The sequence below is a fragment of the Longimicrobiaceae bacterium genome (assembly GCA_036375715.1).
Classification (GTDB): domain Bacteria; phylum Gemmatimonadota; class Gemmatimonadetes; order Longimicrobiales; family Longimicrobiaceae; genus DASVBS01.
The window spans coordinates 173,015-230,685 of sequence record DASVBS010000065.1 but is presented as its reverse complement, the minus strand read 5'-3'; the positions used below and the strand labels follow the sequence as shown (position 1 = coordinate 230,685).

Below are 57,671 nucleotides of genomic sequence, written 5' to 3'. Positions count from 1 at the left end.
GTTCCGCGCGCGCCTGGGTGTATTCCTCGACACCCTGCGAACCGAGCGTTACAACGGTCGCACCCCTGCGCGGGTGGTCCTCATCTCACCCATCCCGCACGAACAGGTCGACCATGTCCCACTTGATCCGGCGCAGCACAACCGCGATCTCGAGCGCTACACGGAGGTCATGCGGGAGGTGGCCGCGGAACGTGGCGTCTACTTCGTCGACCTCTACCATCCCCTGCTTCCGCTGGTGCGCGATCCGCAGCTGGGCGACCTGACCATCAACGGCATTCATCTCGACGACCGGGGCTATCAGGTGGCCGGGCGCGCGATCGCGCGTGAGCTGGGACTGCTCCCCGCGACCGCGGATCTGCTGGAGCCGCCTACTCCCGAGCAGCTGCGACTCGCCGAGGCGATTCGCGACAAGAACCAGCTGTTCTTCTACCGCTGGCGACCCGTGAACGCCGAATACATCGTCGGGCGGAGGAAGGAGCCCTTCGGGGTGGTCAACTTCCCCGGCGAAATGGCCCGGCTCGACGAGATGGTCGCCGAAGCGGAACGGGAGATCTGGGATCTCGCCGCTGGTCCGGCAGACCGGTAATCGAACGCCGGGAGCCGATGCAGCTTCGATCTCTGGGGGCCGCTGCCCCGACTCTCCAACGTCCTTCGGCCATGAAGCGACCTTCCTCCGGAATCCTCGCGATTCTGTTCACCGCGTGCCTCGCAGGCCACCCCGCGCTGCTGTCGGCCCAGGAGGTGGAGGGGGCCGAGCCGAACCGGGGCGGCACGATCGATCTCTCGGCGAGCGACCCTCAGGTTGCGCTCGAGCGCCTGGTACCGACCGATGGCTTCGAGGTGACCCTCTTCGCGTCGGAGCGCGATTTCCCGATCGGCAAACCGGTTGCTCTCGCCTTCGACAGTCGCGGGCGGCTCTGGGTGTCCACCATGCCGAGCTACCCGCACTACCTGCCCGGTGAGCAACCGAGGGACAAGCTGATCATCCTGGAGGACACGGACGGCGACGGGCGGGCGGACAAGCACACGGTGTTCGCCGATAGTCTCTACCTCGCCCTGGGCTTCGAGCTGGGCGACGGCGGGGTGTACGTGTCCCAGGAGCCGAACCTGGTCTTTCTGAAGGACACGGACGGCGACGACCGCGCCGACGAGAAGCGCATCCTCCTCCACGGCTTCGGCACCGAGGACAGCCACCACGCGATCAGCGCCTTCACCTGGGGGCCGGACGGAGCGCTCTATTTCCAGGAGGGGACCTTCCTGCACTCGCAGGTGGAGACGCCGTTCGGGCCCGTCCGGCTGGAGAACGCCGGAGTCTGGAGGTACGAGCCCCACACGCAGAAGCTGAGCGTTCTCACCTCCTATTCGTTCGCCAACCCGTGGGGACACGCATTCGATCGCTGGGGGCAGAACTTCATCGCCGACGCCTCCAGCGGCCGCAACTACTTCGGCCTGCCAATTTCCGGGCACGTTGAGTACCCCGACAAGCATCCGCAGATGCGGGTCTTCACTTCGGTCGTCCGTCCGACGGCGGGTGCCGAGTTCGTGAGCAGCCGCCAGTTCCCCGACTCGATGCAGGGGAACTTCCTCGTCACCAACACAATCGGCTTCCAGGGGATCAAGAACCACAAACCGGAACCGGAGGGCTCCGGCTTCACCTCGCGCGAAGTGGAACCCCTCCTGTATTCGCGCGACATCAACTTCCGGCCGATCGAGATGGAGTTCGGACCGGACGGCGCACTGTACGTCACCGACTGGTTCAATCCGCTCATCGGCCATATGCAGTACTCGCTGCGCGACCCGCGCAGGGACAGGGAGCACGGCCGCATCTGGCGGATCACCTACAAGGGCAAGCCGCTGCTGAGGCCGGTGAACCTCGAGGAGCTTTCGGTTCCGGAGCTGCTCGACCAGCTCAAAGTATACGAGGACCGCACGCGGTACCGGGCGCGGCGGGAGCTGCGGGAGCGCAATCGGGAGGAGGTGCTGCGCGAGGTCGAGCGGTGGACCGAACGGCTAGACCGGAGCGATCCCGAGTACGAGCACCACCTCCTGGAGGCCCTCTGGGTCCAGCAGTCGCTCGACCGGGTCGATCCCGCGTTGCTTCGCCGGTTGCTCGAGGCGAAGGACTACCGCGCCCGCGCGGCGGCGACCCGGGTCCTCCGGTACGCCCTCCATCGGGTGGAAGACCCCCTCGCCCTGCTGCGCCCGGTGGTGAACGATCCCCATCCGCTGGTCCGTCTCGAGGGGGTGGTGGCGCTCAGCTTCATCCCGCGCGCGGAAGCGGCGGAGCTAGCCCTGGAGGCGCTGAAGCACCCTGTCGACTACTACCTGGATTACGCGTTGGGAGAGACCATCTCGACGCTGGAGGAGCAGTGGAAGCCCGCTCTCTTCAGCGGAGAGCCCTTTGCGAAAGGCAATCCCGAGGGGATTGTCTTCCTCCTGGATCGCCTGGAGCCTGCCGAGGTGGCGCGGGTGCCGCGAAGCGAGGCGGTGAACGAGGTCCTGCTCACGCGCGCGGGCATCCCGCGGGAGGTCCGTCTCGAGGCGGTCGAAGACCTGGCGAAAACGCGGGGCGTCTCCCGCGCCGAGGTCGTGCTGGGTGCGATCGAGGAGCTCGAGCAGCGCTCCGGAGAGGGTGACGCCGAGGAAGAGCTGTCTGCGGTGCTGGCGAGCCTGCCGGCGGACGAGCTCCGGCCGGTGCTCGCGCGGCTCGAAACGCTGGCGGGAGGCGCGCGCCACTCCCCCTTCCGTGAAGCCGCGTACGCGGCGTTGATGCGGGCGCACGGTAGCGTGGAGCCGGCCTGGAAGCTGGCCGGCGGGCAGCCGCAAAGGATGGTCGACCTGCTCGCCGGTGTGCCGCTCCTCGACGACCCGGCGCTGCAGAGCCAATTGCTCCCCCGGGTGGAGGAGCTGGTGAGGAGCTCGACCGGGGATGGGCCGGGGAACGGGGTGCGCGCTCGCTACGTGCGGCTCGAGCAGCCGGGCTGTTGCGAGACGCAGAGCTTCGCCGAAGTGGAGGTCCTGGATGGGCGGTTCAACCTGGCGCCCCTCGGCGAGGCGAGCCAGAAGAGCACCGCCTCCGGCGGCGAGGCCGAGCGAGCGATCGACGGTAATACCGCCGGCGACTTCCGCCTCGGCTCGGTTTCGCAGTCAACCGCGATGGAAGCCGATCCCTGGTGGGAGGTCGACCTGGGTGAGCAGCGCTCGATCAGCGCGGTGCGGGTGTGGAAGCGCACCGACGAGACCGTGACCGCCGACATCGGCGGCTTCAACCTCTTCTTGCTGGACGCGAACCGGGACACGGTCCGGGCGATCGAGGGGGTCGACGCTTCCGACCAGCCGGTCACCGTGGATCTCGACCCCGACCCCGCGACGGAGGTCCGTCGTGCAGCCGTGAGGGCGCTCATCGCGATGCAGGGAGAGGAGGAGGCGCGGCTTGCCCTTTTCGGTGACCTGCTCCGGAGCGGCGTCGAGACGGACCTGGCAATCGCCGGAATCGACACCGTGCTCACGAGCCTCATCCCCGGTCCGCAGCAGGCTCTCCTCGCCACGGCCCTGCTCGAGTATGCGCGCGGGGTCGAAGGGGTGGATCGGACCGGCCGCACCTTCGCCCTGGCCGACACGCTGGGGCGTGCGCTGGCAGCCGCTCTACCGGAAGGCGAGCGCGCCCGAGTGCTCAAAGGTTTCGAGATGTTGCAGCCGATGCGGCTGGAGATCGCCGCGGTCGAAGGCGCGATGCGGTTCGACGTGGAGGAGTTCACCGTCGAGCCCGGCCGCGAGGTCGAGATCGTCTTCCGCAACCCGGACGTCATGCCGCACAACCTGGTGGTCACCGCGCCCGGAGCCGTCGAGAAGGTCGGTCGCGCGGCGGACGCCATGGCCTCGGCACCTGACGCCTACGAGCGCAACTTCGTCCCCGACGTGCCCGAGGTGCTCTATTCGACCGATCTCATCGGCACCGCGGAGCGCGTGACCCTCACCTTCCGTGCGCCCGATACGCCCGGTGAGTACCCGTACATCTGTAGCTTCCCCGGGCACTGGCTGAGCATGCGCGGCGTGATGCGGGTGAGCGGGGAGAGCGGGGGGAGCGGGGAGTAGGCGGAGAGGGAGACAAGGAGTGACAAGGTGACAGGGTGACGAGGTGACAAGGTGAATGGGTAGCAAAATGAAGGTGACAAGGGGTCTCCTTGTCTTCTTGTATCGCTGATGAAGCGGATATTCTCGTTAGGTTATCTCGGATTCTCGCTGCTGCTGGGCACCCCGGCGGCGGCGCAGCACGTGGTGTTCGTGACCGGGGACGAGGAGTACCGGTCCGAGGAGTCGATGCCGATGCTCGCTCGCATCCTGAAGCGTGACTACGGCTTCCGGGTCACCGTGCTGTACGCGCTCGATGAGCGGGGGTTCATCGACCCGAACGAGCTCACCAATATTCCGGGACTGGCGGCGCTGGATTCCGCCGATCTGATGGTGATGTTCATGCGTTTCCGCGCCCTGCCCGACTCACAGCTCGTCCACATCCTCGACTACGTGGAATCCGGTCGACCGGTGGTCGGCTTCCGTACCGCCACACACGCCTTCCGCTACCCGGAGGATTCGCCGCACGCCGACCTCAACGAGGAGTGGCCCACCCGGGTCTTCGGTCAGCACTGGATCGTCCACCACGGCCACTTCGAGGACGGGAACCAACCGCTCACGGCGGTGCGACCGATCGAGTGGCGCACGGCTCACCCCATCCTGCGCGGGGTGAAGCCTTTCCAGGCCTACTCCTGGCTGTATCACGTGGACGGCGGCGGAGATCAGCTCTACGGGGACAGCCGGCCGCTACTGATCGGGGAAGCCCTTCGCTCCACCCACGCCGAAGAAGGACGAACAGATCGATATCCACTCACAAACCCGGTCGCCTGGACCAAGACCTACACCGGCCGCAGCGGGCGCACCGCCCGGGTCTTCTTCACCACCCTGGGCCACCCCTACGACTTCCGCGAGGAGTCGATGCGGAAGCTGGCATTGAATGGGATCCTCTGGGCCCTCGGCCTGGAAGACCGCATCCCGCCGGATGGCGCGCGGGCCGACCCTGTCGGCGAGTACACGCCCACCAACTCCGGCTTCGGCTCAGTTTACAAGCAGGGAATGCGGCCGCCGCCCCTATGACCGGCGCCAACCATCCTCCACACACCGGCCGCCGGGGTTCGTTGCTGAAGTTCGATCTGATCCAGACCGTCGCGCTGGCGGGGGTCATGCTCTTCGTGGGGTATGGCCTGCGTCGGCTGCTGCCGCCGCTCTCCCGCTACAACGTGCCGGCGCCCGTCATCGGCGGCCTCCTGGTCTCGCTGGCGACCCTCGTCACCCGTGGGACGGAAGAGCCGCTCCTCGTGCTGGATAGCACGCTCCAGACCCCGCTGATGGTGGCGTTCTTCACCTCGGTGGGATTCGCGGCCAGCCTCTCGCTCCTCCGGCGGGGCGGCCCGCAGGTTCTTCTCTTCTTCACGGCGGCCACCGCCTTCGCCGTGACGCAGAACCTCCTCGGGGGAGGTCTGGCGCTGGCGTTCGGGCTCGACCCGCTCTTCGGCGTGCTCGCGGGCTCGACCACCCTGACGGGAGGCCCCGCGACCGGCCTCGCCTTCGCGCCCTTCTTCGAGGAGGCGGGGGTGCCCGGGGCCGCCACCGTGGCAGTGGCCGCAGCGATGATGGGGATCGTGATGGGAGGGGTGATCGGGGGGCCGATCGGCACCTGGCTCATTGAGCGCTACCACCTGCGCGCAGAGACGGGGCAGCTCGTCCGCCACTCGCACCTCGCGGCCACGGACGTCGTCGAGAGTCAGCTTCCCGGGGGGAGTACGGAGCCGCCTCCCGGGGAGGACCGCGGCTCGTACCTGCTGCTCAAGAACGGGGTGGCTATTCTGGTGGCGATGTGGATCGGAGGATGGGTGAGTAGGGGCTTCGGCGCGTTGGGGTTGACACTGCCCAGCTACATCGGGGCCATGCTGGTGGCGGCGGCCATCCGCAACCTGGACGACCGCACGCGCATGCTCGGGCTATCGCAGCAGGTGATCGACGACCTGGGCAGCGCCTCCCTGTCGCTCTTCATCGTGCTGGCGCTGATGACGCTGCAGCTCTGGGAGATCGCCGCCCTCGCCCTACCGCTCATCGTCATTCTCGTGGCGCAGGTGGGGTTGATTGCGCTCATCTGCCGCTGGCCGATCTTTCGGCTGATGGGGCGCGACTACGAGTCGGCGGTGATGAGCGCCGGGTTCTGCGGCTTCATGCTGGGGACCACCGCGAATGCCATGGCCAACATGGAGTCGCTGGTGGAGCGATACGGCCCCGCGCCGAGGGCATTCCTGGTGGTGCCGATCGTGGGGGCCTTCTTCATCGACTTCACCAACGCGGTGATCATCACGATTTTTTTGAACCTGCTCGGCTGACCTCCAGGCTGGGCGCGGGCGCCCGCTTCTCGGCCTCCAAGAGCGCCGCGGCGGTGAACTGGTCGGTGATCAGCACGTTGAGGAAGCCGGCGCGCAGTGCCCCCAGCAGGGCTTGCACCTTGTCGGGTCCGCCCGCCACCCCGACCACGCGCGGGGTCTTGTAGAGCTGCTCCGGCGTGATGCTGAGCGTTCGATCGTCGAGGGAGGTGTGGACCAGGTTCCCCTGCGCGTCGAAGAAGCGCAGGCCAATGTGCCCGATCGCTCCCGCCGCCTGGAGCTCGGCGTAGGCTTCGGGCGGCAGATAGTGGCTGTCCCTCAGGATCGGGCTCGCCTGCAGCGAGCCGATGCCGATGAAGACGGCGTCGAGGTGATTGTACTGCTGCAGCGCCATCTGTACGTGAGGGTCCTTGCGCAGTACGTTCCGGGCGCTCACCGTACCTACGATCCCCGGTGCGGGAAGCAGCACGGCCGAGGCGCCCAGCAGATCCGCCAGCCGGCGCACGAGGTCGGCCGCGTAGGCTCCGGACTCGGGCGGCCCCACACCTCCCAGCGTCTGCACGATCCGGATGCCCTCGGTGGCGATGGGCGACGTCGCCTGTACCATGGCGTCGAGTGTCGTTCCCCAACCCAGCCCGATCGTCTCCCCCGGCTGAAGCGTGCGCGCGAAGTAGCTGGCGGCGCCCGTGCCGATCTGCCGGTAGATCGATTCCCGCGGCCCTGGCTCCACGTCGATGACCAGCGCCTCGGAGAGGTCGAATACCGCCTCCAGCTCCGCCTCCAGCTCGAGGTGCAGCCCCCTCGGGGCAGCAATGCTGATGCGCACGATATTGTGGTTGAGCGCCTCCTGAAGCAGGCGCGAGACTTTGGGACGCGAGATGTGCAGTCGGTCCGCGATCTCCTGTTGCGTGAGGCCGCGGGTGTAGTACAGAGTGCTGACCTTGCTCAGCAGATAATAATCCGGGCGGGACCGGGGACGCGGCATGGCAAATCGGTTCGGGGTGAGCGACGAACGCACGCGGTGGCGACTCGAGGCCGCAGACAATGGCGAAGCCGACCGGAAGCTAGCGGGTCGGGTAAGCTCACCGCCACCCGGTACACTCCGGAGATGCGCCCGCGCGCTTGACAAGCTTTGTGCAGATGCTTACGCTGCGCAACATTAATCCTCCGGTATGAGCATCTGTTCATCGTTCAGGCATATTCTCACCTACTCCTGAGCGATTTTCCACCAGACAGCGGCGGCCGTCGGGGCGAAGTCGGCCGTGCTGCTGGCGGTAACGGCACGTCGAACCCGTTGCGTTCGGCGAGGCTCCGCAATCACTCAACCACCCACGTAGGAGACCGGATCATGGCGCAAGCATCGGCAGCGCAAACGGTGGAGCACGACAAGAGGCTCTTCTGGGGGTGTTTCATCGCGCTGGTATCGACCTCCTTCGGCTTTATCGCCCGAGTGCTGACGGCGCCAGAGTGGGGGGCCCAGTTCAACCTGACGGAAACGCAGGTCGGAGAGATCCTGGGCGCCGGGCTGTGGCCGTTCGCGATCAGCATCGTGCTGTTCAGCCTGGTGATCGACAAGATCGGTTACAAGGCCGCGATGTGGTTCGGTCTCCTCTGCCACACGCTCTCCACCGTGATCATCTTGATGGCCCAGGACTACTCCATGATGTACCTGGGCACTTTTGTGCTGGCCCTCGGGAGCGGCACGGTGGAGGCCTACGCCAACCCGGTGGTGGCAACGGTCTTCAGCAGGGAGAAGACGCGCTGGCTGAATTACCTGCACGCCGGGTGGCCTGGCGGTCTGGTGTTCGGCGGCATCCTGGCCATCGCGCTGGGCGATCTCTACTGGAAGTACAAGATCGCCATCATTCTCATCCCGACGGTGATCTATGCGCTGATGTTGGCGGCGCAGCGCTTCCCCATCCACGAGCGCGTAGCGGCCGGCGTTTCCTACCGCGACATGCTGCGCGAGGTGGGTGCGCTGGGCGCGTTGATCGCCTCGGCGATGGTGATCATGCAGATCGGGCAGATCTTCGGCTGGTCGCTGGGGGTGAACCTGGCGTTGATCGCGGCGACCACGGGCGTCTACGCCTTCTACACCCGGTCGCTCGGTCGTCCGCTGTTCATCCTTATGCTTCTGGTCATGATCCCGCTCGCAACCACCGAGCTGGGTGTGGACAGCTGGATCACCACGCTGATGAGCGGCGAGATGACCCGCATCGGCATCAACGCCGGGTGGGTGCTGATCTACACCTCTGCGATCATGATGGTGCTGCGGTTCTTCGCCGGCTCCATCGTGCACCGCATCTCGCCTCTGGGGCTGCTCGCCGTCTCCGCCACCATCGCCGCCATCGGCCTGTTCGCCCTTTCGAACGCTGCCGGTGCGATGATCCTGATCGCCGCCACCCTGTACGGCATAGGCAAGAGCTTCTTCTGGCCGACCTCGCTGGGGGTGGTGGCCGAGCAGTTTCCGCGCGGCGGCGCGCTGACCCTGAATGTGGTCGGCGGCGTGGGCATGCTCGCGGTGGGCGTCATCGGCGCCCCCTTCATGGGGCTGCTGCAGGACCGGAACATGGACGAGAACCTCGCCATCGAGGCGCCGGCCCTGCACTCGCAGGTCATGATCCAGCGGAACAGCATCTTCGGGGACTACCAGGCGGTGAACCCGGAGCTGGCAGCCACCCTGCCGCCGGCGGATCAGGAGGTGATCGCCCAGGTGCAGGAGCAGTCACAGAAGGACGCGCTGCAGACGATCGCCCTGCTCCCCGTGTTGATGCTGATCGTCTACATCTGCCTGATCCTCTACTTCCGCGCCCGCGGCGGATACCATCCGGTGGCCATCGAGGACGCCGCCTCGAGAGAGCGCGAGGTATCCGTCCGACAAGCGGCTACCCAGGCCTAGCGGGCGCGCGGAGGGCCTGCCTCCGGGCGGGCGCTTCCTTCGACCGGCATTGCGCGCCCGCGACTCGAGCTCCACAGCTCGGGCTCGCGGGCGCGCTTCGTTCCCCCCGGCGGCGCGCGGCGGCCGCCGCCCAACAACCTTGACACCCCCGCGACGCCGCCCCAATATACCTGAACGCATGACCATTAGTGAACAAACGTTCGCTTAAGCCGACCCCCCGAAGGCCAGCACATGCGACCAGCAAGCGATGACCACGCAGGAAAGGCCACCCCCTCGCTCGACGCGCCGTCCGCGGACGGAACGACCGAGTCCACTCGCTACAGCCCGGGCAAGTTCCACTATGAGATGATTCGCAGCGAGTTGGAGGAGGTCGTGGGAGAGGCGTACGTCTCCACGACCGACGCCGACCGCCTGATCTACTCGTGCGACTGGTTCTGGGGCTCGCAGATGTGGCTCGACCGGGGCCAGTCGCTGTCGCGCCCGGACTACATTGTCCACCCGGGCTCGGTGGAGGAGGTCTCCGCCATCCTCCAGATCGCCAACGGCTACCGCATCCCGGTGATCCCCTGGGGGGGTGGATCGGGGACGCAGGGAGGCGCGCTAGCGCTCTACGGCGGGATCATCGTCGACCTGAAGCGGCTCGACCGCATTCTGGAGATCGACGAGAGCTCGCTCACCGTCACCGCCGAGGCGGGGATCAACGGAACCCGGTTGGAATGGGCGCTGAACGAGCGCGGACTCACCCTGCCGCATTACCCGGCTTCGGCCAACTGCGCCACGCTGGGCGGGTACCTGGCCCCCCGCGGCTCGGGCACGATCAGCACCAAGTACGGCAAAGCCGAAGACCTGGTGATGAGCCTGCAGGTGGTGCTGCCCGACGGGCGCGTCATCCGCACCCCTCCGGTGCCCAACCACGCCTCCGGACCGGATTTCATGCGGCTCTTCCTGGGGACGGAAGGCACGCTGGGGATCATCACCGAGGCCACCATGCAGGTGGACTACCTGCCGCAGGCCCGCCTTCTCCGCGCCGTCCTCTTCGACGACATCCGTAACGCATTGGAGGCGGGGCGCCTGATGATGACCCGGCGGTTGCAGCCGATGGTGATCCGGCTCTACGACCCGAATTCCACGGCGTCGCTGGTCAAGGAGACGCTGGAGCTGGATCTCGAGGGCGGGTACATGGTGATCGGCTTCGACGGCGATCCCGACATCGCCGCCCTCCAGGAGCAGAAGGCGATGGACATCTGCCTCGAGCTCGGGGCGCGGGATCTCGGGAGGGAGCCGGGGGAGCGGTGGTGGGAGCATCGCTACGACTTCTACTATCCGCCCAAGACGCTGGCCTTCCCCTGGATGTACGGCACCACCGAGACCGTCTGCACCTTCGACCGGTTGGAGAGGATCTGGAGGGCGCAGAAGCAGGCGGTGGAGGAGGGATTTGCCGATTGGGGGGTGCGCTACATCGCCCACTTCTCCCACTGGTGGAAGTGGGGCGCGTCGATGTACTCGCGCTTCATTATCGAGTCGCCACCCGAGGACGCGGAGGCCGCCATCCGCCTCCACAACCGCGTGTGGAACGTGGCGGTCGGCGCCGCGCTCGAGCACGGCGGGATGATCAACGAGCACCACGGGGTCGGGCTGAAACTCTCGCGCTTCATGCGGCGGCAGTATGGCGATGCCTGGCCGTTCTTGCAGCAGCTCAAAAACGCCATCGATCCCCTGGGAATCATGAACCCGGGGAAGGTCGGCTTCGGGCGGTGAACGGACCCGCCTCCGTCCCTGCGCCTCGGCGCGGTAACGAACAAGGAGCCTGGATGCTGGAGAACGCCATCGACGTCACCGAGCGCTGCCGCCACTGCCTGATGTGCCGGCACGTATGCCCGGTGGGGAACCTGACCCGCGTGGAGACGCTGACGCCGCACGGTTGGGCGCAGCTCGTGGCGCTGGAGCGTCGCGACCTCTCCACCTGGAACGCGGAGACGGTTGACGCGCTGTACAAATGTGCCGATTGTGGGAACTGCCGTTCCCATTGCGTCTACTCGAACCCCTTGCCTGAAGGGATTGCTGCGGCGCGGGCCCAGGTGGTCGAGCGGGGCCTGGCGCCGGCCATCGTCTACGAGATGGCGGAGATCCTGGGCAAGTGGGAGAATCCCTATCTGCCGCGGCGCCCGGAAAAGCCGACGGGCAGCGGCGACGTCGCGCTCTTCGTCGGCGACGAAGCGCACCTGCTGAAACCGGCGCTGGTCACCGCCGCGGTCGAGTTGTTGAGGGCGGTGGGGATCGATCCGGTGCTCATCGGGCGCGGCCGGAGCACGGGCTATCTGGCCAGCTCGCTGGGGCTGCCGGCGCTCGCGTATGATCATGCCCTCGCCAACCTGGGCGAGCTGGAGGCCTGCGGCGCCTCGCGCCTCTTCGTGCTCTCTCCGGGCGAGTATTTCGCCTTCACCCAGATGTACGATGAGCGGCTCGGCCTGCGCGTACCGGAGAACGTCGAGGTGCTCGAGCTGGTGCCCTTCCTGGCGGCCCAGCTGGAGGCGGGCCGGCTCAGGCTGAAACGGGCTTCCGCCAACGGCGGACCTGTCGCGTATGTGGACCCTACGCACGCGGTGCGGGTGAAATCCCGCTTTCCGGCGCCGCGGCGCCTGCTCGATGCGGTGCTCCCGGAGCCCGCGCGGGAGCTATTCTGGCGCGATGGCCGCGCCTATCCCTGTGGCGATCTGGCTCTGCAGTTCACCCAGCCACAGATCGCCGACGCGCTCACGCAGGCCCGGCTGGTCGACGCCGCGCAGGTCGGCGCGCGCATAGTCGTCACCGAAGGGGCCGGCAGCCTCGCCCATCTGGAGCGCCATGCGGCGGAACATGGCATCGAGGTCAAGGGGCTGTACGAGCTCCTCGTCGATCACCTGGAAAACTGACCCTCTCGCACGGAGGGGACACACTCCACGCGTCGTCACCACGCCCCCGGGATGAACGGGCGGGATCCTTCACCTCAATCGCTTACCACCCAGGAGGAGCTGCACCATGCATCTGTCCATGCACAACTGGATGCGCGCGGAGCCGGTCGACGTGACGATTCGCCGCCTGGCCAGGTACGGCTACGAGAGCATCGAGATCAGCGGTGAGCCGGATCTCACGGACACGAAGGAGGTGCGTCGGCTGCTGCAGGAGAACGGGCTGCGTTGCTGGGGGTCGGTTACGCTGATGTTCGCCGGCCGAAACCTGCTGGCCAAGGACGAGCAGGAGCGGGCGAACTCGGTGAAGTACGTGAAGGACACGATCACGATGGTGAAGGAGATGGGTGGTGAGGTGATCACCGTCGTGCCGTGTACGGTCGGCAAGATCGTCCCCGACGCCACCCCCGAGGAGGAGTGGCAATGGGCCGTCGAGAGCATGAAAGAGTGCTACGAGCACGGGCTGCGCGAGGGAATCCGCATCGCGATCGAGCCGCTCAACCGCTTCGAGACCTACTTCCTGAACCGTGGCGCCCAGGCGCTGGCCCTCGCCGAGGCTACGGGCCCCGAGTGCGGCGTCTGCCTCGACGCGTTCCACATCAACATCGAGGAGTCCGACCCCTACGCAGCCATCCGCCAGGTCGGTAAGCGACTCACCACCTTCCACGTGGCCGACAACAACCGGATGCCCGCCGGCCACGGGACCTGGGACTGGCCGAAGCTCATCGCGACCCTGCGCGAGGTGGGCTACGACGGGGCCCTGACCGCCGAGTTCGTGGCGCCCATCGATCGCACCCCGGCGAACCCCTATCCCCACGCGATCGAGACCGAGCCGGTCAACATCTCCCCGGAGCAGCTGAAGTTCATTCGCGAGCACGGCAGCAGCCTGTTGAGCGAGCGGTTCTACGACTGGCTCGTCGAGGAGAACGCCAAGACGCTGCTTCCGCTGATCCGCGACGGCGCGGCCGCGCCGAGCGCGACTGCCGCCGCGAGCGTCCGTGGGTAAGCGGGTCGTACTGGTCGGTACGCTCGATACCAAGGGGCGGGAATTCGCCTACGTGCGCGATCGTCTCCAGGACCTCGGCCTGGAGACGACCGTGGTGGATATCGGCATCCTGGGCGAGCCCCTGGGGATCGAGCCGGACATCGACCACGCCGAGGTGGCTCGCCACGGCGACACCACGATCGAGGAGCTGCAGCGGGCGGGAAGCCGCGGGCGCGCCGTAGCCGGGATGCGGGACGCCGTGAGGGCGCTCGTCCTCTCGCTTTACCGGGAAGGACAGCTGGACGCCATCTTCGGCATGGGGGGCGCCGAAGGAGCGGTGATGGCTGCCGCCGCCATGATGGCGCTCCCCGTCGGGGTGCCCAAGGTGCTGCTCTCCCCGATCGCTTCGGGCAAGCACTACTTCGACCCGCTGGTGGGCACCAGCGACATCATGGTCGTCCACACCGTGGTCGACATCCTCGGGTTGAATCCGGTGGCCTGCACCGTGTTCGACAACGCGGCGGCGGCGCTCAAGGGGCTGGTGGAGGACGGCAGGCGGGGCCTGCCTCCGCCCGATCCGAACGGCCGCTACGTCGCCGTGACCATGCTCGGCAACACCACCCGCGCAGTGATGGCGTTGAAGGACCGCCTCGCCGAGCACGGTTACGAGGCCGTGATCTTCCACTCCAATGGCGTGGGCGGTCCGGCCATGGAGGAGCTGGCGGAAGCCGGACAGTTCGTGGGCGTGATCGACTATACGACCAACGAGGTCAACGACCCGATGGTCGGTGGAATTCACGATGGGGGACCGGATCGATTGCGGCGCATCGGCCGCGCCGGGATCCCGCAGGTAGTGGTGCCCGGCTGCATCGATTTCAGCGTCTTTCACGCAGGGGCGATTCCGCCGGCGCTGCAGGATCGGCCGGTCTACGATCACAACCCCGAGTACACGCTGGTGCGGACCAGCCGGGAAGAGATGGTCGAGCTGGGGAGGATTTTCGGCGAAAGGCTGGGAGAGGCGAAGGGACCGGTGAGAGTGGTGGTCCCCACTCGCGGGTTGTCCATCCCGAACGTGCCCGGCGGCCCCTTCTGGGACGTCGAGTCAGACGCCGCGTTTCTCGAGTCGCTGCGGGCGTCGCTGCCGTCGAACATCCCTATCGAGACCATCGACATGCACGTGAACGATCCGGCCTTCGGCGCGAAGGTGGCGGATCGCTTCGTTCAACTACTCGATCAGGAGCGGAAGTAGATGGCAGTCCAGCGTGAATTGTCGGCGAAGGCGCCTCCCCTGACCACGGGCGACGAAGAGTTCAGGAGCAAGTTCATCTCCTGGAACCTCGCCGACCTGACCTACGTGGACATCCGCGAGTACCTGAAGCAGAAGGATTCGATCCTGGTGCCGATGGCGAGCACCGAGCAGCACGGGCCGCACCTGCCGCTCGCCACGGACACGATCACCGCGGTCGAGGTCGCTGCGCGGATCTCCGAGCACATTGCGGTGCTCCACACGCCGCCGATCTGGGCGGGCTACTCGCCGCAGCACATGCACGGGCCCGGGGAGGGGCGGGGCACGATCACACTCCGCAGCAGCACCCTGCTCGCGGTGATGTACGACGTGGCTCGCAGTCTGATCCACCACGGCTTCAACCGCATCCATTTCATCAACGGACACGGTTCGAACGTCAAGGTGGTCGATCCGATCCTGCGCAAGCTGCGCTACGAGACGGGGGCGCTGATCAGCTTCGTGAAGCCGTACATGGAGAACTACACGGGGCTTATGGAGGGGCTGCTGGAGAATCCCCCCGACGAGACGCCCGGCTGGCACGCGAGCGAGCTGGAGACCTCGCAGGACATGGCCCACAACCCGGCCCTGGTGCGGATGGAGCGGGCGGAGCACACCCGCGCGCACATCCCCGACTACCTGCCGCGTACCTTCGCCAAGAAGGACGGCATGCCGGACGTGGAGTTCGAGGGCTACAAGTACTTCACCTTCCCGATGGACCACCACGAGTTCATCGAGAGCGGGACCATCGGCAATCCCCTGCGGGCGACGGCCGAGAAGGGCGAGGAGGCCTTCCGCCGCTTCGCCGAGCACTGCGCCCGCGGCATCCTCGAGCTCGAGAAGGTGCCGGTGGAGGTGAAGAACCGGGAGTTCGTGGATAGGGTGCTTTGATGAGAAGCTAGGAGCTGGAAGCTAGAAGCTAGAATTCTCTGCTTCGGGCTTCCCTGCGGGGCGGTGGCGACTCGGCTGAATGCGGCCCCAGATTGTCACAAAGGCCAGTCGTCCTTCTAGCTTCTAGCTCGTAGCTTCTCGTTCAGCATCAAGAAGCTTGACAGCCGCCCGTTCGCCGCACATCCATAGATGAACGTGCGACGATAAATGAACAGATGTGCAGATTGGCTCACCCCCAGCCTGAGGTGATCGCCTTGCAACATCGTTTCGCACCCCTGTTTGGAAGCTCGCTCCTCCTCGTCGCTCTCCTCGCCGGCTGTGCCGGCGGCCCCGCACCGGCCGGGGACGGATCGCAGCCAGTTGGTCTGGCACAATCCCTTTTCAATGGCCGCGATCTGAGCGGCTGGAATGGGGATCCGCGCTACTGGCGCGTGGAGAACGGCGCCATCGTAGGAGAGACCACCGCCGAAAACCCCCTCACCCAGAATACTTTCATCGTCTGGGACGGCGAGCCGGTCGAGAACTTCACCCTCCGCGTCGATTTCCGCCTCACGGGCGGTAATTCCGGAATCCAGTACCGTAGCCGAATCCTGGAAGGCTGGTCGGCGGGCGGCTACCAGGCCGACATGGACGCCGCTAATCGCTACACGGGTATGCTCTACGAGGAGCGTGGCCGCGGCATCATCGCGACCCGTGGTCAGAAGGTCGTGATCGAGCCGGACGGCCGCTTCAACGTGGTGGGCTCGGTGGGCGATCCCGAGGCGCTCGGCAAGGCCATCGACATGTCGGACTGGAATACCTACGAGATCACCGCCATCGGCAACCACCTGGTTCACAAGGTGAACGGTCGGGTCACCGTGGACGTGCTGGACAACCAGGTCGAGGAGCGCAGCATGTCGGGTGTCCTCGCCCTGCAGATCCACACGGGGCCACCGATGAAGGTGGAGTTCAAGAACATCACGCTCACCCGGTTGCCGTAATCCGCTGAGCTTCCGCGCTCCGACGCGTGTCGACGTCGAGTGCGGAGCGGGCGAACGGCACCGACATCACCATCGGAAAGCGATCATCAAATGAAGCGGCTCGCGATCATCCTGTTACCCCTTCTCGGCGTGGCCGCCCTCGCGTTCCGCCAGCTCCCGCCGCAGGACGAGGTGGAGTTCACCGTTCCCGAGGGCTTTGCCGTCGAGGAGGTGTACGCGCCCGTCAAGGCGGGCACGGTCGTGGCCATCACCTTCGACAGTGAGGGTCGGCTGGTCGTCGCACGCGAGAACGGACCGATCGTCACGCTGCTGGACAACAACGGCGACGGCGTGATCGACGCGGAGCGGGCCTTCACCGACTCTTCCATGGTAATCGCCAGTCAGGGCCTCGTCTTCGATGGACCCGATCTCATCGTGGCCGGGCGCTCGCGGCGGGGCACCGGCCTCTTCCGGGTGCCGGATGCGAACCGGGACGGCGTGGGCGATTCCGCCCAGCTGATCGAGCTGTCCACCGGCGACATCCAGGAGCACGGACCGCACGCCGTCTTCTTCGGGCCCGACGGCTATCTCTACTGGGCGCAGGGCAACTTCTCGTACATCTACGGCACCCCGTCACCTCTGTCGCCGGTTCGCGAGTGGGAAAATGGCAGCCTGCTCGGCCGCGACGACGCGCGCGGCTTCGGCTCGGCCTACACGGGCGGACCCGGGGGCAACTTCATGCGGCGTGATCTGGCCCGGCACGCGCGCCCAACTCCCCAGGACGGCCGCGGGTTCGGGCAGGGCGGTGCGCGACGCGATCAGTGGGAGCTGTTCGCCATGGGCTTCCGCAACCAGTACGACGGGGCCTTCAATCTGATGGGGGAGCTGTTCACCTTCGACTCCGACATGGAGTGGCATCGTGATGCTCCCTGGTACCGCCCCACTCGGACGATCCACGTGGTCCCGGGCGGCGACTTCGGGTATCGCGAGGGCTCCCACGTCCACCCGGAGTACTTCTTCGACCACCCGCCGGCGGTCGAAGGGCAGGGACGCGGCTCGCCCACCGGCGTCACCATCTACAACTCGTACGCCTACCCTGCCGAATACTGGGACATGGTCCTGCAGGCGGACTGGTCCCGCGGCCGCATCGTCGGCAGCCGCATCACCAAGGAGGGCGCAAGCTACCGCTCCGAGAGCAGCAACTTCGTCTACGGCGAGCCCCTCAACGTGACCGACGTGGAAGTGGGGCCGGACGGCAACGTCTACTTCTCGCTGGGCGGCCGGAACACCTCGGGCGGCATCTACCGGGTGGTCTATCGTGGCAACGAAGCGATGGGGCGCCCCGCGGCGAATACTCCGCTGGATAGCGTCCTCACCCTGCCGCAGCCGCGCTCGGCGTTCAGCCGCCAGACGGCGCGCGAAATCAAGGAGCGGATGGGCGACGCGGAGTGGCAGCAAGCGCTCACCGCGGAAGTTCGCAACACCTCCGCGGCGCCCGAGCGGCGGGTGCGCGCCATGGAGCTCCTGCAGGTCTTCGGGCCGGGGATGGACGAGAATACCCTGGGGCCCCTGACGCAGGATTCCGCGTGGGAGGTCCGCGCTGCCGCCGCCTACTACCTGGGCATGAAGAGCAGCCAGTCGGCGCGCCGCCTCCTCGTCGCCCAGTTGCGTGACAATGACCCGTTCGTCCAGCGCCGCGCGGCCGAGGCGCTCCTGCGCAGCGGGGTGAACCCGCTGGTAGAGGCGCCGCTGGATCCGGTGCAGGACGTCTTTCCGCTCCTGGGCAGCCAGGACCGCTTCGTCCGTTACGCAGGTCGCCAGCTGCTCCAGGCGATCGATCCCAACCAGTGGGCGGAAGCGGCGTTCGCGCTCGACCAGTATCCGCAGGCAACCGAGGCGCTGCTGGCCTACGTCGAGATCCTCGACGATGCCGACGTCTGGAAGGTGACGCGTCTGGCCCGACGCGAGCTGGAGCTGCTGCGGCAGAACCCGGCCGAGGACGCGCTGCTCGACCTCGTGCGGCTCATCGAGCGCACGACGCTGAAGGATCACGGCGTTCGCAACTATTCCGCGGCGCCGTCCAGGGCAGGGGTCGGCGCGCTGCCCCCGCCCGGCGTGGAACCGGCCGCCAGCGGTGGTGGACGCCGCGGAGGCGGGGAGGGAAGTGTGCAGATGCAGATCGGCGACCTGCTGCTGGGGCGCTTCCCCGCCGCCGATTCCCTGCTGAACCGCGAGATCGCGCGGGTGCTGGCCTACTGGCAGGTGCCCGGAACCATTGAGAAGCTCACGGCGGAGCTCGACAACCCGGCCAATGGTCGCGAGCAGCAGATCCACTATGCGGAGATGCTGAGCGCGGTCGAGGAGGGGTGGGACGCGCAGTCGATCGAGCGGATGGCCAGCTGGCTGGAGAAGGTCTATCGCGAGGATTGGCGCGGAGGGGCCAGCTTCGCCGGCTCCATCAACCGCATCCGCGACGATTTCCTCGCCTACGTACCGCCCGATGAGCGGGAGGAGCTCGCCGCCCGCATCGAGGCCGCACAGCCGCAGATGGCCGCGGCGCAGAGCGCGCGGGGATTCGGCAACGTGAGCATCTCCGAGGAGGAGCTATTCGAGGAGCTGGTCTACAACCCGAACATTCGCGAGGGCGACCCGGCGGGTGGAGTGGCAGCGTTCGAGCAGGCGCTCTGCACGAGCTGCCACACCTTCGGTCCCATCGGGCGCGAGTTCGGCCCCGACCTCACCACCGTCAACCAGCGATTCAGCCGCCGCGACCTGGTGCGCGCGGTGGTCTTCCCGAACGAGACGGTGTCCGATCTCTGGCAGGTGGAGGAGATCACCCGGAGGAACGGGCAGACGGTGAGCGGAACGATCTACCGGGAGGACGCGACCACGGTGGTGGTGCAGATTCCGGGGACGACCCAGCAGGTCAGCATTCCGAAATCGGAGATCGTGTCCCGTCGGCGGTCGGAGAAATCGCCGATGCCTGAAGGCCTACTCAACCAGCTCAATGGCGCACAGCGACGCGACCTGTTCCTGCTGCTCGAGGCGGGGCCATCCGCCATTCCCGACTCGGCGCTGACGCGGCTGGGCGTGAGCCGCTGATGCGTCGAAGCTGACGGCCGAGTGGCGGGTCCGGGTCATCCTGGGCCCGCCACCGTCCATCAAACACGATGCCCGCCACACAGCAGTAAGCGGACATAAAGTGCAGGAGCCCGCCTGTTGGGGGCGTCCAACGACGGGTGCCGGAGCCGCCGAGCTCGTTCACCGGAGCTGTCACGCGCCGGCAGCGTCGGTGGGCGGCGAGGGTGCGCATCTCTCTCACGTCCAGATTCGGAGGAGTACATGGAACGAATCGAATTACTGTTGACCTGCCTGGTCGCATTGGCGCTCCTGGCATGGTCAGCCGGGGAGGCGCAGGGGCAAGCGACGGGACAGATCGCCGGTAGGGTGACGGCCAGCGACGGCGCCCCGCTCTCGGGGGCGGCGGTCGCGGCGGACGGGTACGGTGCCATCACGGACGCTGACGGGCGCTACACCATCGCGGCGGTTCCGGCAGGCACTTACACGGTTCGGGTGAGCGTGATCGGGTACTCCGAGCAGACCCAGGAAGTCACCGTCACGGCCGGTCAGACCGCTACTGCCAATTTCCAGCTCACCGCCTCGGCGGTCGAGCTCGAAGGGGTGGTTGCGGTCGGTTACGGGACCGCTCGCACTGAAGACGTGACGGGCGCGGTCGCGTCGGTGCGGCGGGAGAACATCGAGAACCTGCCGGTGGCCGGTGCAACGCAGGCGTTGGCGGCCCAGATCCCCGGCGTCCAGGTGGCCACCCACACCGGAGCGCCCGGGGCCGGAGCGAACATCAAGGTGCGCGGCGTGTCGGCCATCGGCGCTGGCGGTAGCCCGTTGTACGTGGTCGACGGCGTGCCCATCAGCCCGGAGTCCGCTCAGGGGCAGAACTCCTTCAACATGCGGAATCCCCTGAACGACATCCCGATGCAGGACATCGAGTCGATCACGGTGCTGAAGGACGCTTCCGCGGCGGCGATCTACGGGTCGCGCGCGGCGAACGGGGTGGTGCTCATCACCACCAAGAAGGGTGCGGCCAACCAGGGGCTGCAGGTGGATATCAACGCCTACACCGGCTGGCAGACCGCCGACATGGAGCGGTTCCCGGAGCTCGCCAACGCTACCGAGTTCGCCACCTTCATGAACCGCCGGTGGCGGCAGCTCAACCCGGGGCGCCCGCTCAGCGAGATGCCCGAGGAGTGGCAGAACCCGTCGCAGTGGGGTGAGGGGACCAACTGGTTCAAGGAAGTGCTCCAGACCGCCCCCACGCAGGAGTTCAACGTGGCGGTGAGCGGGGGCACCGGTCGCATTCGCTCCTACTTCTCCGGCGGTTACTACAACCAGACGGGCATCCTCCTGAACTCCGGATACCAACGCTACAGCCTGCGTGCGAACCTCGAGACCAACCTGACCGATCGGCTGACCCTCGGCCTCAACCTCGCTCCCAGCTATAGCATCCGGCATCTGGCCGAGGAAGGCGGAAACGCTCGGTCTGGAGGCTTCGGCTCCACGCAGCACGTCTGGCCCACCGAATCGCCGTACGACGAGAACGGCAACCTGCAGCCGCTGGTGTGGGGATGGGTGTCGGGCAAGACACAGCCGAACCCGATCATCGTGCTGAAGGAGCAGGTGAACGACCGCAGGACGCTGCGGACTCTCGCCAGCACGTACCTGAACTACGAGATCTTCGACGGCGTGCAGCTGCGCACCAGCGCCAACGTCGACTGGGCCGACACCGACGTCCAGACCTTCCGGCCGTCTACCATCTGGGGCGCGAGCGGCCCCTCGATCCCCAGCGGCGGCTACAACACGGGGACCTACCTGAGCCTGCTCAACGAGAACACGATCACCATCGATCGCGATCTCAACGAGTCGAATCGGCTTCAGCTCCTGGGTGGCTTCACCGTCCAGAGGGAGTCGGACACAGGCGCGAACTTCAACGGTCAGCGCTTCCCCGACGACGACATCCAGACCCTGAACGCAGCCGAGACGATCACCGGGAGCACCAGCGAATCGGAGTGGTCGATGGCGTCGGTCATCGGGCGTCTGAACTACACGCTGCTCGATCGCTACGCGTTGACCGCGACCCTCCGCGCGGATGGATCCTCCCGCTTCGGCGCGGACAACCGGTGGGGCACCTTCCCGTCCGCGGCGTTCGCCTGGACACTGTCGGAAGAGCCGTTCATGCGCGATGTGACCTGGGTGGATGCTGCTAAGCTCCGCATCTCCTACGGACTCACCGGAAACAACCAGATCGGTAACTATCCGTCGCTCGGCGTAGTCAACCGGTCGGACTACGTCTTCAACGGCAACGTTGCTCCGGGGCGCGTGCTGAGCACCCTGCAGAACCCGGATCTGGGGTGGGAACGCTCCCGCGAGGTCAACGTGGGCCTCGACGCGACCCTTTTCTCCGGGCGCGTGGGTCTGGTAGCCGACGTCTACCAGCGGCGCACCGACAACCTGCTGCTGTCGCTGGAGCTGCCCGTCGCCTCCGGCTTCGGCTCCGTGGTCGCCAACCAGGGGTCGATCCAGAACCGGGGCTTCGAGATCGGCCTGAACACGGTCAACGTCGACAACGGGCGGTTCAACTGGCAGACGAACTTCAACCTCTCCGTGAACCGCAACAAGGCGCTGGACCTGGGCGCGAGCGATACGCTGCGCACCGGTACCAGCATGGAGGGAGCGAACACCCACATCACCGTAGTGGGCGGACCGGTCGGCCTCTTCTACGGCTACCGCATCATCGGCGTGTACAGCGCCGAGGACATCGCGAACCCGAACGTTGCCAAGTTCGCGGGCGCGGTGGAGGGCGACCCGATGTTCAAGGACGTCAACGGCGACGGGATCATCCGGCAGACGGAGGATTTCGAGGTCATCGGCAGCCCCTACCCGGACTTCACGTGGGGGATGACCAACACCGCTCGCTGGGGTCCGTTTGACCTGCGCGTGACCGTCGACGGTGCGGTCGGCGGGCAGCGGCTCAACCGCAACCTCGCCACCATCGAGAACATCGACGGTCCGTTCAACGTCACCAAGAAGTACGTCGAGAACATGTGGATCTCGCCCGACAGCACGGGCGACGGCTTCACCCCGGCAGCGGGCAACTCGTCCACCACCGGCCGCCGCATGTTCCGCGACGTGAGCAATCGCTGGGTGGAGGACGCGGATTTCGTCTGGATCCGCAACATCACGCTGGGCTGGAACCTGCCGGAGAACTGGATCCTCAACGCCCGGCGTGCGCGTCTGAACGTCAGCATGCAGAACCCCTACATCTTCTCCTCGTTCAGGGGGAACCCGCAGACGGAGTCGAACCAGCTGCTTTCGGCGGGGGGATCGCCCAACGCGCCGAACCTGACTCCGGGCGTGGACAACTTCAGCTACCCGCTGCCTCGGGTCTTCACCATCGGCATCGATCTGGGGCTATAGCGGGGAACGCCTTCTCCTACAGCACGGCGGCAGAGCGGGAACGCAACGCCTGACGGCCACCGTCTGCCGCCATCGACCTACGAGACGAGGATCCAAGAATGAGGCGATTGCTGAGCATATTGTTCACGGGCGGGATCGTGGTCTCTCTGGGAGCCTGTGACGACTTCCTATCCCCCGACCCGGCGACCTTCGCCAGCTCGGAAACCTATTTCCAGACGCCCGGGCAGATGGAGCAGGCGGTTTCGGGGCTGTACTCGCAGATGGCAAATCTCTATGACTGGGACTGGCGCGAGCTGGTCGACCTGCGGGGCGAGGACGTGACCCTGCAGTTCAACATCAACGTGCCGGGCTTCACCTTCCAGCTCGACGAGTTCCTGGAGGCCACCAATGACGCCACGGTGGCCGGACAGTACACCGCCATCTTCGACGCGATCTTCTCCGCCAACGTGATCCTGACCCGGATCGATGATGTGGAGTTCGAGGATCAGGCGCAGAAGGCGCGCATTGTGGCGGAGGCCAAGTTCATCCGCTCGCTGGCGTTCTGGCAGGCGATCCAGCTCTTCGGGCTGGCCGAGAGCTGGGAGCCGGACAACCTCGCCGTGCCGCTCATCCTGGAGGAGATCACCAACCCCAACCAGGCCTTCGAGCTGGAGCGCGCAACGGTGCAGCAGGTGTACGATCAGATCATCGCCGACCTCACCGAGGCGAAAGCGGCGCTTCCCGTGCGCGGATCCGCCGGCGCAACCGGCGCCAACAGTGGCCGGATTACCCGTGGCGCGGCGGCCTTCCTGCTCGGAGCGACCTACCAGCTCAACCCCGATCCGGCGGCGCAGCGGGCGGCGCTGGCGGAGTTCGAGAGCCTCGAGGGCGATGGGTATGCGCTGATCACCTCCGGCAGCGGTGAGAACAACGCCTACCGCGAAATCTTCAACCCGGCGAACAAGAACAACATCGAGTCGATCCTGGAGATCCAGTACTCGGTGGCCTCCGAGAACGGCTCGCTGCGACAGAACCTCGTGCCAGCAATGGCGCCGCTCAACTCCGCCGCCGGCGGAAACGCTGGAGATCCCCAGACCATCGCCGTGTACGGGGCCTCCGGGAACGGCTCCTATAACCCCACGCAGAACCACATCCTCAGCTTCGTGGGTTCGGACCCGGACGCGCCGGCCGAGCCGCGTGATCTGCGCTACGAGGGTGGCTACGGGATGTTCTGCCCCTCCAGCGGCATCAGCGGCGTGCTCGGGGTCGAGGACCGGCTGCGCGAGACGGAGGATATCACGCTCGGTGGGCCGAACACCCAGTACCCCGAGCTGAACATTCCGCGGGTGCGCGATCCACAGACCGGAGAGGTCCGGGAGAATTGCATCCCGTACTTCATCAAGTGGCGCTGGGTGGAGCACATGCCGCAGCCCGGCCGGGACAACAACAACTGGATCGTCTTCCGCTACGCGGACGCGCTGCTGCGGCGGGCGGAGTCGCACGCGCGGCTGGGCGAGGACGCCGAAGCGCTGCAGCACCTGAACACCGTGCGCGAGCGCGCGGGTCTGCCGCCACTTTCCGGCCTCTCCGGACAGGAGCTGCTCGACGCGATCCTGCGTGAGCGGAGCTGGGAGCTCGGCGGAGAGGGACACCGCTGGCTCGACCTCAAGCGCTTTGGCGTGGCGTCAGAGGTGATCAGCGAGCACGGCGAGGAGCGTAAGAGGCTGGTGCCGCGCACCTCTCCCTCCGCGTACGGCGTTACCGGGGCGAATGCCTATCGCCTGCGCTACCCGATCCGTCCCCGCGACGTGGAGCTGAGCCAGTGCAAGATCCTGCAGAATCCGGGATGGGGGTCGTGTGAGGGGAAGTGAGGTTGAAGAAGCTAGGAGCTAGAAGCTAGAAGTTAGAAGGGGAAGCCAGGAGCCAGGAGTCAGGAGCCAGAAGGTACTTCCGCGGTTTCACTGCGAGCCCGGATGCACCCCGTCTGACTTCTGGCTCTTGGCTTCTGGCCTCTACTCGGTAGTCCGGCAGTACCCGCGGTTCAGCTCGCGTGGCAACAGTCAGAAGTCCAGACTGCCTCCGGGCCTTTAGTCGCGGGAGCCGAACTGGCCGTCCTTCTAGCTCCTAGCTTCTAGCTCCTAGCTTCTCCTCCTAACTCCTCAACTCCCAACTCCTGACGCCCCTGGTAACCTTCTTGCTATCCCCATTTTCCAACCCACTTCCCCCGGAATTCCCATGAACTCGCTGCTCTGGTTCGCGATCGTGCTGCTGGTGCTGTGGCTGCTCGCCGCGGTGACCAAGGTGGTGGTCGGCGCGCTCCTGCACCTGCTGTGGATCGTTGCCCTGGTTCTTCTCGTTGTCTGGGCGTATCGGAAGCTTTTCTGAGCCGATGGAGCTTCCCGACCCGCCGCGGGAGACGTTGCCGGAGGTGGACCCTTCCAGCGCCGTCGTCGTCCATTTCTATCGAGCGGTGGTGGCGCACATGGACGTCTGGCGCCAGCGGATGGACGCCACCACGAACTGGGCCGCGGCGACCACCGCCGGTATGGTGACCTTCTCCTTCGGCGCTCCCGAGTCGCCCCATTTCACCCTCCTGCTGGCCGCCGCCTTCGACGTGATGTTCCTGCTGATGGAATCGCGTCGCTATCAGATCTTCGACCTATGGCGGCGCCGCTTTCGACTCCTCAACCGGTACGTGGTGGCGCCCGCGCTGGGCACCCAGGCGGTGCCCGACCGCGAAGCGCAGGCGGCGGCGCTGCAGGCCATCGGGGTCGAGCTGGGGCGACTCGTCCCGCACCTCTCCCTGAGCCAGGCCGTCGGCTACCGACTGCGACGGAACTACGGATACGTCTTTGCGCTGGTGCTGCTCGCGTGGCTGCTCAAGCTCGAAGTCCACCCGACCGGCACCTCTGCGCTTTCCGAGATGGTCCATAGAGCGGCCATCGGGCAGCTCCTCCCGGGGTCCGCGGTGATGGCGCTCGTCGGACTCGGGGTCCTGGTTGCCGTTGCTCTCGGCCTGGCTGCCCCGACCGAGCGAATGGTGAACTGGGTGGACCTTCCCTCGCCCTTGCAGCGCCTGGTGTCCCGCGGCACTCCCGAAGAATCACCCCGATAGCGCCGCTTGATCTCCGGCGGGGGCTGGTCTCAGCCGACTTTACCGCTCCCCCGGGACGCCGTATGATCCTCCCGACTCTCACCAGCGGAGCCGCGTATGGATCGCAGAAACTTCATCAAGAAGGGAACCGCTCTGGCGCTGGCGGCGCCTGCCGCCTTCTACGGTCGCTCGGCGTTCGCCGCGCCGTCTCATCAGGGAATGCGGGTGGGCCTGATCGGATGCGGCTGGTACGGGAAGACCGACCTGTTCCGTCTCATCCAGGTGGCCCCCGTCGAGGTCGTCTCGCTCTGTGACGTCGACCGCAACATGCTGGCGGATGCCGCTGCGATGGTGGCACAGCGACAGCGCTCGGGCGCCACGCCGCGGCAGTACACGGACTACCGCGAGATGCTGCGGCACCGCGACCTGGACGTGGTGCTGGTGGACACCCCCGATCACTGGCACGCGCTCGCCGCGATCGAGGCCATGCGGTCCGGGGCGGACGTCTGGGTGCAGAAGCCGATCAGCGTGGACGTCATCGAGGGGCAGGCGATGGTCGCGGCGGCACGCAAATACGGACGGGTGGTCCAGGTGGGGACCCAGCGGCGCAGTACGGCGCACATCGCCGAGGCACGCGAGCTGTTGCGCTCCGGCCGGCTGGGGAAGGTGGGGCTGGTGGAGACCTACTGCTACTACCACATGCGTACCCGGGAGAACCCGCCCGACTCACCTCCTCCGGAGTATCTCGACTGGGAGATGTGGACCGGACCGGCCCCGATGCGCCCCTACAACCGGCTGGTCCATCCGCGCGGTTGGCGCGCCTTCCGGGAGTACGGCAACGGCATCCTGGGCGACATGTGCATCCACATGCTCGATATGGCCCGCTGGTTCCTGGACCTCGGCTGGCCGCGGAGCGTGGCGTCGACGGGCGGGATCCTGGTGGACGCGGAGAGCAAGTCCAACGTCCCGGACACGCAGACGGCGACGTTCGACTTCGAGGATGTCACCGTCGTCTGGCAGCACCGAACCTGGGGGCATCCCGTCGACGAGGATTATCCTTGGGGCGCGACCTTCTACGGGAACCGGGGGACGCTCAAGGTGAGCGTGAATGGCTACGACTTCATCCCCCTGTCACAGGAGGAGCAGCCGATCCACCGCGAAGTGAAGATGGAGCTGGACGAGTATCCGGAGGATCGCACCGAGAAGGACCTCGAGCGGCACGTGGCGCCCGCCATTCGCGCCCACATGGTCGACTTCCTCCGCGCCATCGAGAGCCGAGGGCGGCCCATCTCGGACATCGAAGAGGGCTACATCTCCACCGCCAGCTGCATCCTCGCCAACCTCGCGCTGGATCTCGGCCGCACCCTGCACTGGGACGCGGCGGAGCAGCGGGTGATCGACGACCCCGAAGCGAACGCTCGGCTCGCCCGACCGTATCGCGAACCGTGGATTCACCCGGATCCCGACAGAGTGTAGAACTTCCCGATCCGTAGCCCCGGGCCCGACTCGCTGAACAGCTCTACCCGCTGGCCTGTCTCCGCCGCGTGCCGCGCGGCGATGTCGCGCACGGCTTCCTCGGCGTCGGAGCGGGCGAGAACCGCAACCGTCCCCCCGCTCCCCCCGCCCGTGATCTTGGCCCCGAAGAGGCCCCGGGTGGGGCCCGCGTCGCGCACCAGCTCGACCAGTCGATCGGTCGCCTCGCTGCCAAGGCCGCACGCTCCGTAGCTGGCGTGGGAGCCGTACATCAGCTCGCCCATGCTCAGCGCGGCTTTGTCCACTGAGGAGAGCGATGGGACGAGTTGCGCAAAGGCCGCTACCCGTTCGTTCTCCAGTACCGGATGTAGAGTCGCGGCACGCACCGGGTACTCGCGCTCCGGATCCACCCGGGTAGCCGTGTCGGTGTGGCCGCCGTAGCGGGCGAGGAAGTCGTACCCGCGCAGGCGATGGGGCAGAAGATCTTCGAACTCCCCCAGCTCGTCCGGCGTGAGGTTCGCGAGGTAGCCGCCCCACCGCCCGTCCTCCACGATCGCCCGCTCCTCTTCGAGGCGCACCGGGAGCCCCGCTGCCTCCGCGATGATGCGGTACCCCATGAACGCCGCACAGCGCACCGTGCTGTAATCGGCACCCGTAACCGCGTGACGGACCCCCGAGTCGATGCCGAAAAAGCGGTAGTCGGCAGGCACCTCGAGCGTGTCTTCCAGCTGGTCCGGTTGACAGCGGATGCGAAGAAGACGATCGCGCTCACCCAGCGCGCTGGTGAGCTGGTCCATGATCCCGCACGGGGCGCCGACCACGTGGTTCTCCACCCACTGGCAAGTCCTTGCTACCTCCTGCCCGGTAAGCTCCAAACCCAGGTGCGCCGCCACCGTCCCCATGACCGCCACCTCCAGCGCCGCCGAGGAGCTCACCCCCTTGCCCTCGGGGACCCAGCTCAGGATCAGCAGGCGAACTCCGGCGGCGGCGCGGGAGACGTCCTTGCCCGCGCGCGAGAGGCAGGCGCCCACCACCCCCGCGACATATCGGATCCAGGGGTCCCCATCGTCCTCCGTTGTGGCGCTCTGGACGGAGGTCTGGTCGGAGCCCGGATGGGTCGCTGCACGCGCGAGCTCGTGGAGGTCGAGCGTGGCGAAGCTCGTCCCCCGCTCGCGTAGCGATAGAACGGATATGCTGGGAGAGTCGTGCGGCTGAAGGACGGCGAAGGTCGCGACGGCGAGGGGCAGCTCCAGGACGAGCGAGCCGCTGTAGTCGGCGATCCCACCCATGACGTCGAGCCGGCCGGGGGCCCGGCCGATCAGCACCGGCAGCGAGGGATCGAGAAAGCGTGCGACGAGGGGGTCGGGATCGCCACGAAGGGAAGTCAGACGTTCGAGGACGGGAGTGAACCAGCGGAACTCACCCGTGCTCCGCAGCGCTGCCAGATCGCGTGGCCGGGTGACGATCCGCGTCATCGCCCGAGCAGCCCTCGCCGGGAGAGGATCCTCCGCAGCTCCGGCTCGACCCGCTCGCGCAACGCCTGATTGGCGTACCCGACCCAGGCCACATCGCTCTCGAGATCCAGCGGAACATCGAGCTCGCCGCCGGACGGATCGGTGATCACCACACCTACCTCCTGTGCGATCAGCGCGGTGCAGAGGTCGTAGGGGTGGCAGCTCAGGCCGCGGGGGAGTCCGCGCTCGCGGCGAATGCCTTCCATCAGCGGCCGCAGGTCCGCGATGAAGCGGTCGCGGCCCGACATCAGCGCGTGGAGCTGGCCGCCAGTGCAGGCGTACTGGTCCTCGAAGCAGGCGGCTTTACCCGCCACGGGAGGTCCGACGACCGCCTCCACCAGCTCGTCGTCGATGGCGGCGAGCACGTCGCGCGCACCGGGGAAGAAGCGAACGATGGTGGCAAAACCGTGCTCGAGACCGCGGGCGGCGGAGGGGCGCAGCGGGATCGACCAGCTCTCGCCGGTGAGTCGGTTCCGGCGGGTCGCAACGGCGCCGGCTCCGCGCAACGCGTAGACCTGGTCGCTGAGGTGCTGATTGACCAGCGGGATCTCCGTCTGCACCGCGAGCACCACGTCCTTCAGCGAGGTGTGCTCCCCACGATTCGGGGCGACCCCGGTTAGAATCCATCCCGGCCGCTTCTGGTACATCAGGCCGCGCGTGCCGTCGATGGGGTCCACGATGACGCGCCAGCGGCAGTCCTCGGGCGGGGTGCCCTCCGGCAACGCGACTCCGGCCTCTGGGAGCCCCTCCGCGATCAGCAGGACGGGCTCGCGCCGCGAGATGGTCTCCATCCCCGCGATCAGCTCCTCCTCGCCGACGCGGTCAATGTGATAGATCGTATCCCCCACTTCCTCTGCCGCTACCGCGCTGAGCTCGTCGGCGGTCGACTGCTCGCACGCGCCGAGCACCGAGTCGCGGATCCGGTCGTGAAGTGCCAGCAGCGGTTCGAGCAGCGGACGTGGATCAGCCATGAGCGGAGGTGCGGTAGTGGGTGGCCGAGACGGCCCGCAGCTCCGCGGCCTTCTCCTCCGGCGAGGTGTCGTTGAGGAAATTGCCCGCGCCCACCTCCGGTCCGGCCAGGTACTTGAGCAATCCCGGACGCCGCAGCGGCGTCAGGATCTGGATGTGGAAGTGGAACCCCGGGTAGCCGCGTCCGTCGGTAGGTCTCTGGTGGAAGACCATGACGTAGGGGAGCGACATCTCCCACAGGTTGTCCAGGCGCACCAGGGTCTCGCGCAGGACTTCGGCAAAGGTGGTCAGCTCGCCCTCGGAGAGCTCCGCCAGGCTGGAATGCATAGCCGCCGGCGCCACGTAGGTCTCGTAAGGATAGCGGGCGAAGTAGGGGACGAAGGAGAGCGCATCGCCGCGATCGACCACGATGCGGCGGCCGTCCGCACGCTCGGTTTCGATGATCGTCTCGAAGAGCGGTTGGCCGTGGGTGGCAAGGTGCTCGGCGAAGGCCTCCGCCTCCACCTCGATGGTGCGGAAGACGAAGTTGGTCGCGTAGATCTGCGCGTGCGGGTGCGGGTTGCTGACCCCCACCACCTCACCCTTGTTCTCGAACATCAACACGCAGGCGACCTCCGGGCGCGCGGCGAGCTCCCTGTATTGCTCCTGCAGCACCCGTAGCAGCTCCACGATCTCCTGGGCCGAGAGCTCCGCCAGGGTGAGGTCGTGACGGGGTGTATAGCAGACCACGCGCGAGAGCCCGTCAGCTCGGCGCTTCCGGTAGATGCCGGGAGCCGGCTCGAGTTCACGGGGGGCTTCCGGGCCGACGCAGGGGTGGTCGTTATCGAAGACGAAGACGCCCTCGTAGCGAGGGTTCCGCCGGCCCGAGATGCGCAGATTGCCCGGGCAGAGATAGCAATCGTCCTCATAGCGCGGCAGCTGGCGCGGCCCGGTCTCTACCTGCTCCCCTCTCCACGGTCGATTATCCCGATGCGCTGATACCACCACCCACTCCCGCCGGAGCGGATGCCAGCGCTCCTCCCAGGTCTGGCCGGCGATCATCAGTTCACGATCTGATCGATCGTCCCGACGGAGACGGCGTGATAGGTGGGCCTCGCCTTCTGGTAGATGCGGCGAGCAATCGGCTGCCCCCAATCGCCTTCGTCCATCAGCGCCTGATAGAGCGGTTGGAGGAACTTGCGGCGACCCTGGGAAGTGAGGAACCGCTCCAGCGAAGGGATCGCCGGATCGTAGCGGTTGTCCACCGCCAGGCGGAGCCAGGCGAACAGGATCTCGCTGTTCCCCTCGCTGGAGAGGGCGAAGGTCCGATCGAGATCCTGGAGCTGCTCTCGGGTGAGCTCGCGCGGGAGCACGCCGAGGAAGTGCAGCCATTCCTGTGTGCTCCACTCGGCGGTCTCCAGCTCGGGCGCGGGAGTGCCGGAGGTGAAGGCCTGCGCCTGCGCTTCCACCGCCGCGAAGGCGTCCGAGCGCGGGACCACCGCGTTGTCCGGGACCCCCGTGCCGTACGCCCATTCCTCCAGTTGCAGCCGATTCTCGAGGGCGGTGTCGCCGGCGATCAGGTGAGTGCGAAGGTCCTGGAGGAAGCCTTCCGTGGTCATCGGCTGGAAGGCGTGTCGCTCGAAGTAGGCGCGCAGATACTCGTCCCAGCGCTCCCGGCCGACCGCGGCCTCGATGGTGCGCAGGAAGGCGGCACCCTTCTCGTATGGGATCTCGGTCATTCCCTCGTCCGGATCCCGGCCGGCGAGGTCGACGTGCAGTCGGGTATCCGGTGCGTCGGCGCCGCCGAGGCTCTCGACCTCCTCCTGGAGAGTGCGCCAGCCGAGCGCCTGGAGCATGCGCGCTCGTTCCACTCCGTAGAGCGCCTCCATGATCCGGTTCTCGAAGTAGGTGGTGAAGCCTTCGTTCAACCAGAAGTCGGACCAGGTGGCGTTGGTGACCAGGTTGCCGGACCAGGAGTGGGCCAGCTCGTGGGCGATGAGCGACACCAGCGAGCGATCGCCCGCGAGGACCGTGGGCGTGGCGAAGGTGAGGCGCGGGTTCTCCATCCCGCCGAAGGGGAAGGAGGGCGGGAGCACCAGCACGTCGTACCGCCCCCACCGGTAGGGTCCATAGAGGGTCTCGGCCGCGCTGACCATCTTCTCCAGGTCTGCGAACTCGCGGGCGGCACTGTCGACCACCGCGGGTTCGGCGTAGACGCCTGTTCGCGGGCCTATGGGGCGGAAGTCGATGTCACCGATGGCGAGCGCGATCAGGTACGGTGGGATCGGCTGCTCCATGCGGAAGCGGAAGGTACGGCCGGAATCCCCGGGCTCACCTTCCGGCGTCAGCATCTCCGCGCTCATCACCGCCACCAGAGGCTCGGGAACGGTGATCTCGGCCTCGTAGGTCTGCCGGATTCCCGGGCTATCCTGGGTAGGGATCCAGGTCCGGGTGAGGATCGCCTGTCCCTGCGAGAAGAGATAGGGATGCTCGCCGCCCGCGGTCTGTCGCGGATCCAGCCACTGGAGCGCTGCCGCTTCCGGGCGCGTATGGTACTCCACCACGACCCGTTGCACCCCCTCATCCGGAAGGGAAACCACCAGGGGCTGGCCCCGCACCGGGTCGCCCTCTCCCAGCCGCCAGTCGAGTGGCTGACCCTCGGCGGTTCGCACGCCGAGGATCTCGAGGTCGCGCGTATCCAGCACCACTTCGCTGGCCCCCGGAGCAATGGTCAGGTCGAGTGTCGCGGTGCCGCTGAGCTGCTTTGCCTCGAAGTCGGCGTCAAGGTCGAGCGCTACGTGCGTGACGCGCGCTTCGTCCGGGCGGGCGAAGGAGTGGATATCGCTTTCCGAGACGGCGGGCTCCGCGTCGGATCCGGCATCGGATCCGGTCGAGCAGCCGAGGCTGATCACGCCTACCGCCACGGCTACCGCGAGCCGGACTGGAGAGGTGATAGAGGGCATGACAGATCGAGCAACGGGTCTGAGGTGAGGCGCGCGGCAGGGTCGCGCCGGCGGCGACTAGTAGTGGAGTTCCCTCGCTTTGTTCCCAGTTTGACACCGTGGCGGCGCGGGGTCTAGCTTCGGCGACAGGGCGGTTGTAGCCCCCTGGCGGCCTGTAGCCCACGAGGATCCGCAGGCCAGCAGCCCTCGAACGGTGCCCCAACTGGCCGGTCAACCATCGATGGTCGAATCATGGGCGCGAACCGTGGATGCCGAGATCATGCCCGCAAGCTGGCCGATATCGAGAAGTCGCCCTACGAACCAGCGAGATGACGAGATCATCTTCGCCCGCACCGCCCCAATCGTCCCGAAGTCAGACCTCCTCTCGGTGACGATCCCCCGCGATGGCTCGGCGTAAGCCCCGCAGGAACCGGCCCCGTACCGGGGCCGAGCGCCCCGCCCCCCCGCCGCCCAGCGGTCGCGTGGGTGCACGCCGCTGGGTGTGGGCGGGCGCGGCCCTGATCGTGGTGGTGGCGATCGGAGCCGCGTTGCTGTTCCGGCGTGGTGCGGGGCCTGGTTCGGAGCATGCCGAGCAGACCCCCGAGGCTGCCAACGCCGAGTTCGTCGGATCACAGCGCTGCGCGAGCTGCCACGAGGAGCAATTCGACGGCTGGATGGGCTCCCAGCACCAGCAGGCCATGCAGGTGGCCACCGAAAAGACGGTGCTGGGGGACTTTTCCGGCGTGCGCTTCACGGACCAGGGGGTGACCACCACCTTCCTGCGACGCGACAGCCTCTTTTTCGTGCACACGATCGGCCCGGACGGCCAGGAGGGAGAGTTTCAGGTTCGCTTCACCTTCGGCGTCTACCCTCTCCAGCAGTATCTGATCGAGCTGGAAGGCGGCCGCATCCAGCCGCTCACCGTGGCCTGGGACTCGCGTCCCGCCAGCGAGGGAGGGCAGCGCTGGATGACATTGTATCCGGGTGAGCGGATCGAGCACACCGACGAGCTCCACTGGACCGGACGGCTCCAGAACTGGAATTTCATGTGTGCCGACTGCCACTCGACCAACGTCCAGAAGAACTACGATCGGGAGGCGGACGCCTTCGCCACCAGTTGGAGCGAGATCAGCGTGGGATGCGAGGCGTGCCACGGACCCGGATCGCGGCACCTCGAGTGGGCGGCCAGCGCCGACGCCCAGGAGGACTACGCCGGTCTGGACGCGGCGTCGATGGGGCTCCTGGTGGCCCTCGACGAGCGGGAAGGGGTGACCTGGCGGGTGAACCCGAGTACCGGCAAGCCCCAGCGCAGCACTCCGCGGGCGACTCAGCGCGAGATCTCCGTCTGCGCCCAGTGCCACTCGCGACGTGCGCAGATCGTCGAAGGATACACTGCCGGTAAGCCCTTCCTGGATTACTACCTCCCCTCGCTGTTGATGCCTGGCCTCTATCACGCGGACGGTCAGCAGCGCGACGAGGTCTACATCCACGCCTCGTTCCTCCAGAGCCGGATGTTCGCAGCGGGGGTCACCTGCTCGGACTGCCACGATCCCCACTCGCAGCGTCTGAGGGCGGAGGGCAACGCGGTCTGCACCGGCTGTCACACGCCCGAGCGCTACGATACGCCCGAGCACCACTTCCACCCCGCGGACGGGGAAGCGGCGCAGTGTGTCTCCTGCCACATGCCGGAGACCACCTACATGCAGATCGACCCGCGGCGCGACCACAGCCTCCGCGTGCCGCGCCCGGACCAGACGGTCTCGCTGGGCGTTCCCAACGTCTGCAACGGCTGCCACACGGAGCGGAGCGCCGAGTGGGCAGCCACCACCGTGCGCGAGTGGTATGGGCACGATCCCTCCGGCTTCCAGACCTTTGCAGAGGCCTTCGCCGCGCACGAGGCTGCCGAGCCTGGCGCCGCCACCGCCTTAGCCACCCTCGCCACCAGCCGCGAGCAGCCAACCGTCGTGCGCGCTTCGGCGCTGGCGAGGTTGGCGGACCTCCCGTCCGTAGTTGTCCTGGAGGCAGCCCGCGTCGGCCTGGCCGACCCGGACCCCCTGATCCGCCACGCCGCCCTCTCCGCCCTGGAAGGGTTGCCGCCTGAGCAGCGGGCAGCGCTGGTGACGCCGCTGCTATCCGATTCCGTGCGGATCGTCCGGCAACAAGCTGCCTGGTTGCTTGCGCCGGCGACGGCCTCGCTACAGCTCCCCGCCGCCCGGAGCGCGTTCACGCGGGCGGCCAACGAGTTCATCGCCAGCCAGCGCTACCGGGCCGATCGCCCGGAGAACCGCGTCACGCTGGGGACCTTCTTCGCGCAGCTCGGCCGCGTGGGTGAGGCGGAGGCGGAGTACCGCGCCGCCCTGCGCATGCGTCCTGGCGAAGTGGCGGCTTACGTCAACCTGGCCGATCTCTACCGTGCGCAGGGAAGGGAAGCGGAGGCGGAGCGGGTGCTGCGCGATGGATTGGAGCGCCTGCCTGAAGACGCGAACCTCCACCATGCGTTGGGTCTCTCCCTGGCGCGCTCCGGCCGCGAGGCGGAGGCGCGGGAGAGCCTGCGCCGCGCCGCGGAGCTCGCTCCGGAAGAGCCGCGCTTCGCCTACGCCTACGCGGTCGCGCTTCATTCGGGGGGCGAAGCGCGACAAGCGATCGCGGTACTCGAAACAGCCCTCGAGCGTCACCCCCGCGATTATGACCTGCTGTTCGCGCTGGCCACCTTCCACCGCGATGCGGGGGAGCGGGCCGCGGCGCTGGCGGCGGCGGAACGGCTGCTCGCCACCTTCCCGCAGGATCCGGTAGCGGCCGAGCTGGTGCGGTCTCTACAAGCGGCTCGATAACTCCCATGCCGCCTGCCTCGACCGCTCCCGCCGCAAGCGGGAGTTGACACCTTCCCCCCGCGCGACCTACGATTCGCCCGGCCTTCCCCGACTCTGCTGACAATCTCACTCGATCGGCCTTTGGAGACCTTCGCTCTCGCACCAATCGACTACGCGATCCTGATCATCTACTTCGCGTTCGTGCTCGGCATCGGGTTCGCGCTGCGCCACTACATGCGGTCGAGCACGGATTTCTTTCTTTCGGGGCGGTCGATCCCGGCATGGGTCGCGGGGCTAGCCTTCCTGTCCGCCAATCTCGGCGCGCAGGAAGTGATCGGCATGGCCGCCTCCGGCGCGAAGTACGGTATCGCCACCAGTCACTTCTATTGGGTAGGGGCTATCCCGGCGATGGTTTTCGTGGGCGTGTTCATGATGCCGTTCTACTACGGCTCGCGTGCCCGCTCGGTACCCGAGTACCTGAAGCTACGCTTCGACGAGAAGACGCGCGGCTTCAACGCGATCAGCTTCGCGGCCATGACTGTCTTCTCCTCCGGGATCTCGATGTACGCCATGGGCCTGCTGCTCGGCGTGCTCCTCGGCTGGGACTTCAACGTCAGCGTGCTGGTCTCAGCTGTGATCGTGCTGCTCTACATCTTCCTCGGCGGGCTCACCTCCGCCATCTACAACGAGGTACTGCAGTTCTTCCTCATCGTCACGGGCTTCATCCCCCTGGTCTACCTCGGGCTGCGCGATGTGGGCGGATGGGACGGGCTGACCCAGCGCCTCGAGGTAACGGCCAGCCAGGCCGGCTTCGCCCCGGGCGCCTGGACGCATTCATGGGCCTTCATGGGCGATGCGGCCACGAACCCGATGGGCGTAGAGTGGTTCGGCCTGGCGATGGGGTTGGGTTTCGTGCTCTCCTTCGGCTACTGGACGACCGACTTTCTGGTCGTCCAACGAGCGATGGCCGCTGACTCGATGAGCGCCGCCCGCCGCACCCCCATCATCGCCGCGTTCCCGAAGATGATCTTCCCGGTCCTGGTGATCCTCCCGGGGATGATCGCGATCGCGCTCACCACGCAGGCGGGTGCGAGCGGCTTTGCCCTGCCCATGGGCGAGGATGGCACGTACAACTACGATCTCGCCATCCCGCTCATGCTGGTCCACTACTTCCCCTCGGGATTGCTCGGCCTCGGGCTGACCGCGCTGATGGCTTCGTTCATGTCCGGGATGGCGGGTAACGTCACCGCCTTCAACACGGTGTGGACCTACGACATCTACCAGGCCTACATCCACAAGCACGGCTCCGACTCCCACTATCTGTGGATGGGCCGCTTCGCCACTGTCTTCGGCATCGGGCTCTCGGTGCTGACCGCGTACGCGACGACGGCGTTCAACAACATCATGGACATGCTGCAGCTCGTCTTCGCGTTCGTGAACGCTCCGCTCTTCGCGACCTTCCTGCTGGGGATGTTCTGGCGGCGCACGACCGGCCACGGGGCCTTCACCGGGCTGGTGGCGGGCACGCTCGCCGCCGCAATCCACCACGGCCTGAGCCTGCCGGTCGGCTCCGCCACGGGCATCAAGGGTGGATACCTGGCGGTGCTGGGCACCTACCCGAGCGAGATGGCGCAGAACTTCTGGACGGCCATCTACGCCTGGACCACCTGTTTCGTGGTCACCATCGTGGTGAGCCTGCTGACGCGGCCGCGCCCGGCGGAAGAGCTGCGCGGTCTGGTGTACAGCCTGACGGAGCGACCGCGCGAGGAAGGGGTGCCCTGGCACCGGCGCCCCGCAACGCTCGGCGTAGTGGTTCTTGCATTCACGCTGGTTCTGAACCTCGTGTTCTTCTGATCGCGTCTCCCGCAACCGCCGGAGCCTACCCCTCGGTCGAGGTAAACTGGTGGGTGGGCGCACGCGGAAAGAACGCAACTGCACTCCACGCCGGAGTAGCCGATGGGAATGGACATCCGCCTCCCGATGGGGGCTTTCTTCACGCTGATCGGCATCCTGCTGGCCGTGTACGGCCTGGCCGCCGATCCCTCGATCTATGTCCGCTCGCTGGGGGTGAACGTCAACCTCGGTTGGGGGTTGGTGGTTCTGCTCTTCGGGGTGTGGCTTCTCTACCTCGCCCGCAGAGGCACCGCGGCACCTCGCTCGGCGGAGGTCGACCCGGAAGGACGGGAGATCGAAGAGCGAGAGTACCGCGAGGGTCTGGAGAGCAGCAATCCCGTCGTGCGCCCGCCCGGGACCGAGGAATGACCTGTTCCCCCGCCTGTAGCTTCGCCGGCCGCTCGTGAACGGATCCTTCCGACCGCAGGAGGATCCGCATCGCCGCTTCAATCCGCTCACCGGCGAGTGGGTCCTGGTATCTCCGCACCGTATGCGACGCCCCTGGCAGGGGCAGATCGAGACGCCGGAGCCCGAGGTGCGACCGGAGTACGATCCTGCCTGCTATCTCTGCCCGGGGAACACCCGAGCTGGTGGTCACCGGAATCCACCGTACACGGACCTCTTTGTTTTTGACAACGACTTCTCTGCGCTGCTCCCCGACACCCCGCAGGGTGAAATCGACGAGGAGGGGCTGCTGGTTGCGCGCGCCGAGAGCGGCATCTGTCGGGTGGTGTGCTTCTCTCCCCGCCACGACCTCACGCTGGCGGGGATGGAGCCCTCCGCGCTCCGCCGCCTCGTCGATCTCTGGGCCGACCAGTACGAGACGCTGGGAGCGCGCGGCGACATTGCCTCCGTGCAGGTCTTCGAGAACCGAGGTACCATGATGGGGTGTAGCAATCCGCACCCCCACGGCCAGATCTGGGCGCAACGGTCGATTCCGCTGGAGCTGGCGAAGGAGGGGGCGCGGTTGCTGGAGTACCACGAGCTTACCGGGCGCTCCCTGCTCGCGGACTACGCCGCGCTCGAGCTACGGCGCGAGGAGCGGATCGTCTTCGAACAGGGGTCGGTGCTCGTGATCGTACCCTACTGGGCGATCTGGCCGTTCGAGACGATCGTTCTACCGCGACGACGAATGGCCAGCCTCTTGGAGATGGAGGCGAATGAGCGCGACGACCTGGCGGTGGCCCTGAAGCGGCTCACCAGCCGCTATGACAACCTGTTCGGGACGACCTTCCCCTATTCCGCCGGAGTCCACCAGGCCCCGACGGACGGCAAGGATCATCCCGAATGGCACCTACACTTTCACTTCTATCCTCCGCTGCTGCGCTCCGCCACGGTGCGCAAGTTCATGGTCGGATACGAGATGATGGCGGAGCCGCAGCGCGACCTCACCCCCGAGGCCGCGGCCGCGCGGCTACGCGAAGTACCTGAGTCCACAACCGTACATCGATGATTGAGGCCGGCGCGCCTGCCGGCGGAGAGGGCGGGAGTTTTGAGGGATCGTATGAATGAAGCGGCCCCGACGGTGCGCGCGCGGGTCATCGACGCCTTCCGGGCTAAGTGGAACGAGGAGCCGTCACTGGTCGTGCGAGCGCCCGGCCGGGTGAACCTCATCGGGGAGCACACCGACTATAACGACGGCTTCGTCCTGCCGATGGCGATCGAGCCGGCGGTATGGATCGCGCTCAGGCCGCGTGAGGATACGGTGATCTCGGTCCAGTCGCTCGACTACGAGCGCGTGCGCAGCTTCGACGCCGCCGCCCCCGAGCGCGGGGACGGGGGTTGGATCGAGTATCTCAAGGGAACCGCGTGGGCGCTGGCAGACGCAGGCCGTCCTGTCGCCGGATGGGACGGTGTGCTGGGCGGAGACGTGCCGATCGGCGCGGGGCTCTCCTCCAGCGCGGCGGTCGAGCTCGCCACCGCGCGGGCGATCACCGCCGCGGCCGGGGCGCCCTGGGACGCCAAGGAGATGGCCAGACTCTGCCAGCGCGCCGAGAACGCCTGGGTGGGGGTGCAGTGCGGGATCATGGACCAGATGATCTCCGCGGTGGGACAGGAGGGCCACGCGGTGCTGATCGACTGCAGAACGCTGGACACCACCGCGGTGCCGCTTCCCGAGGAGGCACTGGTGGTGATCCTCGATACCTCCACCCGACGGGAGCTCAGCGGCTCGGCGTACAACGAACGGCGCACCCAATGTGAGCTCGCCGCCGAGCATTTCGGTGTGAAGGCCCTGCGCGATCTCACCCCTGAGCGCTTCGAAGAGGGGGTGGCGGGACTCGACCCGGTCGCCGCCCGCCGCGCCCGCCACGTCGTTCTTGAAAATGCCCGGACTGAAGCCGCGGCCGAAGCCATGCGCGCAGGTGATGCTCAGCGGCTCGGCGCCCTGATGGCCGAGAGCCACCGCAGCCTGCGCGACGACTTCCAGGTCTCGAGCGAAGCCCTCGACACCATGGTGGAGATTGCTTCCGCACACCCCGCCTGTTTCGGCGCCCGTATGACCGGCGCCGGCTTCGGGGGATGCGCGGTCGCCCTCGTGCGTCGCGACTCGACCGAGGAATTTACCGAGACCGTTGTCGAGGCCTATCGCCAGCGCACGGGACTGGTTCCCAAGGTATATGTGACGCGTGCGACAGCCGGCGCCGCCGTGGACCAGTTTCACCTTGCTCCTCCCCTGGCGCGCGGCTAAACTCCCTGCTCCTAGGCCCCTTCCCGGAGTATACCCATGGCAGATCGCTACGACCGTCGAAAGTTCCTGCGCGCCGCCGCTGCAGGGCTCGGCGCCGGATACGCACTGACTTCCGACCGCCTCGCCGCGCAGGCGAGCCGCCGCCCCGCGCCCACCGGCCTGTTCGCCGCCGAACCGCTGGAGAAGGTTCGCGTCGGCTTTGTTGGCGTCGGCCACCAGGGCACCAGCCACGTCCGGAATTTCCTGCGCATCCCCAACGTCGAGGTGACCGCGATCTGCGACCTGCTTCCCGAGCACATGGAGCGCGCGCGGAAGCTGGTCACCGATGCAGGGCAGCCGCAGCCGCAGGGTTTTGCCGGAGGGCCGGAGGACTATCTGCGACTCTGCGATCTACCCAACGTCGATCTCGTCTTCACCGCGACCCCCTGGGAGCTCCATGCCCCGGTGCTGCTCGCTGCCATGCGGGCGGGGAAGCACGCCGCGACCGAGGTCCCCATGGCTCCCACCATCGACGAATGCTGGGAGCTCGTCGAGACGGCGGAGCAGACGCAGCGGCACTGCGTCATGATGGAAAACTGCTGCTACGACCGGGCCGAGATGATGATTCTCAACATGGTCCGGCAGAACCAGTTCGGTGATCTGCTCCACGCCGAGTGCGGGTACCTCCACGACCTGCGCAGCTTGAAGCTGACGGACTACTATGTGAACCGCTGGCGGGTGAAGCACTCCATCACCCGCAACGCGGACCTCTACCCCACCCATGGCGTCGGACCGGTCGCGCAGTGGATGAACATCAACCGGGGGAACCAGTTCGAGTACCTCGTCTCGATGGCGAGCCCCGGTCGCGGTCTGAACCTCTGGGCCGCGGAGCACATCGGTCCGGACAGCCCTGAGGCGAAGCAGAAGTACGCGCAGGGCGACGTGATCAATACCCTGATCAGGACGGTCGCGGGCCAGACGATCCTGATCACACACAACACCAACTCGCCCCGTCCATACAGCCGGAACATCCTGCTGCAGGGGACGCGTGGATTGGTGCGTAAGTACCCCGAGCCGCTGATCTACCTGGAGGGAAGGTCGGAGGACGACGCCTGGGAGGACTTCAACCAGTATCGTGCGGAGTTCGACCATCCGATCTGGCGTGCGCTGGAGGCGGCATCGGCGGGCGCCGGCCACGGCGGCATGGATTACATCGAGGACTACCGGCTGGTGCAGTGCCTTCTGAACGGCGAGCCCACCGATATGGACGTGTACGACGGCGCCGCCTGGAGCGCGATTGTCGACCTGAGCGAGCGCTCCATCACCAATCGTAGCGCCGCGGTAGACTTCCCCGACTTCACCCGCGGTGGCTGGCGCACGCGTCCGCCGCTGGGGATCATCGATCCTGGCAAGATGGAGTCGAGCACGTCGGCATGAACGGTCGCCCCGTCCACGCGTCTCGGCAGCGGATCGATCGGCGCACCTTTCTGCGGGCCAGCGGGCTGGCGCTCGGAGCGGCGGCCACGAACCCAGGCCTGGCGCGCGCGCTCGGCCCGGCGCTGACCGGGATCGCCGCTGCGCGTCCCGTCCCGTCGCCCGCGCAGCTCGCGTGGCAGCGGGACGAGCTGACCATGTTCGTCCACTTCGGCATCAACACCTTCACCAACCGTGAGTGGGGCGACGGGAAGGAAGACCCGGCCCTCTTCAACCCGGCCAGACTCGATGCCCGCCAGTGGGCTCGCGCCGCGCGCGACGGTGGCTTCAAGCTGATCATCCTGACCGCCAAACACCACGACGGCTACTGCCTCTGGCCAACCGAGACGACGAGACATTCGGTCGCGAGCAGCCCTTGGCGTGATGGCCAGGGCGACGTCGTCCGCGAGTTCGTCGACGCCGCGCGAGCCGAGGGCCTGAAGGTAGGTCTCTACCTCTCTCCCTGGGACCGCAACGCGCCCATGTACGGGGACTCCCCGGCGTACAACGACTTCTATGTACGCCAGCTCACCGAGCTGCTCACCTGGTACGGACCGATCGCGGAGGTGTGGTTCGACGGGGCGAACGGGGAAGGCCCGAACGGACGTCGGCAGGAGTACGACTGGCCGCGCTTTCATCAGACCGTCCGCACGCTCCAGCCGGACGCGATCATGTTTTCGGACGCCGGGCCGGACATCCGCTGGATCGGGAATGAGCGAGGCATTGCCGGAGACCCCAACTGGTCGACAGTCGATCCGACAGTCGTGCCATATCCGGGAATGTCGGGGCCGGAGATCATCCATGCCCTTCAGCACGGACACCCCCACGGCACTGTCTGGCGCCCCGGCGAGGCGGACGTGTCGATTCGGCCGGGGTGGTTCTGGCATCCGGAGCAGGACACCGAGGTGCGCACCGCCGAGAACCTGCTCGAGCTGTACTTCATGTCCGTGGGAAGGAACGCCAACCTGCTGCTGAACGTTCCGCCGACCAGCGACGGTCTGTTCCATGAGACGGACGTGCAGCGGCTGCGGGAATTCCACGAGCTGCGGGAGCAGGTCTTTGCCCGGGATCTCGCGCGCGGGGCTCGCGCCTCGGCGAACCGGGGAACGGGAGCGTCGCGGGTCCTCGACGGTGACCCGGATACCTACTGGAGCCCCGGAGGAAGCGCGCGCTCGGGCTACGTCGAGCTGGATTTCGCCACCCCCGTGGAGTTCAATGTGGTGGAGCTGCGCGAGGCCATTGCCGAGGGGCAGCATGTCGAGCGCTACGAGGTGCACGCCCTGACCCCGAACGGCTGGACCATCGCCTCCAGCGGAAGCACCATCGGCAACCGCAAGCTCGATCGTACCCCCGAGCCGATCAGCGCACGCCGGATCCGCCTCTCCATCGAATCGGCGCTGGACGTGCCACGCATCTCGACGATCGGACTGTACCGGCAGGCGGTTCTGTGAGCCGAGGCAGCCAGGAGCTACGACCTGCGAATCAGGAGTGTTCGACGGACCCGCAACGGCTCGCCGGGGCGGTACGCTGTTCCTGATTCGTCCACTCGGACCGACGCCTTCTACCCGCCGCTCGTATGCACCTCGCTCCCATCGATTGGGCAATCATCATCCTGTCGATCGCCATCTCGTTCGTCCCGGCGATCCTGCTGGCCCGCAGGGCAGGGTCGAGCACGGCGGAGTTCTTCACCTCCGGACAGGCCGCGCCCTGGTGGCTGATCGGGGTGTCGATGGTCGCCACGACCTTCAGCACGGATACCCCGAACCTGGTCACCAACCTCGTGCGCGAGAGCGGCGTGGCTGGCAACTGGGCCTGGTGGGCGTTCCTGCTCACGGGCATGGCCACCGTCTTCTTCTACGCCCGCCTCTGGCGCCGCTCCCGCGTGCTCACCGACCTCGAGTTCTACGAGATCCGCTATTCGGGCAGGGCGGCGACCTTCGTGCGCGGGTTCCGCGCGGTCTACCTAGGGCTCTTCTTCAACTGCGTGATCATGGCGTCGGTGAACCTGGCCGCCGCCAAGATCGCCGCCGTGCTGCTGGGCTGGCCTATCGGCAAGACGCTCACCTACTGCGTCATCATCAGCATCGCCTTCGCCGCCATCTCCGGTTTGTGGGGGGTGATGGTGACGGATCTCATCCAGTTCGTCGTGGCGATGACCGGCGCTATCGCGGCCGCGGTCTTCGCACTTCGGCAACCGCAAGTGGGCGGGCTCTCCGGGCTGCTGGAGCGTGTTCCCGCGCAGACGCTCCACCTGCTGCCGGACTTTGGTGACTGGTCCCTGACGCTCACGCTGCTGGTCATTCCGCTGACCGTGCAGTGGTGGTCGGTCTGGTACCCGGGGGCGGAGCCGGGCGGAGGTAGCTACATCGCGCAGCGGATGTTGGCCGCCCGGAGCGAGCGGGACGCCCTTTCCGGGACGCTCTTCTTCAACGCGGCGCACTATGCTCTACGCCCATGGCCGTGGATCCTGGTGGCGCTCGCGTCCATCCTCGTCTTTCCTACGCTGGACGACATCGCCGCCGCCTTCCCCTACGTCGACCGCAGCCTGATCGGTCACGACATGGCCTATCCCGCCATGCTGACCTTCCTCCCCGCAGGGTTGCTGGGCCTGATGATCGCGGGGATGCTGGCCGCCTACGTCTCCACCATCTCAACCCACCTGAACTGGGGTACTTCATACCTGGTGCACGACCTCTACCGGCGATTCATCCGGCCGGATGCGACCGAACGCCACTACGTCTTCGTGGGACGCGTGGTCACCGGACTACTGATGCTGGTCGCCGCCGGGGTCACGCTGGTCCTCGATTCAGCCCGTCAGGCCTTCGAGCTGCTGATGTCCATCGGCGCCGGCACCGGCCTGATCTACCTGCTGCGGTGGTACTGGTGGCGGATCAATGCCTGGACCGAGGTGGCCGCGATGGCCAGCTCCTTCGTCGTGTCTGTGGGCTTCTTCATCGCGGCACAGCGTGGCGGTACCATCCCGGCGCACGTGTCGCTGCTCGTGACGGTGGCCGTCACCACGGCCATCTGGGTGGTCACGACCTACCTGACCCGCCCGAGCTCGGAAGAGACGCTGATTGAGTTCTACCGCCTCGTGCGACCCGGGGGACCGGGGTGGAGGCCGATCGCGGAGCGGGCGGGCCCCGTCACCGCGGGTGACAGCCTTCCGCAGGCGCTGCTCGGGTGGGTGCTGGGGTGCACGGCCATCTACGGAGCACTATTCGGGAGCGGCAGCTTTCTGTACGGCGAGATCGCGCAGGGGATGGTCTGGCTGGTCCTCTTCGTTATCAGCGTGGGCGGGCTGATGCGCATCCTGCCGCGTATGTCGCCTGGAGTACGATCGGGCGGCTCCGAGGAGGCGGAACCGGTAGAGGTGGGTAGGGGATGAGCGAAGGGCAGGCAACCCGGGCGGTCGTGCTGGCCCGCGGGCTGGGCACGCGGATGCGCCGCAACGACGATTCGGCCCGACTCGATGCGGAGCAGGCTGCAGTCGCGGCGACTGGCCTGAAGGCGATGATCCCGGTCGGGCGGCCCTTTCTCGACTTCGTTCTTTCCGGCCTGGCTGACGCCGGCTTCAGCGACGCCTGTCTGGTTGTCGGCCCGGAGCACGACGTCGTGCGGGAGCGCTATGGTGGGCCGGATGCCCCGCGCCGGATCAACGTCCACTTCGCCGTACAGGAGCGCCCGCTTGGCACGGCGGACGCCGTGCTCGCGGCGAGCGGATTCGTGGACGGAAATCCCTTCGTCGTGCTGAACTCCGACAACTACTATCCGGTCGAGGCGCTGGTGGCTCTGCGTCGCCAGGGCGCCCCCAGCCTGCTCGGATTCGAGCGTGAGAGCCTGATCCGGGACGGAAATATCGGTCCGGAGCGCATTCTGAGCTTCGCGCTGCTCCAGACAGCGCCGGACGGCACCCTCACGAAAGTGGTGGAGAAGCCCGACCCGGAGATCGCTCGCGAGCTCGGTCCGGGGGCGCTGGTCAGCATGAACTGCTGGTGCTTCACGCCGGAAATCTTCGAAGCATGCCGGGCCATCCCGGTCTCGGAGCGTGGAGAGCTGGAGATCCCGCGGGCGGTTCAGTACGCGATCGACCACATGGGGATGAAGTTCGTCGTGGTACCCGCCTCAGGCGGTGTCCTCGATCTCTCCTCGCGCGCCGACATCGCCGCCGTAAAAGAGCGGCTCAGCGAAGTCGAGGTGCGCCTCTGATCTCCGGCTTCACCGATCCCGGACTCGGCGCAGGAGCGCCCCTCGGCGACCTCGCCGACGGGCGCCATCCGCTGCTCTCGCGCCTCCAGGGACACTGGACCAGGAGTGCTCCGACCAGCGTGGCCCTCTGCGCCCGCGCGTTGCTGCGCCGCGGCCACCCCCCGAAAACTCCCGCCAAGGTCTTTCTGGTACCCGGCCGGATCGAGGTGCTCGGCAAGCACACCGACTACGCGGGGGGGCGCAGCCTTCTCGCCGCGGTGGAGCGTGGCTTCACGCTTGTATCCACGGAGCGGGACCAGCCCCGGGTGTGGGTAGAGGCGCTCGACCTCAGGGACGCCGTCGACTTCGAAATCAGGCCGGACCTGCAGCCGGGCATCGGGTGGACCAACTATCCGATGACAACCGTGCGCCGGCTGGCGCGCAATTTCTCCGAGCTCCGGCGCGGCGTCGACGTGGCCCTGAGCAGCGACCTGCCGCCGGCCTCTGGTATGAGCAGCTCCAGCGCGCTCATCATCGGGATCTTCCTCTGCCTGGCCGCGGCGAACCGGCTACAGGATCGGCCGCTCTTCCGGGAAGCGATCACCGACCTGGATGCGCTCGCCTCCTACCTCGCCGCGGTGGAGAGTGGACAGGGGTTCGGTCGGCTGGCGGGGGATTCGGGGGTCGGGACGCACGGGGGAAGCGAGGACCACACCGCAATCCTGCAGGCGCGCGAGCGGACCCTTCTGCAGTACCGCTTCGTGCCGGCCGCCCGCGAACGGACCCTGCCGATGCTGTCCGGCTACCGCTTCGCTCTCGCGGCGAGTGGGGTGCAGGCGGAGAAAACCGGGGCCATGCGCGAGCACTACAACCGCGCCTCGGCGCTCGCCCGTGCCCTGCGCGACCTCTGGATCCGTTCGGGCGGGGCGCCCGCGGTCAGCCTGGCCGCGGCACTGCGCTCCTCCCCCGACGCCGCCGACCGGCTGCGAGCGCTGTTGCAGTCCCCTGAGCGACTCGGCTTCCCCCCGCGTGACCTCGCCGCCCGGCTCGACCACTTCGTGTTGGAGAGCGAGGTGCTGATCCCCGCCGCCGCCAACGCGCTGGCGGAAGGGCGGCTGGATCGCTTCGGAGAACTGGTGGACGAGTCGCAGCGCGCGGCGGAGACCCTCCTCGGTAACCAGATTCCCGAGACCGTGGAGCTTGCGCGCGCGGCGCGGCGCCTGGGTGCCGTGGCGGCCTCCGCTTTCGGCGCCGGCTACGGAGGCAGCGTCTGGGCCCTCGTTCCGGAGACCGAGGTCGAGCGCTTCCTGTCTGAATGGCGATCCGCCTACGCCGCTGACTTTCCCGGTCGCGCCGGGAAGGCGGTCTTCTTCTCCAGCGACGCCGGTCCCGCGGCGCGACGGGTGGCGTGATGGCATGACTTCCCACCCTCGGCGGCCCGCAGCGTGCACCATGGCAAGGGCATGGACGCCTTTTTCAGGGACCTCACGCGCGCGGTACAGCTCGCCGATATCGCGGACATCCTGCTGGTCGCGGCATTCTTCTTCGTGGGCATCACCTGGTTGCGCCGGAGCAGCTCGGGGAGCGCGGCGCGCCGTATCATGGCCCTCTGCGGGCTGCTGGCGATCGTCTATCTCCTCGCCGACATCGTCCACCTCTACCTCTTCCGCCAGCTCCTCCAGCTCGTTTCGATCGGCTTTCTGATCGCGGCGGTGGTCGTCTTCCAGTCCGACATTCGGCGGCTGCTCGATCGCCTCGGCGCCTGGGGGGACACGCAACGGCAGGAGTCGCAGGCAGGAGGCACGACGGTCGATACCCTCATCGAGGTCGCGAACCGCCTTGCCGAGGATCACGTAGGTGCGATCATCGCCCTGAAGGGTCGCGATTCATGGGATCCGCACATCCAGGGCGGGATCGAGCTGGACGGGCTGGTGAGCCGACCCCTGCTCGAGAGCATCTTTCAGCCAGAGAGCGCGGGTCACGACGGTGCGGTGCTCCTGGAAGGCGATCGAGTGGTCCGCTTCGCCGCCCACCTGCCGCTGGCGTCTCAGATTCCTGAGGTGAGCCGCTATGGAGGCACCCGGCACGCAGCGGCGCTGGGGCTGGCGAACGAGACCGACGCCTTCGTTCTGGTGATCTCCGAAGAGCGGGGGACCATCAGCGTCGCTCAGGACGGTACTCTCACGGAGATGGAGTCGCTCTCCGAGCTGTCGCAGCGCCTCATTCACTTCTGGAACGAACACTACACTGAAGGAGGGGATGGGAGGCCCGAGTGGAGGAGCCGCACGACGCTGGAGACCGCGGCGATGTCGGTGGGCTTCGCCGTGCTCACCTGGCTGCTCTTCTCCTTCAGCGCCGACACAGTGTCCCGCACCTTCGCGGTTCCGATCGAGTTTCGGAACCTGCCGCCGGAATGGGCATTGGTGAGCGATACCGTTCCCACGGCAATGGTGACGCTGAGCGGGTCCGAGCAGGCGTTCGGCCGGCTGGATCGCGGTGAGCTGGTGATCTCGTTCGATCTGTCGCAGCCCGATTCCGGCACCAACGTGCTCCCCATCACCGCGGAGAACCTGACGCTCCCCTCGGGGCTGGAGCTGGTCCAGGTCCGCCCGTCGGAGATCAGGGTGGAGGCTCAGCCCCAGATGGCCATCGACGTCCCGATTCAGGTTCGGACCCGACAGGCACTCGCCGATACTCTCCAACTGACCACCGAGCCGCGCACCGTGACGGTCCTCCTCGCCGAGGACGTAACACCGCCCACTGCCATTCCCACAGAGCCGATCGACCTCGGACGACTGCTCCGCGTGGGAACGACCACCGCGAGCCTGAGCCTTCCGGCGGGAGTCCGCCTGGCGCCGGATGAGGAGGGGGAGGTGGCCGTCGTGCTGCGCCGGCGTGGCGTCCGGTCGTCCCGATAGCCGAGATGGCGCGCCGATCTTTCCCTGCACAAGACCCTGGACAAAATATTGATCCAGTCATATGATGACTGTGCCATCCCATCATCCTGGCTACGGGCGTCCAGCTCCGGCCCATCCCGAACAGAACTCCTCCGATCGCGGATCTGTGCGCGCTGCGCACTTCCCGCGGGCGCTACATATGCTAGATCGGAGGTCGGCGTCCTCGCTATCGACCGCTTGGCCGGCGCGGTGAGAACGCTGATTCACCGAACTCCCGGCCGGTTGGCCCGGAAGGTCCGGGTACGCGGACGGGACCCAGGAAAAGTGAGGGAGGCATGCGCACCCACGCGGCTCCCGGTCGGATCTACCTCATACCGCTGCTGGCGGTGGTGACCTTGGCAGCCTGCTCCACGTCACGTCGAGCGCGCGACATCGGTCCTCGAGAGCAGGTAACGATCGGCTACGACCGGGTCGATTCCGAGGATGTGACCGGGTCGGTTGCCTCGCTGACCGCGGAGGAGATCGAGACGATGCGCGTCACGCGGGTCGAAGAGCTCATCCGGGACCGGATGCCCGGCGTGCTGGTGACGCGTATGCCGAACGGAGACTACTCCTTCCGCATTCGGGGGACGCGCTCTCTGATCGGAAGCAACGAGCCCCTGCTGGTGATCGACGGGATGCCGATCAACCCCAGTGTGATGCACGCGGCGCTGGCGAACCTGTCGCCGGGAAACATTGCCCGCATCGACGTCCTGAAGGACGCCGGCTCGACCGGTGCGTACGGCGCTCGCGGCGCGAACGGTGTGATCCTCATCACGACGACGGCCTACAACCAGCGCTAAAAAGTTCGTCGGGGAACCACTCCCCTCACAGACTCGCCTTACCCACGAAGCATGGGTATACCTGCTCGGTCGTGAACCGCGTGGATTCTGTCGATCGGGGCTTGGGTCGGCCCCGAAATGGAAAGGTTTGACAAGGAAGAGGGATCGCGATATCGTTGACGCGCTTCTTTGAGCTACATCCGGGGTGCGGTAGAAGGCCGCGCCCCTTTCATCGATATCTCGACTCCCGCGTCGGGCTCTTGGAGCCCCTCGCCGCAGGCATACATCGCGTTGTTCCGATAGCCGGGTTGGTAGAGCAGTCCGGAAGCAGGATCACGGATCGTAGAAGATTTCGTCGAGGCCCTTCTCAGACCGTTCTGACCGCTTCCCCTACACATAAGACCGCACGTTGATCTGGCGGCCGTCGCCGCCTTCCCCAAGGCCCTCTCCAGGAGCGCCCTAGAATACCTGCGTACATCCCTGACTCGATCTCGGACCACACGGTTGTCCCACGGCCGGCGAGGGCCGGCCATTCTTCATCGATCCACCTAAGGGGAGACCTATCGATGAAACGTCTGGTGTTACTCCTGCTGGCTGGGCTGTTTACGGCCTCGCAAGCAGCGGCGCAAAGCACGGGTCAGGTCACGGGGGTCGTGACCGATGCCGCGGGGGCGCCGCTGGATGGCGCGGCAGTGACGCTCGGAACGGCCGGGCTGGGCGCACTCACTGATGCGCAGGGCCGCTTCACCATCACCAACGTACCCGCCGGCACGCACCAGGTCCGCGCGGGGAGGATCGGCTACTCGGAGCAGACCGCGACGGTAACCGTGACTGCCGGGCAGACCGCGACCGCAAACTTCACCCTCTCCCAATCGGCGATTGACCTCGAGGGAATCGTGGCGGTCGGCTACGGCACGCAGCTCCGGCGCGACGTCACTGGCGCCGTCGGATCGGTGAACCAGGAACAGGTCCGCGAGATCGCGACGACCAACGTGGCCGAGACGCTCAAGGGCCGGGTGCCGGGTCTGGACATCCGCACTGACGGGTACCTCCCCGGTGAGACCCCGGTGATCCGCATCCGGGCGGCCCGCTCCCTCTCCGCCAGCAATGACCCACTCATCGTCGTGGACGGGTTCCCCATCGCCGGCGGCCTCAACGACATCAATCCGAACAGCATCGAGTCGATCGAGGTGCTCAAGGACGCCTCCGCCACCGCAATCTACGGCTCGCGCGCGGCGAACGGCGTCATCCTGATCACCACCAATTCCGGTCGTGAGGGACCGACCCGCGTCACCTACGATACCCGCTTCGGCGTTCAGGGCATCAGGAAGCACGTGGAGGTCTTCGATGCCGAGGAGTTCGCCGACTTCAAGCGTTGGGCGGCCCGCCGCGTGAACAAGTATCCCTGCGAAGGCTACACCGTTTGCGACGAAGGTGACGAGGCGATCTTCAACGCCGACGAGCTCGCGGGCTACCGGGCGGGGGTCGACACCGACTGGAAGGACATAATCTCGCGGACTGGCCAGTTGATGGACCACCAGCTGACCGTGACGGGCGGTAGCGCCAGCACCCAGTTCGCCATCGGCGGCAACTACCTGCAGGAGAAGGGCGTCACGCTGGGCACCGGCTTCGTGCGCCGGGGCGCCAACGTCAGCCTGAACCACACCGCCGGACGGCTGCGGGCGGGCATTTCGGCCAACATCAGCAACTCGAACCAGGACAACGGCCGCGGTGCCGGTCTGTGGTCCGAAGTGGCTCAGCTCGTTCCGTATGGCTCGCCCTACAACGAGGACGGGACCATCCGGCCGCAGCCGACCACGGACGCCCAGCGCTGGAACCCGCTGGCGGACGTCCAGCACTGGAAGGACAGCAACCTTCGCACGCGTACCTTCGGAAATGCCTTTATCGGCTATGAGCTGCTCGATGGGCTGACCCTGCAGACCACCTTCGGCGCCGACCTGACGCACCGGCGGGACGGCACCTTCCGCGGCTCGAACAGCTCGCCCTTCCGCGGCAACAACAACGACGCCACGCTCTGGCGCAACGATATCTTCAGCTGGATCTCGACCACGCAGGCGACCTACGATCGGCAGATCGGCGACATCCATCGCATCAACCTGACCGGCATCTACGAGGTCTCCCAGCAGAAGGAGTCCACCTCGGAGGGCCGCGTCCAGAACCTTCCCTACGAGCATCAGCTCTGGTACAACCTGGGCACCGCGGGAACGGTTACCGGGGTGAGCAGCAGCCTGCGTGAAGAGGCGCTGCTGTCCTTCATGGCCCGCCTCAACTACACGCTGCTCGACCGCTACTACCTGACCCTGACGGGGCGGCAGGACTGCTCCAGCCGTCTGGCCCCGGGCAACAAGTGTAGCTTCTTCCCCTCCGGTGCGGTGAAGTGGCGCGTCTCGGACGAGGCCTTCATGCTCAACCAGGGCCTCTTCACCGAGCTGTCGCTGCGTGCCAGCTACGGTCTGACGGGCAACAGCGCGATCAGCCCGTACCAGACGCAGGGTAGCCTCAGCCGGACCGTCTACTCGTTCGGTGACGTCGGTGCTTATGGCTACCGGCCCGGCGCGCTCGCCAACCCTGAGCTGGGTTGGGAGAAGACCGCGCAGTTCGATCTGGGCATCGACCTGGGAATGTTCGACAACCGGGTCAGCGGCACGATCGACCTGTACCAGCAGCACACCACGGACCTGCTGATGGACCGGCAGCTGCCCTGGACTTCGGGCTTCGGCGAGATCACCGAGAACGTGGGTGAGACGCAGAACCGTGGTATCGAGGTGGCGCTCTCCACCATCAACCTCGACGGCTGGAACGGCATCCGCTGGACCACCGATGTGAGCTGGTCGATGAACAAGAACGAGATCGTAAGCCTCTACGGCGGTAAGGAGGACGATCCGGGCAGCGGCTGGTTCATCGGCAAGCCGATCAACGTGCTTTACAACCTGAAGAAGCTGGGGATCTGGCAGCTGGACGAGGCGGAGGAGGCAGCCCGCTACAGCCGTCAACCCGGCGACATCAAGGTGCTGGATGCCGATGGTGACGGTGACATCGACGGAAACGACCGCGTCATTCTTGGCCGGCACACCAACTTCCCGCTGTGGACGGGAAGCCTGACCAACCGCATCGACGTCGGCGCGTTCGACTTTTCCGTGCTCGCCTACGCGCGTTGGGGCTACACCATCCGGACGGACGTGTGGCCGGGGCAGATGTCAGGTCGCTACAACCAGCCCAAGCTCGACTACTGGACTCCCGAGAATCCGACCAACGCGTTCCCGAGCCCGAACCGCGACTCCGAGGGCGCGATCGACGCGGAAGCCGTCCGCTACTTCGACGGCTCGCACTGGCGGATCCGGAACATCACGCTTGGCTACACCGTTCCGCAGTCGCTGCTGGAGCGGATCGGTGGTGGAACCGCGCTGCGCATCTACGCGCAGGCACAGGATCCCTGGGTCTTCACGGACTTCCCGGGCGTGGATCCGGAAGGAGCCGAAGGGAACACCGTTCCGAGCTACCGCAGCCTGCTGATCGGTGCAAGCGTCGGCTTCTGATTTCACGCTCGAGCGCGGACGGGATCGCCCGCGGGTGAACCCAACCGTGCTTCGGCCGGCGAAATCGATCCATATGCGTTCCAATTCTAGAGTCCATAGACGATGAAATTTCAATTCACGAGATCGGTCGCGCTCGTCGGTGTGGCGGTCCTCGGCCTGGGGGCCTGCATCGACCTCGACGAGCGAGTGGTCTCCGGAGTTACGGCAGACTACTTCGAAACGCCCGAAGGCCTCCGCGACGCGGTGGAGGCGGCCTACAACGGTCTCTACGGTCACTACGCCCAGGAGCGGCACTTCGCGATGCAGGAGTACGGCATCGATATCTGGGCGATGGGCGCGGACGGCAGCCACAAGCAGTGGAACCTGTACGATCAGCGGCTGAATGCCACGACGGCGTACGCCAACGATCAGTGGAACGCCAGCTATCAGGCGATCAACGCGGCGAACGCGGCGATCAGCCGTGCCGCGGCCCTGGAAGGCGGGATGTCGGACGAGGAGAAGAACCGCCTGGTGGCCGAGGCCCGCTTCCTCCGCGCACTCTTCTACTTCCATCTGGTGCGTCACTACGGCGCCGTACACGTGACGCTGGAAGAGACCCAGGGCGTGATCACTGAGGCGCACCGTACGCCGGAGGCGGAGGTGTATAGCCAGGTCATCATCCCCGACCTGGAGTTCGCGATCGCGAACCTACCGCTCGAGCAGGAGGTGTACGGCCGGGTCACCAGAGGAGCCGCCCAGCACCTGCTGGCGGTGGTCTACCTGACGCGCCTGGCGGACGGCGATCCCGCACGCGCCGAAGCGCTGGCCAAGGAGGTGATCAACTCCGGTGTCTACCAGCTCCAACCCTCGTACCAGGAGCTCTGGGATATCGAGAACATCGAGAACTCGGAGATGATCTTCACGGTGCAGTCGAGCGGTGACCCGCTCACCTGGGGGAGCGGCAACCGCTGGCACCTGTACTGGAACATGACCTACGACGGCGAGCCGGGAATGACCCGCACGCTGGAGTACGGCCGGCCGTGGCGGCGCGTGCGTCCCTCGGCGTTCTTCATGGACTCGCTGTTCAACCGGGCGGCCGATTCGCGTTACCTCGACTCCTTCCGCTTCGTCTGGTATGCGAACTTCGAGCCCACGATGCCTGAGGGGATGCAGCTCGGCGACACCGCCATCTTCCTGGCGCAGGTGAAGACGAGCGAGTTGGACCGCGACCTCTACTGCAACAAGAAGTACGTCATCTACACCGAGCCGGACGACTTCTGGAACCCGAAGTCGCGGCCGCTGGGTGATGCTTGCCCGGCGCTGAAGGGCGAGTACAACACCAGCACCTTCCCGGTGATGCTCAAGCACGTCGACCCGCTGCGGCCGGCGGTCAACACCGAGGAGGGGCGGCGTGACTTCCCGGTCTATCGACTTGCCGAGACGTACCTGCTGGCCGCCGAGGCGATCATCCGTCAGGGCGAGCGGCTGGACGAGGCGGCGGAGTTCGTGAACGCGGTGCGCCGGCGGGCGGCGCGACCGGGGCATGAAGCCGAGATGGAGGTGACCGCCGCCGACATGACGCTCGACCTCATCCTGGACGAGCGGGCTCGCGAGCTGTACGCGGAGGGTCACCGCTGGTTCGACCTGAAGCGCTTCGGCAAGCTGGTCGAGATGGTGCGGCGCCGGAATCACGAGGCCGCTCCGAACATCCAGGATTTCCACGTGTTGCGGCCGATTCCGCAGTCGCAGATCGATCGTACGCGGAACGAGGACGGCTCGGAGTTCGGTCAGAATCCGGGTTATTGATCCCGTTCACAGCGGTGGTTTGAAGGCCCGTCCGGCTCGGCAGTCTGGAGCCGGACGGGCCTTCTGTTTGAGCCCTCCCGAAGTCCCCCCTTTGACATGTTTGCGCCCATCGCATATGTTCGCCCCTGCAAACGCAACATGCCTGGCGATGGCGCTCGCCGCTGCACCTCCCGCGACGAGCCGCCGCGCAGATTACCCTACAGCTCGGATCTGACCTTATCGCGCTACCGATATCGTGAACCGAGAGGCTGTGCCCCCCGTGCCGGCCTTCTCAATTCCGAGCCAGACCTGACAGCAAGAACCGTCCGCAGCCGGAACTCGATTCTCGAGCAGGAGAGTCTGCCGTGCGGGGTCGCTCCCTTGTCCGGTCCGTACAACCTCCACCGTCGCGCACGCGGAAGCGTTGCGCTCCTCGTCCGACCTGCTCCCCGCGGTCGGTGCAGGTACCCCTACAGATCTCCTCCGCCACCCCTCCCCCCTCTGGCGGACCCCCAACTGCAAGCTCTTCTCGCTTCGTTTCGCCGTACCCCGGCCGGCATTGTGCCGACCATCCTTCATCGATCTCACACAAGGAGAACCATCGATGAAACGCTTCGTGCTCCTCCTGCTAGCCATATGCTTTACGGCTACGCAGGCGTCTGCGCAGGCAGGCGGACAGATCACGGGTCAGGTCACCGATGAGGGTGGCGCGCCGCTATCTGGCGCAACGGTCACCGTCGGTGAGGACACCGGCTTGGGAGCGGTCACCGACCAGAGTGGCCAGTTCACGGTGTCCAACGTCCCTGCCGGCACCCACCAGGTCAGAGCAGGCCTGATCGGCTACGAGACGGAGACGCAAACGGTGACGGTGACTGCGGGCCAGACTGCCACCGTGAGCTTCCAGCTCGCCGCGTCGGCGGTCGAGCTCGAAGGGGTGGTCGCGGTCGGCTACGGCACCCAGCAACGGCAGGATGTCACCGGGGCGGTCGCTTCGGTGCGCGCCGAGGAGATCGCGCAGATCCCCACGCCGAGTGTGGGTGAGGCGCTCAAAGGTCGCGTTGCGGGGCTGGACGTGCAGACCAACGGCTACGTCCCCGGAGACGCGCCGGAGATCCGCATTCGCGGCGAGCGTTCGCTTTCAGCGGGCAACGATCCGCTGATCGTCGTGGATGGCGTCGCCATCGCGGGCGGTCTCAACGACATCAACCCGCAGACGATTGCCTCCATTGACGTTCTCAAGGACGCGTCGGCCACCGCGGTCTACGGCTCGCGCGGCGCCAACGGGGTGATCCTCATCACCACCAAGTCGGGGCAGGGGGGAGGCACCCGCGTCACCTACGACACCTACTACGGCGTCGAGCAGATCCACAACATGGTGGAGGTGTTCAACGCCGAGGAGTTCGCGAACTTCCGTCGCGAAGCGGTGCGTACCACAGGGCGCTACGTCTGTCCCGAGGGTCAACTCTACTGCGAGGAGGGGGATCTCGTCGCCTTTACTGCCGGTGAGCTGGAAGGCATGCGCAGCGGGGTCGACGCCGACTACCCGGATCTCATCTCCCGTAACGGAGCGATCCAGAACCACCAGCTCACCATCACCGGCGGCAACGAGAGCACTCGCTTTGCCATCGGCGGGAACTACCTCTACGAAAAAGGCGTCACCATCGGGCAGAACTTCATGCGCCGGGGCGCCAGTGGCAGCATCGAGCACACCTCCGGTAGGCTCAACGCGGGGCTGACCGCGAACGTCACCAACTCTTTCCAGAACATCGGACGGGGAGATGGCATCTGGGGCGAAGCTTTGTCGATAGATCCTCTCGCGCCGGCCTTCGACGAGAACGGAGAGCCGCTCGCGTTCAACACCCCATGGGACGCGCAGATGTGGAACCCGCTGGTCGATGCGCTGCACCGCAAGAACGACCGGCTGCGCACGCGGACCTTCGGGAACGCTTTCGTCGCGTACGATCTGACCGACGCGTTGAACCTGCGGACGGTCTTCGGCGCGGACCTCACCTTCGTTCGCGCGGGTGAGTTCGTCGGCGCGTTGACCGACGATTTCAAGGGGAGCAGCAATCGCGCCGAGGTCCAGCGAAGCCAGACGCTCAACTACGTCTCCACGACGCAGCTCAACTACAACAAGCAGTTAGGCGACAGGCACCAGGTCGACGCCACGCTGCTCTACGAGATCCAGCGCCAGCAGGAGAACATGACGGAGGCAACCGTCCAGGATCTGCCTTATGAGTACCAGCTCTACCACAACATCGGCACCGCGGGGCGGGTGACCGATGTCGGCGCGGATCTCGAGGAGTGGGTGCTGCAGTCCTTCATGGGGCGCGTCAACTACACCTTGCTGGGTCGTTATTACCTGACCCTCACCGGCCGGCAGGACTGCTCCAGCCGCCTCGCCCCGGGAAATAAGTGCGAGTTCTTCCCGTCGGGTGCCCTGAAGTGGAGGCTCAGTGACGAGCCGTTCATGCAGAACCAGTCGCTGTTCACCGATCTGAGCATCCGCACCAGCTACGGCCGGGTGGGCAACACCGCCATCGCGCCCTATCAGACGCAGGGTTCGCTCGGCCGCACCGTCTATTCGTTCGGTGGTGAAGGCGCGTTCGGCTTCGAGCCCGCCGATCTCGCGAATCCCGAGCTGGAGTGGGAGAAGACGGACCAGTTCGATGTCGGTGTCGACTTCGCGATGCTCAACAACCGGTTGAGTGGCGCGATAGACTTCTACCGCCAGGATACGCACGACCTGCTGATGGAGCGGCAGCTCCCGGGCAG

37 protein-coding genes (2 of these 37 running past the window's edge) are annotated in these 57,671 nt (G+C 66.8%); 32 read left to right on the top strand and 5 right to left on the bottom strand.

Annotated elements, in window-relative coordinates; genetic code table 11:
- The 4 genes from VF167_14420 to gltS all read left to right on the top strand — a co-directional run.
- Positions 1–586: the 3' portion of an SGNH/GDSL hydrolase family protein gene (locus VF167_14420; GenBank protein HEX6926613.1), read on the top strand. 356 nt of this gene lie to the left of the window's left edge; 586 of the gene's 942 nt are visible here — the last part of the coding sequence; its start codon lies beyond the left edge, outside the window; it ends in the stop codon at positions 584–586.
- 71 nt (positions 587–657) lie between these two features.
- Complete coding sequence (locus VF167_14415; GenBank protein ID HEX6926612.1) at positions 658–4,095, top strand: PVC-type heme-binding CxxCH protein; 3,438 nt, start codon at positions 658–660, stop codon at positions 4,093–4,095.
- 108 nt (positions 4,096–4,203) lie between these two features.
- Positions 4,204–5,148: a ThuA domain-containing protein gene (locus VF167_14410; protein ID HEX6926611.1), complete on the top strand. Its 945-nt coding sequence runs from the start codon at positions 4,204–4,206 to the stop codon at positions 5,146–5,148.
- Positions 5,149–5,189: 41 nt separating this feature from the next.
- A complete protein-coding gene (gene gltS / locus VF167_14405; protein HEX6926610.1) occupies positions 5,190–6,422 on the top strand; it encodes a sodium/glutamate symporter in 1,233 nt (410 codons plus the stop codon).
- On the opposite strand, the gene VF167_14400 is transcribed toward gltS, so the two are convergent.
- Positions 6,394–7,404: a sugar-binding transcriptional regulator gene (locus VF167_14400; protein HEX6926609.1), complete on the bottom strand. Its 1,011-nt coding sequence runs from the start codon at positions 7,402–7,404 to the stop codon at positions 6,394–6,396. The two genes, gltS and VF167_14400, sit on opposite strands and share 29 nt — an antisense overlap.
- 363 nt (positions 7,405–7,767) lie before the next feature.
- On the opposite strand from VF167_14400, the gene VF167_14395 reads away from it, so the two are divergent.
- The 13 genes from VF167_14395 to VF167_14335 all read left to right on the top strand — a co-directional run bounded on the left by VF167_14395 (position 7,768) and on the right by VF167_14335 (position 27,424).
- Entirely contained in the window at positions 7,768–9,318 is a 1,551-nt protein-coding gene (locus VF167_14395) for an MFS transporter (protein HEX6926608.1), read from the top strand.
- 231 nt (positions 9,319–9,549) lie between these two features.
- The gene (locus VF167_14390; protein ID HEX6926607.1) at positions 9,550–11,076 is read left to right on the top strand and encodes an FAD-binding oxidoreductase; all 1,527 of its coding nucleotides are present in this window, start codon (positions 9,550–9,552) and stop codon (positions 11,074–11,076) included.
- A gap of 53 nt (positions 11,077–11,129) precedes the next feature.
- Positions 11,130–12,230 (top strand): (Fe-S)-binding protein, encoded by a 1,101-nt coding sequence (locus VF167_14385; protein ID HEX6926606.1) that lies wholly within the window; start codon positions 11,130–11,132, stop codon positions 12,228–12,230.
- A gap of 106 nt (positions 12,231–12,336) precedes the next feature.
- Positions 12,337–13,272 (top strand): sugar phosphate isomerase/epimerase, encoded by a 936-nt coding sequence (locus VF167_14380; GenBank protein ID HEX6926605.1) that lies wholly within the window; start codon positions 12,337–12,339, stop codon positions 13,270–13,272.
- A complete protein-coding gene (locus VF167_14375; protein ID HEX6926604.1) occupies positions 13,265–14,500 on the top strand; it encodes a Tm-1-like ATP-binding domain-containing protein in 1,236 nt (411 codons plus the stop codon). Before VF167_14380 ends, VF167_14375 begins: the two co-directional genes overlap by 8 nt.
- Positions 14,501–15,424, top strand: a complete 924-nt coding sequence (locus VF167_14370; protein ID HEX6926603.1) for a creatininase family protein — start codon at positions 14,501–14,503, stop codon at positions 15,422–15,424. It abuts the gene before it with no gap.
- 254 nt (positions 15,425–15,678) lie between these two features.
- Positions 15,679–16,404: a DUF1080 domain-containing protein gene (locus tag VF167_14365; GenBank protein ID HEX6926602.1), complete on the top strand. Its 726-nt coding sequence runs from the start codon at positions 15,679–15,681 to the stop codon at positions 16,402–16,404.
- Positions 16,405–16,494: 90 nt separating this feature from the next.
- Positions 16,495–19,485: a HEAT repeat domain-containing protein gene (locus VF167_14360; GenBank protein ID HEX6926601.1), complete on the top strand. Its 2,991-nt coding sequence runs from the start codon at positions 16,495–16,497 to the stop codon at positions 19,483–19,485.
- Between the two features lie 240 nt (positions 19,486–19,725).
- Positions 19,726–22,875 carry a TonB-dependent receptor gene (locus tag VF167_14355; GenBank protein ID HEX6926600.1) on the top strand — a complete coding sequence of 1,050 codons (3,150 nt, stop codon included), beginning with the start codon at positions 19,726–19,728 and terminating at the stop codon, positions 22,873–22,875.
- Between the two features lie 98 nt (positions 22,876–22,973).
- Positions 22,974–24,725 (top strand): RagB/SusD family nutrient uptake outer membrane protein, encoded by a 1,752-nt coding sequence (locus VF167_14350; GenBank protein ID HEX6926599.1) that lies wholly within the window; start codon positions 22,974–22,976, stop codon positions 24,723–24,725.
- Positions 24,726–25,089: 364 nt separating this feature from the next.
- Entirely contained in the window at positions 25,090–25,239 is a 150-nt protein-coding gene (locus VF167_14345; protein ID HEX6926598.1) for a hypothetical protein, read from the top strand.
- 4 nt (positions 25,240–25,243) lie between these two features.
- On the top strand, positions 25,244–25,969 hold the full coding sequence (locus VF167_14340; GenBank protein ID HEX6926597.1) for a DUF2270 domain-containing protein: 726 nt from the start codon (positions 25,244–25,246) through the stop codon (positions 25,967–25,969).
- Positions 25,970–26,065: 96 nt separating this feature from the next.
- Positions 26,066–27,424, top strand: a complete 1,359-nt coding sequence (locus VF167_14335) for a Gfo/Idh/MocA family oxidoreductase (protein ID HEX6926596.1) — start codon at positions 26,066–26,068, stop codon at positions 27,422–27,424.
- Here the strand turns inward: VF167_14335 and VF167_14330 are convergent.
- Genes VF167_14330 through VF167_14315 form a run of 4 tightly spaced genes read right to left on the bottom strand, consistent with a single transcriptional unit; the run spans position 27,400 to position 32,846 of the window.
- Positions 27,400–28,896, bottom strand: a complete 1,497-nt coding sequence (locus tag VF167_14330) for a hypothetical protein (GenBank protein ID HEX6926595.1) — start codon at positions 28,894–28,896, stop codon at positions 27,400–27,402. The genes VF167_14335 and VF167_14330 overlap by 25 nt on opposite strands.
- Positions 28,893–29,906: a hypothetical protein gene (locus VF167_14325; GenBank protein HEX6926594.1), complete on the bottom strand. Its 1,014-nt coding sequence runs from the start codon at positions 29,904–29,906 to the stop codon at positions 28,893–28,895. Before VF167_14325 ends, VF167_14330 begins: the two co-directional genes overlap by 4 nt.
- Positions 29,899–30,945 carry a galactose-1-phosphate uridylyltransferase gene (galT, locus tag VF167_14320; protein ID HEX6926593.1) on the bottom strand — a complete coding sequence of 349 codons (1,047 nt, stop codon included), beginning with the start codon at positions 30,943–30,945 and terminating at the stop codon, positions 29,899–29,901. Before galT ends, VF167_14325 begins: the two co-directional genes overlap by 8 nt.
- Positions 30,945–32,846, bottom strand: a complete 1,902-nt coding sequence (locus VF167_14315; protein HEX6926592.1) for a M1 family metallopeptidase — start codon at positions 32,844–32,846, stop codon at positions 30,945–30,947. Before VF167_14315 ends, galT begins: the two co-directional genes overlap by 1 nt.
- 461 nt (positions 32,847–33,307) lie before the next feature.
- Here VF167_14315 and VF167_14310 point away from each other — a divergent pair, with 461 nt between their 5' ends.
- The 15 genes from VF167_14310 to VF167_14240 form a co-directional block, all read left to right on the top strand.
- Entirely contained in the window at positions 33,308–35,656 is a 2,349-nt protein-coding gene (locus VF167_14310) for a tetratricopeptide repeat protein (GenBank protein ID HEX6926591.1), read from the top strand.
- A gap of 120 nt (positions 35,657–35,776) precedes the next feature.
- Entirely contained in the window at positions 35,777–37,489 is a 1,713-nt protein-coding gene (locus tag VF167_14305; GenBank protein ID HEX6926590.1) for a sodium:solute symporter family protein, read from the top strand.
- 102 nt (positions 37,490–37,591) lie between these two features.
- The gene (locus tag VF167_14300; protein HEX6926589.1) at positions 37,592–37,897 is read left to right on the top strand and encodes a hypothetical protein; all 306 of its coding nucleotides are present in this window, start codon (positions 37,592–37,594) and stop codon (positions 37,895–37,897) included.
- 34 nt (positions 37,898–37,931) lie between these two features.
- Complete coding sequence (locus VF167_14295) at positions 37,932–38,981, top strand: UDP-glucose--hexose-1-phosphate uridylyltransferase (GenBank protein ID HEX6926588.1); 1,050 nt, start codon at positions 37,932–37,934, stop codon at positions 38,979–38,981.
- 51 nt (positions 38,982–39,032) lie between these two features.
- Positions 39,033–40,217, top strand: coding sequence for a galactokinase (gene galK, locus VF167_14290; GenBank protein HEX6926587.1), 1,185 nt, complete (start codon positions 39,033–39,035; stop codon positions 40,215–40,217).
- Between the two features lie 36 nt (positions 40,218–40,253).
- Positions 40,254–41,633, top strand: coding sequence for a Gfo/Idh/MocA family oxidoreductase (locus VF167_14285; protein ID HEX6926586.1), 1,380 nt, complete (start codon positions 40,254–40,256; stop codon positions 41,631–41,633).
- Positions 41,630–43,120, top strand: coding sequence for an alpha-L-fucosidase (locus tag VF167_14280; GenBank protein ID HEX6926585.1), 1,491 nt, complete (start codon positions 41,630–41,632; stop codon positions 43,118–43,120). Before VF167_14285 ends, VF167_14280 begins: the two co-directional genes overlap by 4 nt.
- A 125-nt stretch (positions 43,121–43,245) precedes the next feature.
- Positions 43,246–45,057, top strand: coding sequence for a sodium:solute symporter family protein (locus tag VF167_14275; protein HEX6926584.1), 1,812 nt, complete (start codon positions 43,246–43,248; stop codon positions 45,055–45,057).
- Positions 45,054–45,878, top strand: coding sequence for a nucleotidyltransferase family protein (locus VF167_14270; GenBank protein HEX6926583.1), 825 nt, complete (start codon positions 45,054–45,056; stop codon positions 45,876–45,878). The genes VF167_14275 and VF167_14270 overlap by 4 nt, the downstream gene beginning before the upstream one ends.
- Before the next feature lie 119 nt (positions 45,879–45,997).
- Positions 45,998–47,269 (top strand): galactokinase family protein, encoded by a 1,272-nt coding sequence (locus VF167_14265; protein ID HEX6926582.1) that lies wholly within the window; start codon positions 45,998–46,000, stop codon positions 47,267–47,269.
- Positions 47,270–47,320: 51 nt separating this feature from the next.
- Positions 47,321–48,775, top strand: coding sequence for a diadenylate cyclase (locus VF167_14260; GenBank protein HEX6926581.1), 1,455 nt, complete (start codon positions 47,321–47,323; stop codon positions 48,773–48,775).
- 314 nt (positions 48,776–49,089) lie between these two features.
- Positions 49,090–49,596 (top strand): TonB-dependent receptor plug domain-containing protein, encoded by a 507-nt coding sequence (locus VF167_14255; GenBank protein ID HEX6926580.1) that lies wholly within the window; start codon positions 49,090–49,092, stop codon positions 49,594–49,596.
- Positions 49,597–50,141: 545 nt separating this feature from the next.
- The gene (locus VF167_14250) at positions 50,142–53,132 is read left to right on the top strand and encodes a SusC/RagA family TonB-linked outer membrane protein (protein HEX6926579.1); all 2,991 of its coding nucleotides are present in this window, start codon (positions 50,142–50,144) and stop codon (positions 53,130–53,132) included.
- 102 nt (positions 53,133–53,234) lie between these two features.
- The gene (locus VF167_14245) at positions 53,235–54,917 is read left to right on the top strand and encodes a RagB/SusD family nutrient uptake outer membrane protein (GenBank protein ID HEX6926578.1); all 1,683 of its coding nucleotides are present in this window, start codon (positions 53,235–53,237) and stop codon (positions 54,915–54,917) included.
- A gap of 583 nt (positions 54,918–55,500) precedes the next feature.
- On the top strand, positions 55,501–57,671 hold the 5' portion of the coding sequence (locus tag VF167_14240) for a TonB-dependent receptor (protein ID HEX6926577.1). 832 nt of this gene lie beyond the right edge of the window; 2,171 of the gene's 3,003 nt are visible here — the first part of the coding sequence; it begins with the start codon at positions 55,501–55,503; the stop codon falls past the right edge of the window.

Bases quoted from the DNA above. Each gene is read 5' to 3' on its own strand.
- VF167_14285 (HEX6926586.1), top strand. From the start codon at position 40,254: ATGGCAGATCGCTACGACCGTCGAAAGTTCCTGCGCGCCGCCGCTGCA.
- VF167_14390 (HEX6926607.1), top strand. From the start codon at position 9,550: ATGCGACCAGCAAGCGATGACCACGCAGGAAAGGCCACCCCCTCGCTC.
- VF167_14395 (HEX6926608.1), top strand. From the start codon at position 7,768: ATGGCGCAAGCATCGGCAGCGCAAACGGTGGAGCACGACAAGAGGCTC.
- VF167_14275 (HEX6926584.1), top strand. From the start codon at position 43,246: ATGCACCTCGCTCCCATCGATTGGGCAATCATCATCCTGTCGATCGCC.
- VF167_14385 (HEX6926606.1), top strand. From the start codon at position 11,130: ATGCTGGAGAACGCCATCGACGTCACCGAGCGCTGCCGCCACTGCCTG.
- VF167_14340 (HEX6926597.1), top strand. From the start codon at position 25,244: ATGGAGCTTCCCGACCCGCCGCGGGAGACGTTGCCGGAGGTGGACCCT.
- VF167_14315 (HEX6926592.1), bottom strand. From the start codon at position 32,846: ATGCCCTCTATCACCTCTCCAGTCCGGCTCGCGGTAGCCGTGGCGGTA.
- VF167_14410 (HEX6926611.1), top strand. From the start codon at position 4,204: ATGAAGCGGATATTCTCGTTAGGTTATCTCGGATTCTCGCTGCTGCTG.
- VF167_14345 (HEX6926598.1), top strand. From the start codon at position 25,090: ATGAACTCGCTGCTCTGGTTCGCGATCGTGCTGCTGGTGCTGTGGCTG.
- VF167_14260 (HEX6926581.1), top strand. From the start codon at position 47,321: ATGGACGCCTTTTTCAGGGACCTCACGCGCGCGGTACAGCTCGCCGAT.
- VF167_14380 (HEX6926605.1), top strand. From the start codon at position 12,337: ATGCATCTGTCCATGCACAACTGGATGCGCGCGGAGCCGGTCGACGTG.
- VF167_14360 (HEX6926601.1), top strand. From the start codon at position 16,495: ATGAAGCGGCTCGCGATCATCCTGTTACCCCTTCTCGGCGTGGCCGCC.
- VF167_14400 (HEX6926609.1), bottom strand. From the start codon at position 7,404: ATGCCGCGTCCCCGGTCCCGCCCGGATTATTATCTGCTGAGCAAGGTC.
- VF167_14335 (HEX6926596.1), top strand. From the start codon at position 26,066: ATGGATCGCAGAAACTTCATCAAGAAGGGAACCGCTCTGGCGCTGGCG.
- VF167_14250 (HEX6926579.1), top strand. From the start codon at position 50,142: ATGAAACGTCTGGTGTTACTCCTGCTGGCTGGGCTGTTTACGGCCTCG.
- VF167_14280 (HEX6926585.1), top strand. From the start codon at position 41,630: ATGAACGGTCGCCCCGTCCACGCGTCTCGGCAGCGGATCGATCGGCGC.
- VF167_14270 (HEX6926583.1), top strand. From the start codon at position 45,054: ATGAGCGAAGGGCAGGCAACCCGGGCGGTCGTGCTGGCCCGCGGGCTG.
- VF167_14350 (HEX6926599.1), top strand. From the start codon at position 22,974: ATGAGGCGATTGCTGAGCATATTGTTCACGGGCGGGATCGTGGTCTCT.
- VF167_14245 (HEX6926578.1), top strand. From the start codon at position 53,235: ATGAAATTTCAATTCACGAGATCGGTCGCGCTCGTCGGTGTGGCGGTC.
- VF167_14325 (HEX6926594.1), bottom strand. From the start codon at position 29,906: ATGGCTGATCCACGTCCGCTGCTCGAACCGCTGCTGGCACTTCACGAC.
- VF167_14355 (HEX6926600.1), top strand. From the start codon at position 19,726: ATGGAACGAATCGAATTACTGTTGACCTGCCTGGTCGCATTGGCGCTC.
- galT (HEX6926593.1), bottom strand. From the start codon at position 30,945: ATGATCGCCGGCCAGACCTGGGAGGAGCGCTGGCATCCGCTCCGGCGG.
- VF167_14370 (HEX6926603.1), top strand. From the start codon at position 14,501: ATGGCAGTCCAGCGTGAATTGTCGGCGAAGGCGCCTCCCCTGACCACG.
- VF167_14415 (HEX6926612.1), top strand. From the start codon at position 658: ATGAAGCGACCTTCCTCCGGAATCCTCGCGATTCTGTTCACCGCGTGC.
- VF167_14300 (HEX6926589.1), top strand. From the start codon at position 37,592: ATGGGAATGGACATCCGCCTCCCGATGGGGGCTTTCTTCACGCTGATC.
- VF167_14330 (HEX6926595.1), bottom strand. From the start codon at position 28,896: ATGACGCGGATCGTCACCCGGCCACGCGATCTGGCAGCGCTGCGGAGC.
- VF167_14255 (HEX6926580.1), top strand. From the start codon at position 49,090: ATGCGCACCCACGCGGCTCCCGGTCGGATCTACCTCATACCGCTGCTG.
- galK (HEX6926587.1), top strand. From the start codon at position 39,033: ATGAATGAAGCGGCCCCGACGGTGCGCGCGCGGGTCATCGACGCCTTC.